This window comes from Vreelandella alkaliphila, from assembly GCF_016107625.1.
GTDB lineage: Bacteria > Pseudomonadota > Gammaproteobacteria > Pseudomonadales > Halomonadaceae > Vreelandella > Vreelandella alkaliphila.
The window spans coordinates 1-57,671 of the sequence record NZ_JABASV010000014.1 but is presented as its reverse complement, the minus strand read 5'-3'; the positions used below and the strand labels follow the sequence as shown (position 1 = coordinate 57,671).

The window sequence follows — 57,671 nt, the reverse complement described above, 5'->3', positions numbered from 1 at the left end:
CTGGCGACATAAAGTTTTGGTCGGGCATCGCTAACTGGGTTCGCACCAGCATTGCTAAAATGCCGCCAATCAGGAAAAACACCATCCCCGTGACCATAAAACGTAGGCCAAGCGTGGTGTGGTTGACGATAGTTAAGGACCTTAGACCTTTGGGGTTCCCCCAAATGGTGTGCAAGTCTTCGTGCAATTGCTGCGGGTCATGCTCAATGGCTTCTTGATTGACACTCTTCATGGTGACAAGGCCTCCAGCCAAGCACCCAGGGCATCCAAGGTGTCCGTTTCAATTTCACTGTGGGTAGGCATCTTATTGCCTGGCTTTAGCGTTTGGTGATGCTGCAACCAGCGACTCACCGCCCCCTCTTCCATGGCAATCACCCCCGCGCCTAGCGTGGCGCGACCGCCCACATCTGAAAGCGTTGGCCCAATGCCCCCTTGGCTAACGCCCTCTACCTGGTGGCAGCGGGCACAATGCGCCATAAAAGCATCTCGCGCGTCGTCGTAAGTAGCATCGGCAACGGCCAGTTCGCTAAGCGTCGCCTCTTGTCTTGCAGTTAACCATGCCTCGAACTCGCTGCGTGGCAAGGCCTCCACATGCAATTGCATATGGGCATGGCCCACGCCGCAAAGTTCGGCACACTGCGCACCAAACACCGCGGGCTCATCGGCTTGTAAACGAATTTTATTTACGCGACCCGGCAACATATCTATTTTCCCCCCCAGCCGGGGCACCCAAAACGCATGAATCACATCGGCACCACTGACATGAAAATCTACTGGCTCTCCAGCAGGCATCACCAGTTGATTAGCGGTCACAACCTCACCGCCTTCAGCATCGGGATAGCGCACTTCCCACCACCACTGATGGCCAATCACCTCGATAACTTCTGGCGGTTCGCTCATGGGTAGCGTTAGCATCTGCTGGCCGGCGGGAACGCCAAACAGTAGCAGCGCGGTAATGCTGGCCACAGGCAACATAATGCCGCCGCCAATAATCCATCGGCGAGCGATACGGCGCTCCTGGGCAGGTGTGCGTTCCACATTTCTTGGTTTAAAGGCGTAAAGCCAAAGAGCTGTCACCCCAATCAGTACAAGGGTGGCAAATCCGAGCATTACCCACCAAATTAGCCGCACGTCTCGCGCAGCAGGCCCAGCAGGGTCTAAGATAGATCTATCACCTGTGCAGCCCGCTAAGCTCACCAGTAAGAAAGTCCCAAGCAAGCATGCTGTTCGCTGGCCCCATCGCGACGATAAATATGAAATGATGGTGGACGTTACGCCATTACGTTCCCTCATTTGCAATTTTCCTGGCATGCCGTTGGTCTGAATGACTTTTTCGCTTTGTCTAACCACAGGAAGTGACCATGACACTTACTCCCCAACGCTCGATAAAAAGCCGTGCCGCGCTGGCTGGCCATCCGCTTCACCCAGTGATGATCCACTTTCCTGTGGCCGCACTGATGGCGCTGGTCGCCAGCGACCTGGCTTACTGGTATACCCAAGACCCATTCTGGCTGCGCAGCGGTTTGTGGTTGGCGGGGGTAGGCGCGTTTGGCGGCTGGATTGCTTCGGTAGCGGGCATTATTGACCTGGTCACCATGGCGCGGATCCGCCGCCTGATCACCGGCTGGAGCCACGCGATTGTGGCCGTTGTTATGCTTTCCCTGGCGTCGCTTAATTGGCTTCTGCGCTTTAATGAACCTGGCGCGGTACTGCCCTGGGGGCTGGCCATTTCGCTGGTCACTGCCTGCCTGATCGCGCTGGCAGGCTGGCTGGGCGGCCAGTTGGTATACGAGCATGCTGTCGGCGTCGACGTTGAGAAGTCGCCTTAACAGTGCAATGTCGGCAATAGTAGTGTTGGCACTTAAGGGAATAATCTTCATCGCGTTAACTCCAAGCCAGCGGTTTGGAGAGCACAAACCCAAGCACACCCAATATCCCCGTTAACGCGAGGATTAAGGCGCATAGACTGGCAACTTTTACGCCTTTGAAAATCCCCATTTCCAGCCGCAAAATCAGCCAGCCGAAACAGCCGTGAGCAGCCACCATTAGCACCACGGCACCTAGTTTAAGAATTAACCACCCCCCGAGAAGGCCATGCAGCAGAAACAGCAGCGTGCCCGACGCGATGGCGACCAAGGCAGCAGGTGTTGCAATGGAGTTATAGAAGAAACGTGGTATGGGAGGCGTGCCTTGCGCGAATCCAGCGTCTTTACGCAGCTGGAGCGCATGCAAAAGCAGAGCGGGTAAATAGAGAAGCGCGCCGCACCAGGTAACTAGCGCGGCGATGTGCAGCAGTTTTAGCCATGGCATTGAGGCTTCCTTGCGTTGCGTAAGGCGATAACGGGATTCACCCCAGATAACCTTAGTTAACAAAAGCGACTCTAGCTAGGCAGGATAGCGAAGATAGGCAGTTATCATCAGTTAAAAGCCCGCGTTAGGAGATATAGCGAGGGCTACTCCACAGCGATTTCGTAACCGGTGAATTTACGCAGATTAATAACCCCGGTATCAAAGATCAGGTACTGCCCTTTTACACCTTGAAGAGTACCTTCAATCAGCGGCTGCTTATCAAAGTTATGGGACGTCACCTTACTCGGAAAAGTCGCCACGGGATAATGAAAGTCCAGTGGCGCTTCATCCAGGGTACGAATGGCATCCGCACCGTGCACGTCACGTAACTGCCCTAACCCATCGGCTAACAGGTTAAAAAGACGGTCACGCTCTGCGCACAAATCCAATGGCTTCACCTCGCCTTTAAGCATGGCACGCCAGTTAGTTCGGTCGGCCACCTGCTCTTTAAAGAGCATTTCGACAAAACCAGACTGTTGCCGGGTATTTACCTCAAGAATGGGCAATGCCTGAATGGCCCCTTGGTCCAGCCAGCGGGTTGGCATTTGCGTTTTGCGGGTGATACCTACCTTCAAACCGGATGAGTTCGCTAAGTAGACAATGTGTGGCTGGAAGCAGTGCTTTTCACCCCACTCGGGGTCCCGGCAGGTGCCCTGATGATAGTGGCACGTCTCGGGTTTCATAATGCATGTATCACACTGGGCTAAACGCTTAAAGCAGGGGTAACAGTAGCCTTGAGCAAAACTTTTTTTGGTTGCCCGCCCGCAGTGGGTACAAGCAATAGCGCCGCTCCAGGCAAGTCGCATCGGTGAGCCGATACGCTCATTCAGTGGTATTCGATGGTCGCCCGCGCGAAGGTGATACACCACCCGATCATCTTGGCGGCTAGGTAAGTCAGCCGCCATTTTTTGCAAACATCCTTGCACCGGGGATGCTACCGAGGCAAACAGATCATCAGTCACGCGTAGCATCCCGGGCAAGGCCTGCCATTTCAGGGGAAACACCGGCACCGGTCGCGCCAGCACCACAGGTACGCTGCTCCAGATAGCCGACACGGCTCTCTTCAGGAACGTTATTCTCCACCTCAAAACGCATCACCGCCTCCAGGCACAACTCGGTCTGTTCTGGCGTTAAATACCGGCCATCGGGCCATTTGCGCAACGCCACTGCCTGCTTAAGGCTTTCATAAATGGCGGGCGTCATTTGGTTAATCATTTTATCGAAGGTCATGTCACTCATCGTAGGCACCTTTAATGTTTGCTTCGTTTGGATGAATAATACCAGCCTGTGACCAGCCCCACGAGCAGCCCGCCCAAGTGCGCTTCATTCGCTACGTTGCCAAAGCCCACGCTACCGGCAATATCGGTCATGGTGAACACCATCCAGCCCAGCATGAAGACGACTAGCATCTGGGGGACGAAAAATCCGCTTTGCGGGGCACGATAGGACATCAGCCACACATGGGCCAGCAAGGCGTAAACCACACCCGACATACCGCCAAACAGCACTGTGCCAGTGACATATTGCGCAATGTTAGCGCCAATACCGGCAACCAGAAGCAGTAGCAGCATGGTACGACTACCCTGAAGCTGCTCGATTTGACGCCCGAAGTACCATACCCACATCAGGTTGAAGATCAAATGCATCCAGCCAAAGTGTAAAAACGCAGGCGACAGTAAGCGCCATACTTGGCCAGACGTTATTGTGTCACTAAGGTTGCCATATACGAGCTGCCCACCTGAAACGCCCACTGGCACGATGGTGAGCCCTACAATTAGTAAGTCGCCAAATACCCCTGTTAGGGCAAAAACAAATAGGCTAATACCAATCATCAGCGCTGTAACCGGCACTTGGCGCAACATCGGCACCAAACGATTCATCCCGCTTCGGTGGGTGGGTCGAACAGTCGTCGTAATCAGAGGCTCACCTCGCTCCCAGCGACTCACCAACGATCTCATTTCATCATGCTGGCGCGGGTCGGCAACCCATAGCAACTGGCCATCTGCTTCATCGGTAATGCGGTGACCAATGCGGTAGTGCCATAGCGCTTTACGCAGCTCTTTTGTGTCCGCGCCCGTGGGTAAAAGCATTACTGGATGCATGGCAGGTTCCTTTCAACCAATAAGAATCGGCGTAACGTTACGCCGCGTCACCAACGGATAGACGAAAAAAATCCGGCGGAGGGGGCCGCCGGATCAAAAAGCAAGGGATCATTCAAGGGAACACTTACTCTGATAACCGACAACACCGTTAGTTCAGCTATTTTGAAAAAAATATGTAACCGTGTGTAAAGCTGAAAAATATCGCTATTAATCAAAATCTATTTCCCACGGTTTAGGCAGTGCACGCTCCTCTTTCGGCACCTGTATCCACACAAAATGATCGGCATTGAGCCGCGCTTCTCCGCTCCAGCGATAAGCCACTAAACGGCCAAATTTCACCGCACTATAATCCAAGCAGGCAATGTTGTGTGCTGGTAAGGCGGGAATACCCTCGCACCAGTAATGGCCAATAAATAAAGGTGGCTGTTCAGGGCCGTAATAACTAAGGCGCTGACGTTCAGTATCGGTCAGCGCTCTGGTCTCTAAGTCACCAGGAAGGTTATCTGGCTGAAATACCACGTCCCCCCACTGCTGGGGGTTCGCTGACCAAAAGTGCGCACGAAAACTCTGCCTAGTAAAGCCATCGCCTGAGTGTATCGCAATGCCTTTTGGTAACGGTATATGAGGCCCACGGGTTAGGCGATCAAGTATACGAAAGGCTTGTGTAGAGGGGTCAGTGGACTCAACCAGAAAGTGGTTGTCCATGCAGGCGTTGGGCGCACGCTGTTTGAGCTGTCGAATCAACTCGTCATCCCAGCAGGCATGCACCACACGAATCCCATCCAGCTCCAGACATAGCGGAATAGTCTTAAACCACGCCAGGGTGTCTTCCCACTCGTTTGTATAATCGCGGTACTGAGCCAGCGTGTCTTCAATAATACGATTATGGCGCGGCGTATGTTCGCGCAGCCAGCGCTTGTTGCTACCAGGGGGCGCAGGGTGCGTATAGGCCAGGGCATTATATTCATGATTACCCATGACAATATATGCTTCGCCCTCTTCAACCATTCTGCGCGCGATGGTAACCGCTAGACGAATACGGGGGCCACGATCAATTAAATCACCTAAAAAGATCACTTTTCGTCGTGGGTGACGATACACCCCACCCCGTTGATGATAGCCAAGCCGCTCTAATAACGCTGCCAGTGTTGCACCACAGCCATGTACATCCCCGATTAAATCGTAGCCCTCCATATTAATCCCCTAGCCGATGGCTCCAGCCGAGTTTACTGCGCAACACTTCATAGAAGTTATGCCCAATAGGATGCACGAGCTGAACGCGCTCTGGTTTTCGTTGAATAACGAGCACATCGTCAGGTTTAGCCACGGCACGAGTTTGTCCGTCGCAGCTGATATGGGGATAGGTCTGATTGGTTTCACCAATGTGAACACGGATTTCACTGGCAGCGTCAATCACAATAGGACGACTCGACAGCGTATGGGGGAACATGGGCACCAACGTCACTACATCCAGCTTGGGGTGCATGATTGGCCCGCCGCCAGAAAGTGCATAGGCAGTTGAGCCAGTGGGCGTGGCAATAATTAAGCCGTCACTACGTTGGCTATACACAAACTGCCCATCAATAAACAGTTCGAACTCAATCATACGCACCGCTTTACCTGGATGAACCACCACTTCATTGAGCGCAGCACCGCTACCCACCGCTTTACCGTTTCGGTACAACACGGCATCTAGCAAGAAACGTTCTTCAACTTCAAACTCTCCCGCCAGCACTTCGCCAACCCGACTTTCTAGTTCATCAGGAGAAATATCCGTTAAAAAGCCTAACCGCCCCCGGTTCACGCCTAACATCAACGTACCGCTAAGACATAGCGTGCGGGCAGCCCCGAGAAGGCTACCATCCCCCCCTACAACGATGACCAAATCGCACAGCTCCCCCAGCATGCGGCGGCTGGCTTCAGGCAGTCCATGGTTCGGTAACACCGTTGCGGTCCGGTCTTCAATCAGAACTTTATAATCGTGGGCAACTAGATAGCTGACCAACCGCTTAAGCGAATCGACCACTTTGTCACTGCCTAAACGGCCGATTAAGCCGATTGTTTTAAAGGACGTCGCTTTAGAGGACGTCGCTTTTTTAAGGGGCGCTTCTTCTAAAGGCTGCGTGCGTTCGGCCTGGCTCAAGGGTGCTAAACCTGACGATGGGGTGTTAGACATGGACAACTCTCGCTGGCATCAGCCCACATTATGGAGAGTATGAGGGTGTCGAGCAAATTGCCCAGCGCAACGCGAAACCGCTGGCTACTCTGGGCAAAAACAATAGCTTGAATTAGTTAGACAGATATAGCGCGACGACGCTGCAACCACCAGTGATTTAACCACAGAGAAGCGGCCATGATAGCGGCGCCCAATAGTAGCTTGCCTATATCTGCATCCCGGTTCCAAATCACCAGATTAACCACCAAACCAGCGGGCACCAGCGCATTGTTCATTATTGCCAGCGTTCCTGCATCGACCTTAGTGGCTCCTTGGTTCCAAGCGAAATAACCCACGCCAGAAGCGACTAGCCCAAGCCATGCCAATACACTCCACTGCACCGGTGTACTGGGCAGCGCTGCCGCATTACCAAACAGCAAAAAGGCAGGGAGTGCCACTAGCATTGCGCCGATAAAGAACCAGCCAAAAACGTTATGCCACGCCAAGGTGGGCGGCAAATCGGCTGCGAGACGACGATAGCCAACCTGACCTAACGCAAAACAGAGATTAGCCCCCTGCACTACCAAAAAGCCCATCCAGAACCCACTATCAATACCATCGTAACGAATGACGCCTGCTCCGATCACCGCCAATAGTGCGGTTACTAAATAAATAGGCGTGAAGCGCTTAAACATTAGGTCATCTAGAAGTGCAATATAAACTGGCGTGAAAATCGTGAATAACAGAACCTCAGGAACCGATAGCAGTAAAAACGAGTGATAGAAGAAGGTGTACATGACACCTAACTGCACCGCACCCAGCGCCATTAACGCTAAACGCTGTTTTCCACGCAGCAAGCTGGGCCGTAAAAATGGCAGGAACACCAGCATGGCGAGCGTTACCCGTACAAGCACCGCAAAGTAGCTGTCTACTTGGCCTGCCAGATATACACCAATCAACGAGAATGAGAACGCCCACAGCGCCGTCACGCCAACAAGGTAGCCCATAGTAAACCCCACCAAAAAGAAAAGTTGACAGGGATTATACGCGCTTCACAACAACTGCCAATGGGCTAGACGAAGAATCGCTAGCTTAGTGCTTTTTTAACCATATAAACGCATGCACTACGCCAGGAAGCCAGCCCAACAACGTCAATACAACACTAAGAGCAACACGTTTTGCCCCGCCCTCTGTTAACCCAACGGCCAAAGGCGGTAGCAAAACAGCTAGCGCGCGGTAGGCAAACAGAACCGATGACGGTTGAGACGATGCTGGCGCTGCTTCAGAAGCAATGGGTGATGGGGCTTGATGCTTAAGCGCACTATCAGCCTCATTTGTTTGCGCGGTAGGCGTAAAGTGCTCTACCGCCGCTTGCGCTTGCTTAGCTTGCTGCTTCTCTTTAGCTAGTGCTTTTTGGTGAGCCTCTTTATCAATTTTCTGCTCTAACGTTTCCGCGCCGTCTGCCAAATCATCGTGATGGCGCTCCCAGTCTTCCCAATCATGTGGTGTACCGGATTTTGGACGCTGGCTTCCTGCCCCACGAGCTCTCTCCCACGCTTTTTCTTCTAATGTGTTGGGCCGTTCAGGGTCTCTTTCTATGCCAACGCCTTTGCGATTGAGGTATTCACGTGCGTCCATACTGACTCCTTGCAGCTTCTGAAATGAAGCAAAGCGTTGAATGTATCAATAATAAGGACAACGCAGGGTGAGTTAAATCTTCTACATTAATAGAATTATAGGTCTCGTGGCTCATGGCTCTTGTGACTCATAGCTCTTGTGATTCATGGCTTTCATGCCACAAGCGGTTATTGCTCTACTCTCTTTAAGAGTGAAACTGCGCGTATTACGTCAAGGAGTGTCAAGATGAATAATAGAACCCCCGATACCGTACGCGATGTCATGTCACGGGACTGCTACCGCGTCACTGGCCAAACCTCTATCACCAACTTAGCCCAAGGTTTGGCATTGCATCGCTTACCAGGCGCTCCAGTGGTAGATGCGTCTGATCGGCTGATTGGTTTTATATCCGAACAGGATGTGATGGGTCGCGTATTGGACAGCATCTACCACGATGATGAAGCGCCGCTGGTACGTGAGTTAATGCGCCAAGACGTGCTCACCACAACGCCCAATAAAAGTATCACCGACTTAGCACAGGAAATGCTCGGAGCAAAACCAAAGGTTTATCCCGTTGTGGAGCAGCAACGCCTAGTGGGGATTGTCACGCGCCGCGACATCTTAATGGCGCTGCTAACGATTCGTCGACACTAACTATCACCGTACTACCTATCGCCGTACTATCTATTGCCGTACTACGTCAGAAAACGACCGATTGATAAGCAAAAAAAAACCGCTGCTTGATAAGCAGCGGAAGCAAGGGATCGAAAACAATAGCCAGAACAACACTATTAACGACTGCTATCGCGATGTTGCCTGTACACACTCTGACACCTTGCAGGGGAAAAGTTCGCAAAACTGCAAAATTTTCGTCTTAACGAGCAGCAGGCGTATACTGTCGTGCATTGTTAAACGAATGCTGATACTGATTTTGCAGGGAGTGTAGTATGGCGCTGTACCTATTAGTGTTTGGCGTCTGTTTGCTGGTAATAGGTGGCGTGCTGGTAATATTAATGACCGTAGGTACGCCACGCTACCGCACTGAGCCTAACGACCTGATCAATTTGTTCGACAAAGCGCTGGAAAGCAGCATCAGCGAAACGGAGTGGAATGCCATCATTGGCTACCCCATTCGCCACGATGAGTACCTGGATAATGTCCGCCGTCGTGCATCACATTTAATGGACATCCACGGGCGCCATTGGCAAATTGCTCGAAGCAAACCGTTACTTAACCAAGAGGGTTACGCGGAACTGAAAGCATTACGTGATCATTTAGCGGCACACACAGCGCTGCGCCAGCGGTAAACAGGCCAGTAGTGCCGAGGAGACCTCATGCCGAGTACTATTCGTCAAATCCCTTTAGAAAGTGCCACAAAGCATCACTCCCACGATTTTCACCAAATAGTCATTACGCTGTGCGGCTCTTCAGAATTTGAGATTGAAGGCCTAGGTGGCCGGGTAAACGCATTTTCAGGCTGCATTGTTCCCGCGAATCATGAACACTTCTATTCAGGTAACGGCTACAATCGTCAACTGATACTGGACCTGCCTGAAGATGCACCTGCCTTAACGGGCGAACACCGCGAATTAGTAGCACTGTTTGATGCGCCGCGTTTTTTTGCACTCGACAATCCATTGCGCCACTACCTTGCTTTCGTAGAAAGCGAGCTCGCCCAAGGATTTGACACGTCGGCAATGTCTTTCCAGCAAGATCGTCTTGCTGCCACGTTGTTAGGTTCATTAAAGGCTCGTCTGGGCGCATCAGAAAGCGCATCACAACGGCGGCTCAACCTTGATCAAATCGATCGATTTATTCGCCACCACTTGGCCGATGAGCTGAGAGTAGCTGATTTAGCAAAATTGGCCTGCCTCAGTGAGGCACATTTCTCTGAACGCTTTCGCGTCCAAACGGGCCTATCGCCCTGGCAGTATGTACGACGCCAACGCTTACACGCAGCCCGGCAGCTTGTATTACAAAGCCGTCTACCACTCACTGACATAGCCATTCAAACAGGCTTTGCAAATCAAAGCGCTCTTTCGCATGCTTTTCGGCGTAGTTACGGCTTGTCTCCCCGCCAGCTACGCCAAGGAGTAGGCGCAACCAATACACCGCTCGATTCGGCTACCCACTTAGCGCCGTCTTCAACATCCGGTGCAACCTCGTTAGCATCTTCCGCGCCCTCTTCAGGAGCAAGCGTTAAGACTGGCGCACTCTCATTTCGCTAGTGATGGAGCAGTTAGCTTAGGCACATGACTCGCTATTTTGCGTGTTGGCAGCCGTTTAGAGACTAAACTAAAGTCTTAAAAAGCGTTTCTTACCGAGAATTTGACACGTTTTGCCATGAAAACGACATACACCTAATGGCAGCTCGCTCTACATTCGACCGTTATCTTGGGCACAGCGCCCTACCATCGCTTTATTTCGGTTATTTGATTCAGCTTTTCGCTTTCTGTTTAGACTTATGGGGGCCTCAATGCTCAATGCCAAGAAAATGCGTGACCCTGTCATCTGGCAAACTGATCTTGATACGCTTATGGAGCGTATCAGTGATCACTATCTTGTCGATGAGGATGCCTTCGTCAGTGAGCTAATCAAGGTTCTCAACGCTGACAGTGACGATTTTGCACGAATTGAATCGAATACAGCGGCGCTGGTGCGTGATGTCCGCAAAATGGACACTGCTGTCGATACGATTGACGAACTACTGCAGCAATACAGTTTGGATACCCATGAAGGCTTAATGCTGATGTGTTTAGCCGAAGCCATGCTACGCATCCCAGATACAGCCACCGCCGATGCGCTAATTGAAGACCGACTTGGCCCTGCCGATTGGAAGTCCCACTTAGGTAAAAGCGAATCATGGATGGTAAATGCTTCAACCTGGGGCCTATTGATGACCGGGCATGTGTTAAAGCTCGATCACCCAAAAGAGGGCCAACCTGCTCACTTCATCAACCGCATGGTTAATAAAGTGGGTGAACCCGTTATTCGTCGCGCCATGATGGAAGCGATGAAAATCATGGGCAAACAGTTCGTGTTAGGGCGCGATATTAATGAAGCACTAAAACGCTCTAAACCGCTCTTCAATAAAGGCTATACCTACTCCTATGATATGTTGGGTGAGGCAGCGCGCACCCGTGCCGACGCCAAGCGCTACTATGATGACTATGCTCGCGCAATCGAGCAGGTAGGCAAAGCCTGCAAAACACTGGGTGATAAAACCCCTGCACCATCAGTATCTATTAAGTTATCTGCTCTCCACCCCCGCTATGAGTTTGGTCGCCGCGAGCAGGTACTTACCGAACTAGTCGATACGGTTATTAAGCTAGTCACTAAGGCTCGTGAACTCGACGTAGCAGTGACAATCGATGCTGAAGAAGTGGATCGCCTAGAGCTCTCTCTCGACGTTTTCCGCGCGATATATGAAAGTGATGCAGTGAAGGGATGGGGGCACTTTGGCCTTGTCGTTCAGGCATATTCGAAACGTGCGTTGCCGGTACTTCACTTCATTAACCGTCTGGCTGAACAACAAGGCGACGAAATTCCGCTACGTTTGGTTAAAGGCGCTTATTGGGATAGCGAAATCAAGGAGTCCCAACAGCTGGGGGTAGATGGTTATCCTGTATTTACCCGTAAAGCATGTACAGACGTAGCTTACTTGGCCTGCGCACAGTTCCTGCTATCCAATGATACGCGTGGGCGTATTTTCCCTCAGTTCGCAACGCACAACGCCCACACCGTCACGACGATTCTTGAACTCGCCAATCAAGATAGCCGCCCGTTTGAATTCCAGCGCTTACATGGCATGGGCGAAGCCCTTTATGACGCAGCCCTAGCACGCGCGCCAAAAGGCACTTACTGCCGAATTTATGCCCCAGTTGGTGCCCATAAAGACCTACTGCCCTACCTGGTACGTCGCCTGCTTGAAAATGGCGCGAACTCCTCTTTCGTTCACCAAATTGTCGATCCAGAAGTCCCTGTAGAGTCACTGTGCCAACACCCAATTGAAACGCTTCGTCAGCATAAAACGTTTGCCAATAAGCGCATTCCGCTGCCGAAAGATATCTATGGGCCAAAACGCCGCAACTCTCGCGGGGTCAATCTTAATATTCGCAGCCACTTCTATCCGTTAATGGACAAGATGGGCTCGTTTATGGATAAGCAGTACCTGGCAAAACCTTTGCTGGCCTTTGATGTTGCCGACGATGCCATGAATATCCACCCAGTCACCTCGCCTTTTGACCGTCGCAAAACCGTGGGCAGCATTCAGTGGACTAGCAAGGAGCAGGCCGCCAAAGCACTCGATGCAGCCTGGCAAGCGTTCCCACGCTGGGAAACGACTCCGGTAACCGAGCGCGCTGATATTCTCCGCCGCTTAGCCGACTTGATGGAAGAGCACATGGCAGAGCTGATGACGCTCTGTTCACGAGAAGGCGGTAAGTTACTCACCGATGGTGTCGACGAGATCAAGGAAGCTGTCGATTTCTGCCGCTACTATGCCATGCGCGCTGAAGAAGCCTTTGGTCAGCCGATTGAACTGCCAGGCCCTACCGGTGAATCCAACCGCTTGATGATGAGTGGTAAGGGGGTATTCGCGGCAATCAGCCCTTGGAACTTCCCAGTAGCAATCTTCTGCGGTCAGGTTGTCGCCGCCGCCGTTGCTGGCAACACCGTACTCGCCAAGCCAGCAGAGCAAACCTCGATCGTTGCTCACCGCGTTATTGAGTTGCTTTACGAAGCGGGCATGCCGCGTGATGTGGTTCAGTTACTGCCTGGCGACGGCCCCACAGTAGGTAGCGTCTTAACCTCTGACCCACGCATTACGGGTGTTGTATTCACCGGCGGCACTGATACAGCGCAGATAATCAACCGCGCTCTTGCAGCCCGCGAAAATGCACCGCTGCCAACGCTAATTGCCGAAACGGGCGGCATGAACGCCATGATTGTCGACTCTACTGCGTTGCCTGAACAGGTCGTTGTCGATGTGATTCAATCTGCGTTCCAAAGTGCCGGTCAGCGTTGTTCCGCGCTCCGAGTTCTTTACTTACAAGACGATATTGCCGACCGCGTCATTGAAATTCTAAAAGGCGCTATGAACGAGCTACGTATTGGTGATCCACGAGATTTAGGCACCGATGTGGGCCCGGTGATTGATGACGACGCACGTAAAGGTCTAATGGCGCATATAGAAAAGCTGAGGAGTGAAAATCGCTTAGTCGCGGAAACACCGATGGCGGCAGAACAAACCCAACATGGCACCTTCGTCGCGCCCACCGCCTTTGTCATCGACAGCATTGACTCGCTTACCCGGGAGCAGTTTGGCCCCATTCTGCACATTGTCCGTTATAAGTCTCGCGACATTGACCGCGTAATCAATGACATTAATGGTCGCGGATATGGCCTAACCTTTGGGGTGCACAGCCGCAATGAGTCATTTGCCGCTGAAATAGCGCAGAAAATACGAGTGGGCAACGTGTATATCAACCGCAACATTATCGGCGCGGTGGTTGGTGTTCAACCCTTTGGTGGACAGGGCCTCTCTGGCACTGGCCCCAAAGCGGGTGGCCCGCATTATCTACAACGCTTTGTGACTGAAAAAACGATCACCAACAACACCGCCGCACTGGGTGGCAACGCGTCGCTTCTGGCACTAGGCGATGAGTGAATGGGGCAAATAGCGTCTGACGAAAAGTCTCAGGTATTGATCGCTAGTGAGCCATTAAAAGTAAAAGATCTAAGTCGATACATCTACGCTATGTGTCGGCTTGCAAGGAGAGACCCATCATGAACAAAGCTAATCTTAATTTGCATAGCGACGTGAGCGATCTTCGCTCACGCATCCGCAGCAACTATGACGCCGATGAAGCAGCGGTGCTGCATGAGCTGATCGAACGCATCAAGCTATCAGAGGATGACCGACGCAAAGTTGCTGCCGCCGGTGCCAACTACGTGGAGCGTGTTCGCAAAGAAAGGTCTCCCTCGATGATGGAGGCGTTCCTCGCTGAGTACGGCCTCTCAACCACCGAGGGCGTCGGCCTGATGTGCCTGGCAGAAGCCCTGCTGCGCGTGCCTGATGCGGAAACCATCGACGACCTGATCCACGATAAAATCGAGCCGTCCGACTGGGGCGCGCACCTGGGAAAATCGTCCTCATCGATGGTTAATGCCTCGACCTGGGCGCTGTTGCTAACCGGTAAAGTACTGGAAGAGGATCCCAAGGGCCCAACCCGGGCGCTACGTGGCCTAGTACGCCGCATGGGCGAGCCGGTAGTGCGAAAGGCGGTTGGTCAGTCGATGAAGATTCTCGGCCGCCAGTTCGTACTCGGCCAGACCATCGAAGAAGGCATGAAGAATGCCCGCGAGCTTGAGAAACAGGGCTACACCTACTCTTACGACATGCTTGGCGAGGCGGCTCGCACAGATGAGGATGCCGTCCGCTATCATGAGGCTTATGCCAAGGCGATCACTGCAATCGCCAAACAAGCCAAGGGCGATGTACGTGGGAGTCCTGGTATCTCGGTGAAACTATCAGCCCTACATCCGCGTTATGAGTACACCCACCGTGACACGGTAATGGCAGAGCTCGTACCCCGTGCGTTGGAACTGGTAAAACAAGCGGCCAAAGCCAATATCGGTTTCAATATCGATGCAGAAGAGCAGGATCGACTGGATCTGTCACTCGACGTGATCGAGGCACTGATGTCCGACCCCAGCCTCAATGGATGGGACGGCTTCGGGGTCGTTGTACAAGCCTACGGGCGCCGCGCCGCGCCGGTGATAGAGACACTTTACGAACTTGCCGAGCGGTTCGGCCGCAAGATCATGGTGCGTTTGGTCAAGGGCGCCTACTGGGATTCCGAAATCAAGCTCTCCCAGGAGATGGGCGTTAAAACCTTCCCGGTCTTCACCCGCAAGGTCAATACCGATGTCAGCTACATGGCCTGCGCTCAGATGCTGCTCGACCGGCGCGACCGCATCTATCCACAGTTCGCCACACACAATGCCCATACCTGCGCCGCCGTCGTGGCCATGGCAGGCGATGACAAGGACAGCTACGAATTTCAGCGCCTGCATGGCATGGGCGAATCGCTGCACCACATCGTTAAAGAGGCTGAGGGCACGCACTGCCGCATCTACGCCCCGGTCGGCGCTCACCGCGACCTGCTGGCCTACCTGGTGCGTCGCCTACTAGAGAATGGCGCTAACTCCTCGTTCGTCAACCAGGTGGTGGATAGCTCGATTCCCCCGAGCGAAGTATCAAGGGATCCAGTTGAAGGGTTTAAACAGCTTGGCGACGCCATCTCAAGCCCGTTAATCCGTCAGCCCGGCGAGCTGTTTGCGCCAGATCGCAAGAACTCCAAGGGTTATCGTATCAACGAACCCGCCTCGATCCTGCCTCTGCTTAATTCGCGGGAAACCTTTGCTGACAGGACCTGGACAGCAGGCCCCATGCTAGTGGGAAATCCTGCTCCCCAAGGCCCAGCTCGCGATGCAGTCTCTCCCGCCGACAGCTCGCGTATTATCGGCAAGGTGCATGAGGCCACCCCTGAAGAGGTAGCGGCCGCTCTCGACGCTGCAGAGGAAGGTTTTCGTGAGTGGTCAGCACGTCCTGTGGCCGAGCGTGCCGAAGTGCTCCGTCGTACCGCGGATCTCTATGAAGAACATATCGCTGAGCTGACCGTGATCACCACCCGCGAAGCCGGTAAGATGATGTTTGATGGCATCGCTGAAGTGCGCGAAGCGGTGGATTTCCTACGCTACTACGCCAATGAGGGTGAGCGGCTGGAAGCGGAAGAACCCGGTAGCGCCCGCGGTATCTTCGTCTGCATCAGCCCTTGGAACTTCCCACTGGCCATCACCACCGGGCAGATCGCCGCAGCCTTGGTGGCTGGCAACGCGGTACTTGCCAAACCCGCCGAGCAAACGCCGCTGATCGCCGCCCGCGCCGTCGAGTTGATGCGTGAGGCTGGCCTTCCAGAAGCAGCACTTCAACTGCTGCCTGGCGATGGGCCCACGGTGGGTGGCCCGCTGACTAGCGATCCACGTATCGCTGGTGTCTGCTTCACTGGCTCGACCCCCGTGGCACAGATTATCCACAAAGCCCTGGCGCAGAACGCAGGACCCGATGCGATACTGGTTGCCGAAACCGGCGGCCTCAACTCGATGATTGTGGACTCTACGGCGCTGACCGAGCAGGCAGTCCGCGATATCTTAATCTCCTCCTTCCAATCGGCTGGGCAGCGTTGTTCAGCGCTACGCATGCTGTATGTGCAGGAAGAGGCGCGCGACCGGTTGCTCAACATGCTTTATGGCGCCATGGACTCGCTCACCATCGGCGATCCTTGGAATACTGACACCGACGTCTCACCAGTGATCGACGCCGACGCCCAAGCCGAGATAAGCGACTACGTAGCAGCGCACGAGAAGACAGGTAAGGTGTTGAAGAAACTGTCCGCACCAGAAACCGGCACTTTCGTCACCCCCGCGGTCATTGAGGTTGGGGGCATTGCAGATCTCGAACGCGAGATATTCGGCCCGGTTCTACACGTGGCTACTTTCAAGGCGCGAGACATCGACAACGTGGTCGACGACATCAATGGCAAAGGCTACGGACTGACCTTCGGCCTGCATACCCGCATCGATGATCGTGTGCAGCAAATCGTCGAGCGCATCCATGTCGGCAACGTTTATGTTAATCGTAACCAAATCGGCGCCATTGTCGGCTCCCAACCATTCGGGGGCGAAGGCCTTTCGGGCACCGGGCCCAAGGCCGGTGGCCCGCTCTATGTCACTCGCTTCCGCCGCACTGCCACCGCCGAGCACCACAAGGCTCCTGAGGGGAAAACCATCTCACTCAGCGACCTTCAATCGGCTTTAGATAGGCTAGATGCGCGGAACTGGGCGGTACGACCTAATCGAATCGAGGTACTCCGCAAGGCACTCTCCGGCAAAGGCGGTGTGATCCGCAAGGCCCTTAACGAGACAGCGGCCCTCGACATGACACCGCAGACGCTTCCAGGACCCACAGGGGAAAGCAACCGCTTGGCGATGTATCCAAAAGGCGCTGTTCTGTGCCTTGGGCCAACGCTGGATATCGCCGCTGCCCAAGCAGTACAGGCGCTTGGCGCGGGCTGTACGGCAGTAGTGATCGCACCAGGCGCAGCTCAAGCCGTCCAGCCGCTGGTCGACGCTGGCGCGCCCGTGATTGGGCTCGACGGTAGCATCACAGCAGATACACTAAGCGAGGTTCAAGGGATCGCCGCCGTCGCCGCGGCTGGCAAAAGTAATTGGACGCATGAACTGCGGATAGCACTCGCTAAGCGCGACGGTGCCATCGTGCCGCTCGAGACTCAGACCATTTCACCAGATCGCTACGTGGTGGAACGTCATCTGTGCATCGATACGACCGCAGCGGGTGGCAACGCCAGCTTGCTGGCAACGGCCGAATAGGCCCGCTGGCTTTGTCGACGTCATGCTTCTCAACTAAACTTAGACGATAATAACATCGTGTTGCCGGGAGGCGGCCAGTACAGGCGCTTCCCTAGCAAGGAATATCGAGGACCAAGCGGTAGCGCCTTGCTACACGAATAAGAAGCGGAGTTAAACATGCGTGCTACTAGCGGTTCTGCACGGCAAGCGCGCTAACCTGTCGGAGCTAGCTCCGTCCTGACAAATTGGAGAACTTTCATGGCTATCGGTGTTTGGATTAGTCTTTTTGCCTACTTTGCGCTCATGATCGCCATCGGCATTTATGCCATGCGCAAAGCGACATCTTCATCAGAAGATTACATGCTGGGGGGACGTGGCCTCAGTCCACAAGTAGCAGCTCTGTCGGCTGGCGCTTCGGACATGAGCGGCTGGCTGCTGCTTGGGTTGCCCGGCGCAATGTTTGTTTCCGGCTTGGGATCCGCCTGGATCGGCATTGGCCTTCTGGTGGGTGCGTTCTTCAATTGGACTCTGGTCGCCCCCCGACTGCGTGAACAGACGGTTCACTACGGTAATGCGATTACCATTCCAGCCTTTTTGGCAAACCGCTTTCCGACACGTGCGCTTTCACTGCGCACGGTGTCTGCTATCGTTATCGTCATCTTTTTCGCGGTTTACACGGCATCAGGCCTAGTCGCTGGGGGCAAACTGTTTGAAAGCGCGTTTGCCGGTATTTTTAACATCGGCGGCATGAGCGACTATGCTGTAGGCATCCTCATTACACTTGGTGTGGTACTTGTCTATACCGTTGTTGGCGGCTTTCTGGCCGTGAGTATGACCGACTTCGTGCAAGGCTGTATCATGATGCTAGCGCTAGTAATCATGCCTGCAGTGGTGCTATTTGGCGAAGGCGGTGGCGGGTTCTCCCAAGCATCACAGACGCTAAATGAAGTCGACCCCACCCTGCTATCCTGGACGTCAGGGCTGACCTTTATTGGCTGGCTCTCTGCGGTTACCTGGGGACTGGGATATTTCGGTCAACCACATATCATTGTGCGCTTTATGGCCATCCGGACGCTGAAAGATGTGCCTACTGCCCGTAATATCGGCATGAGCTGGATGCTTATTTCCCTGATTGGCGCAGTCTCTCTAGGTCTATTTGGCCGGGCTTATGCAATCCGCAACGGCATGGATATCGAGGATCCAGAAACGATCTTCATCATTCTGGCGAACCTGCTATTCCACCCGCTGGTCACCGGCTTCCTCTATGCGGCACTGCTTGCTGCGATTATGAGCACCATTTCCAGCCAATTGTTAGTATCGTCGTCTTCATTGACCGAAGATTTCTATCGCCTGTTCCTCAGAAAGGAAGCAACCGATAAAGAGTGCGTAAAGGTGGGTCGAATCTGTGTCGTACTGGTTGGTCTGGTGGCCGCTGTGATTGCGTCAAATCCAGACTCCCAAGTTCTTGGGCTAGTAAGTAACGCCTGGGCTGGCTTTGGCGCAGCATTTGGCCCGCTGATCATTCTGTCGCTAATGTGGTCTCGCACGAACGGAGCTGGCGCCATTGCAGGCATGGTAGTGGGCGCTGCTACCGTCATGATTTGGATTGCATTAGGCTGGAACGGAGAATTTATGGGTGGCCCCGGCGTGTACGAGATCATCCCAGGCTTCATCGCTGCCTTTATTGCCATCTTGGTGGTTAGTAGCATAACTGCCGATGCGGGTGAATATCAGCATATTGATCGCTAGACGAGCGTCAATGACACACTCAGCTTAATTAAACAATTAGTTGATCATTGAGGCCTTCCCATGCCACGGGAAGGCCTCTTTCACTTCTGATGGCCTCTTTTATAAGCCCATTATTTAACGGCGGAGCTCCACTCTTTGCCCCAGGTCAATAACCTGCCCTCCTCTACCCGATACACTCTTTACATGGTTCGCGATCATGTCGAACAACGGTTCACGTTAACCACTCACTGCAAAGACTCACATTAATGGTCAGGAGCGACGCTATGCGCCATAACTCTCTTTCAACACTGCTCACCACTGGACTTGCAGCAGCCACATTGATGGCAAGCGGCCAAGTTTTAGCTTACGGCGCTGGCGATTTCTTTACTCGCGTGGGTGTTGCCAAAGTGGAGCCAAAAAGCGACAACGGTTCATTAGCCGGAGGCGCGTTCACGGTTGATGTTCAGGACAAAACCGATTTCGCATTTACCCTGGGCTACCGCTTCCACGACAAAATGGGCATCGAGTTACTGGCAGCTCTGCCGTTTGAGCACGATATTGCCCTGAACGGTGATAACCTTGCCTCTACCAAACACCTTCCGCCAACTCTAACGCTCCAGTACTACCCACTAGGTGGCACTGATGCGCGCGTACAGCCTTATGTCGGCGCAGGTATTAACTACACCTTTTTCTCTGATGAAGAGCTAGCCATTGGCGAACTGGAGCTGGACGACTCCTGGGGGGCCGCAGCTCAAGTGGGTATCGATTTACTTATCGATGAGAACTGGGCACTTAACGCAGCAGCGTGGTATATCGACATCGATACTGACGCGACCATTAACGGTGCCGCTGCAGGCACGGTAGAGATTGATCCCTTAGTGGTTATGGCAGGCTTAAGCTATCGGTTCTAACACCGCTACGGCTGTGCTAGCCGTATAATCGCATGAAAAATGCCCAGTCCCGCTGCTTGCGGTGCTGGGCATTGTCTTTGCTGACACCCTCATCACAATAGGCTTCAGCTCCTCGTATTAGCGCGACCTAGCTTTCGGTAACTAGCCGATCTATCTTTTCAACGGCTCGAACAACCAGTAGCTGGTCACTGGCACGAACTTTTTCCTGCATTAGGTAAGCAGCCACTGCCGGCGCTACATCGCACTTGGCAGGCATGGTGGCCTGGGCATCAATCAGTGCATTTAATCGAGCGATAAAGACAAATCGAATCCACTGAGGCAGCGACATCGTGTCGATACAGAAGGGTTGCTGGCTATTAAATGCTGAAATATCAGGCGTTGTCATACGCCATAAGTTAGCGGCCTTCATAGTGGCTTCAAGCTCAAGAAGCGCGGTTTGAAGCTGTTGATGGACGCTCATAAGCACCTTTTCCATTTGAATCAGTAAAGCTCTATTATCCCAGCACTGTGGGTAAGTTGCCAACCGTCTGACAGAGTTTGTGTCTTATTCACAGATTCACAGAAAACCTGCAAGAGGCTGTGGATAAACTATGGAAAGATGTCGCTACTGTTACTCTCATGCGGGTTACGCCATATTGTGCAATTTTTAACCATTTTGATAATAAAGCACGGATTAATCAGCGTTTGCGGCTGACAGTGACACATCAGCAAGGTAGAGTGCAGGCTTGAAATGCGGAAGGATGTCATGCAACCAATCCAGACACTTGATGAGTTTTTTACACGTAGCGGCGCGGACGTTTCCCTCTATCATATGGGACGACGAGTAACGGACTGCCCACGAGAAACACTGCGTGCATTCGAAAATGGCGAGATAGCCTGGCCGGAACCCTGGCAACAGCAGGCACGCCTTGGCGTAGTATTTCGCATGGGTGACATGCCTGAACCAGCCATCTGGTTTTTGGCGCTGCCGCTAGACGAACAAGGCAAGCTCTCCCCCGCCCAACGAGACGGTTTTATTAATCGCTTGCTCGAAACCCTTGGGAGAAATGCGGCGCAGCTAGAAAATAAACCGCTAGGCCAGGCAGAAACTGCTGACGTGGATCACCTAATGAAGGATAATCCGCTCGCTTTTTCGCCTGATATTACTTTTCAAGCAATGCTTAATGCTCAGGCCACTTATGCATTAGAGCTTGCCGCTAGCCAACACTTAGAGCCTGTCGAGGCCTATCTTAGTGGCCAGCAGACTATTGACTGGCAAGCACTGGGATTACAAGGCATCGCTGATTATGTGGTACGCCTCGACTTACCCACATCAGAAGCGCTAGCGCTGCGCCTTCCCCAGTTGCCCACTAGTGTCGCTCACTCGCTGTGCTATTGCCTGGAGCATAGGTCTCTTGCAGAGCCGCTGGTAAGTGCATTACGGGCGCGTGGAGAGCAAGCAGCCATTGATGGTGACGTAGAAACCCTGTGCGCCTGCGTGCGCGCCGTGGGCTGCACTCCATCAGCAGATGTCGGCCAATGGTACTCAAGCCTGTTAAATGACCCTGTTGCTTGCGGCCCAGATATTATCGCAGCCATTGCTGGCCGCGGGTGGTTATTGTTAGAAGACGCTGAACGTTTACCACTGCTTTTACAGCGTTTAGCAGAAGACAAACGCACTAACTTTAATGCAGTCGTACGTGACCTTGCACTGATTCCCAGACTTCGCCTATTGGTTATGCTGACACTACGCGACGCGCCGCCTGATTCCGCGATTCAGCTAAGGCTAAGTGCGTTGATTAACCAAGCTAGAAGCTAGCTATTTATTTATGAGACGCTAGATCGACTCATTTCTTGATGACAAACCTTCATTTGCCAGGAGTATGCCGTGAAGGAATTACCCTATCAGGCCAAAGCAGTCATCGGCCGCCGTGAAATGGTGACGTTACCTGAATTAGGGCTTCACCTTTGCTGCAAAGCCGATACTGGCGCGCGCACCTCTGCTTTGCATGCCGAAGAAATTGACACTCATGAAGATGAGGATGGGCAGCTGTGGGTAAGTTTTATTACCCATAGTGGCGGCCCGCAAACGCCTGCCCACCGCTACCAGCTCCACCTGCACGACAGGCGGCGCGTTACCAGTTCTAATGGGCACAGCGAGTGGCGTTATGTTATTCGCACCCCGATGCAATTGGGTGAACTAAATTTTCCGGTTGAACTAACCCTGACTGACCGTAGCAATATGCGCCATCCCATGCTGCTTGGGCGCCGCGCTATGCGACGCTTGCTTATAGCCCCTGGGGCTGCATTTTTGCACGGCGAGCCTTAAACTAACTTATTAGCCATACTTTTTGGCCCCGGAGCCCTGCATGCATATTGCCCTGCTTTCGCGCAATCGCAATCTATATTCTACTCGCCGCCTTATTGAGGCCGCCGAGCAGCGTGGGCACACCGCTCGCGTGGTAGACACGCTGCGCTGCTATATGAGCATCGCCTCCCACCATCCGTCGATTCATTATAAAGGCGCCGAAATCGAGCCCTTTGATGCCGTCATTCCTCGTATAGGGGCATCGGTTACCTTTTATGGCTGCGCCGTACTGCGTCAATTTGAAATGATGGGCACCTACGTAATAAACGACTCTGTTGCCATCACTCGTTCACGGGATAAGTTACGCTCGCTACAGCTTCTCTCAAGGAAGGGGCTGGGCTTGCCCATCACGGGTTTCGCCCACTCTCCTGATGACATTCCTGACCTTATTACCATGGTCAAGGGTGCTCCGCTGGTCATCAAGCTGCTGGAAGGAACGCAAGGTATCGGCGTTGTACTTGCTGAAACAAACCAAGCAGCTGAGTCGGTTATTCAAGCGTTTATGGGCATGAAAACCAACATCATGGTTCAGGAGTACATTAAAGAGGCGCGCGGCGCCGATATTCGCTGTCTGGTGATTGGCGATAAAGTGGTTGCTTCGATGAAGCGCCAGGCAGCCGAAGGCGAGTTCCGTTCAAACCTGCATCGTGGGGGCACCGCCAGCGTCATCCGCATTACCCCCGAAGAGCGCTCAACGGCCATTCGAGCGGCAAAAGCCATGGGACTGCGCGTTGCAGGTGTCGACTTACTGCGCTCTAACCATGGACCGGTGATTATGGAGGTCAACTCATCACCTGGACTACAAGGTATTGAGAATGCAACAGGTAAAGATATCGCCAGCATGATCATCGAACACATCGAAAAAAATGCCATGCCAGTGCGTAAAGCGCCACCCAAGCCTAAAGGCTAAGGCTTAATGCAAAAATAATCCGCATTAGGGGTGGCAAATTAGCGCTGCCACCCCCACAATCTGCGTCACCGAAGGAGGTAGACGCTCATGTTTCTCGACAATCGCCAAGTGGCGATGGACAGCGTGCTGGAAGCGCTGGCCGATAGCATTGATTATTTCCAGGATAATATTGAACGCCTGAGACCCACGCTGCGTGATGCACTGAAACCGCACTATACTGAGCGGTTAAATCAGATGCGTAAACTTCAGGAACTGGCCCGTGCGCACTTAAAAATGCTGCCTCGAGATGCTGACGTTGAGCGTGACGACTTTTTATGGCTATGGAGCCGTTTAAAAAGCTTTGTGGGCAACGATAGCCAGGTATTAATCAATGAGCTGTTAGAACAAGAGCGCGTACTGATGCAAGCCCTTTCAACGCTATTCACTCACCCCCTGCCCGATCCCATTGAGCCGGTAGTGGAAGAGTGTATGCAAGGTTGCCGTAAGTTAATACGCGAATTGTATAACTTACAAAAGCGCAAAACGCATCGCTAACCTATTGATCACCCCTATTGATCACCGCCGCTTGCTCATGTGACGTCTGCGCCGATCTCACAGTGTAGTGGTAAATATCAAGGCCAATAGGGAGGCGAGACACTTCGCCGACGTTGCTACTAGCGTTTAATTCGATAGGTTCTGGAGAGCCTAGAAAGTGAGGCTCTCTTCCCCAAATATATAGATCACCTAAAGTAGCGACCCGCGCCACCCATTCGCGCATTTTCAACCGCCACTCCCCAGCAGCAGATTTCTCTTCCGCCACACAGCCAGTTACATCCATTCCTAATGCGCGACCAATAAAAACTGCACGGGGAAGATGCCAGCTCTGAGTAACCAGCAACGCCTTATCTAACTGAAAGACATCTCTAGCGCGCGCAAGCGTGTCATAGGTACTGAACCCAGCAAAATCCATGGTGAGCTGGTCTGCTGGCACACCGCGACGATAAAGATCACGCCACATGGCGCGAGGCTCGTTATAGGCTTGAGTACGATTATCCCCAGAGATTAATAAATGGCTGACCCGCTGATCGGCAATCAGACGCGCAGAGGTTCGCATACGGGCTTGAAAGTGAGGGTTGCGAAAGCCGCTGCGTGTCCAATTAGAGGTACCAAATACAATCGCCACATCGGTTGGGCGACACTCCGCAAAGCTGTCATCAATATAGCGTGCCGTACTGGCAACCACCCAAAAATTACCAACTATAAACAGCAATGTCGCCAGCAGCATAAGTGCTCCTAGCGACATCAAAAAACGTTTTATGTAACGTAATAGCAGGCTGTGCATCCAGCTCCCCATCAGGGGTTAAAACATGCCGAGCTCAAGCTTGGCTTCGTCGCTCATCATGTCACGGCTCCAGGGCGGGCTGAAGACAATTTCAGTATGTACCTTGTTAATCTGAGGTGCGCCTAGGATTTTATTCCGCGCATCCGCCGCAATGACATCGCCCATTCCACAGCCTGGTGCGGTCAGCGTCATACGAATAGTGACCATCAGCTCGCCACTGATCAAGCGCTCAAGACGGCAACCATAGACCAACCCTAGATCAACAATATTAACCGGTATTTCGGGATCGAAGCAGGTACGCAACTGCTCCCAGACAAACTGTTCAATTTCTTCATCGCTGGCACTTTCAGGCAGTGTTGGACGCGGCAATGGCTCGAGCCCTAACGCATCCAAATTACGCCCTTCAATAAGATAAAGCCGTCCTTCAAAGCCAACACTTACCGAGCTGCCCTTCGCTTGCATCACGCTGACAACGCTGTCCTCAGCCAGCGTCTCCGTTTTGCCAAACGGAATAGCAATGGCGTCAACATCACGCTGAAGCGGCAGTTTTTGACCACGTTCAAGGCTGGCCACTTGCTCAATATCCATAACGGTCCTTAAATGAGGGCCTTTAACGTACCATTCCGATCACACGCTTTAGCGCTGCAACAAACGTATCTATCTCTTGAAGCGTATTATACGCCGCAAATGATGCACGACACGTCGCATCTACGCCAAAATGATGTAGCAATGGTTGCGCACAGTGATGCCCGGTACGAATAGCGACGCCTAGCTGATCAATCAGCAGCCCAATGTCCTGGGAATGGGCGCCTTCGACCACAAACGAAAGCACGCCAGCTTTATGTGGCGCTGTGCCAAGAATGCGCAAGCCATCTATTTGGCTCACCTCTGCAGTGGCATGTTCCAGCAATACGGCTTCCCAAGCGCCAATCGCCTCCACGCCAACGCCTTCCAACCACTCAATAGCGCGCCCCAAAGCGATCACCTCCGCAATGGCGGGAGTGCCAGCTTCGAATTTATGCGGAAGTTCCGCAAAGGTGGTGCCGACGTCAAAAGAGACCGTTTTAATCATCTCGCCACCACCCTGCCAAGGCGGCATCGCTTCTAATAAGGTCTGCTTACCGTACAGCACGCCAACGCCAGTAGGGCCATAAATTTTATGCCCAGAGAACGCATAGAAATCAGCATCAATATCCTGAACATCAACCTGCTGGTGCGGTGTTGCCTGAGCACCATCGACCAGAATAAGCGCACCGTGCTGGTGGGCAAGCGTTGCCATCTCTTTCACTGGGTTAATGGTGCCCAACGCATTAGAGACATGATTAACTGCCACTAGTTTAGTGCGCTCATTGAGCAGCGCGCGGTACGCCGCCATGTCTAGCGCCCCATTAGCCTCAACGGGAATGACCTTAATGGTAAAGCCGATCTCAGCCGCTAATAGCTGCCAAGGGACAATATTGGAGTGATGCTCCAACATTGAAATTAGCACTTCATCGCCCGCAGCAAGCTGGGAGCGCCCCCAACTTTGAACCACTAAATTGATTGCTTCAGTCGTGCCCCGCGTAAAGATAATCTGGCGTGCATCTTCCGCATTGAGAAACGCCTTAACGCGATGCCGTGTGGCTTCAAAAGCTGCTGTCGCCTCATCTGCCAAGGTGTGCAGCCCTCGGTGGATATTGGCGTTATAACGCGAGTAATAGTCGCTGAATACGTCAATAACCTGCTGGGGCGTTTGGCTTGTCGCGGCATTATCTAGATATACCAACGGCTTTCCGTGCACTTCCCGTTTTAGTATCGGGAAGTCGTTGCGCAACGCTTCAACATCAAACGCTGCAGGGGCGAGCACGGAGGGTTTCTCAATCACGCTATGGGGCATCGATGACTCCTTGGCTAGTCGTTGAGTGCGTTAGTCGTTGAGCGCAGCCGCTGCTTCTACCAATCCAGCGAGATTGAAGCGTTCCGGCAGCTTGCCCGCTACCGCTAACTCTACCCGCTCAGCAATCACATCTAGCGCAACCTGTTCAAGCACCTCGCCAGCAAATGCAAGCGTTAACAAGCCTCGCGCTGTCGCTTTGTCGATACCGCGGGTACGCAACGCGTAGATCGCGTCTTCATCCAACTGCCCCGTGGTGGTGCCATGAGAACACTTCACGTCATCAGCATAAATCTCAAGCTCAGGCTTGGCATCGATATGCGCGCGATCAGAAAGCAATAAGTTTTGGTTACTTTGGAAACCTTCGATCTTCTGGCTATCGCGCTTAACGTACACTTTACCGTTAAAGACGCCATGGGCACGGTCATCCAAAATGCCTTTGTAGTTCTCGTTCGAGAACGTTAGCGGCGCATTGTGATTAACCTTGGTGTGGTTATCCACGTGCTGGCGACCTTGACCAAAGAACAGGCCATAGAAGTTAGTTTCTGCGCCTTGGCCGTTTAAATCACTAATAAGGTCGTTGCGTACCAGCGCACCGCCCAAATTCAGATTGTAGGAGCTGTAGCGGCTGTCTCGGCCCTGTTCAACATGAATACTGGCGACATGCAGATCACCCAAGGGCGCTTCTTGCAATTTGTAGTGATTCAAAATCGCACCGCGATCAAGCATCAGCTCTGCAACCACGTTGGTGAAGTTAGCCGCATCGGCTTCACCGATATAGTGCTCAATTAACGTTGCTTCACTGCGCCCTGCTGCCTCGACCAAAATGCGCGGATGGCTCATTACTGGCGCGCCCGCACGGGACAGAAACTGCAGTAGGATGGGTTTTTCCACCACGGTACCCGGTGCAATGCGCACCACAGCCCCCTCTTCCATAAACGCGGTGTTCAGCGCTGCGAACGGGGAGAAATCTACTCCCGTTAAGCGACCCAGCGGCCCACCCACGGCTTCATGGTTATCGCTTAGCGCTTTGGAAAGCGGCATTACCTGAACGCTACTCGGCAGTGCTTCTAAGTCCGACAATGCGGCTGAGAAAACACCATCCACAAAGGTCAGTCGGTACGCATCCAACGGCAGCGTAAGCGCGGCTGCTTGTGCCTGGGAAAAGTCTGCAGTCTCAGCCAGCGCAAAGTTGCCCTGGGCAATCGTGCGTACGTCAGTGTATTTCCACTCTTCATCGCGGCGAGTAGGAAACCCCATGGCTTCAAAGCGGGCAGCTCCCGCTTGGCGGCGAGCCGCGATCCAGGTTGGCTCAACTCCGCGCTGTTGGCTACGCGCTTTCAGCGTGTCCAAAAACGTTTGCGTATCGCTCATGCCGCAGACTCCTCAATGCCTTCATAGCCGTTGGCTTCCAGCTCTTTAGCAAGCTCAGCGTCGCCGCTCTTCACAATACGACCGTCGACTAAGACGTGCACTTTATCCGGTACGATATAGTCAAGCAGGCGCTGATAGTGAGTGACCAGCAGAATGGCTCGCTCTTCAGCCCGCAGGCTGTTAACGCCATCGGCAACGACTTTCATCGCGTCGATATCGAGACCAGAGTCAATTTCATCAAGCATGGCAAGCTTTGGCTGAAGCACCAGCATCTGAAGAATTTCGTTGCGCTTTTTCTCACCGCCAGAGAAACCTTCATTGACGGCACGCTGCAGGAAACTGGCATCCATCTTCATAAAGCCCAGCTTCTCTTTGACGAGCTTCATAAACTCAGGAGCGGGCATTTCTGCTTCACCACGTGCGACACGCTGTGCATTAAGCGCAGATTTGAGCAGATAAATATTTTTTACCCCTGGAATTTCCACTGGGTATTGGAAACCTAGTAGCAAGCCCGCTTGAGCGCGCTCTTCAATTTCCATTTCCAGCACGTCCTGCCCCTCAAAGGTAACGCTACCATGGGTCACTTCGTAGCCATCTTTACCGGCAATAACTGCCGACAATGTGGATTTACCCGCGCCGTTCGGGCCCATAATGGCATGCACTTCACCTGCATTGATGGTGAGCGTTAAACCTTTCAAAATTTCTTTGCCGTCGACGGTGACGTGTAAATCTTTAACTTGCAACATAGTCATAACCTTTTAAATTCTTGCGGGACGCTTGCGCGTCTCCCGTAAAATAAGTCGGGGCCGAAGTGGTTAACCCACTGCGCCTTCAAGCGTCACATTTAGCAGCGCTTCTGCCTCTACCGCGAATTCCATCGGCAGCTCTTGGAAAACGTCTTTACAGAAGCCGTTCACAATCATGCTGACCGCATCTTCTTCAGAAATCCCACGGCTTTGGCAGTAGAACAGCTGATCTTCGCCGATCTTAGACGTGGTGGCTTCGTGCTCAATCGTGGCGGTACTGTTGCCAATTTCTTGGTAAGGAAAGGTATGGGCACCGCACTTGTCGCCAATTAACAACGAATCACACTGAGTGAAATTACGTGCCCCTTTGGCACGAGGGCCAATTTTGACCAGGCCACGGTAAGATTGATCGCTCTTACCTGCCGAAATGCCTTTGGCAACAATATAGGAACGGGTGCCTTCGCCAATGTGAATCATTTTGGTGCCAGTATCCGCTTGCTGACGGCCGTTCGTCACCGCCACGGAGTAGAACTCGCCGATACTGTCTTTGCCACGCAAAACACAAGAAGGATATTTCCAGGTGATCGCCGAACCGGTTTCTACCTGTGTCCAACTGATGCGCGAACGCTCACCGCGGCAATCGCCACGTTTGGTAACGAAGTTGTAAATCCCGCCCTTGCCGTTCTCATCACCGGGATACCAGTTCTGAACGGTGGAATACTTGATGTAGGCATCATCCAGCGCAACGAGTTCTACAACTGCCGCGTGAAGCTGGTTTTCATCACGCATTGGCGCCGTACAGCCTTCCAAGTAAGACACCTGAGCCCGGCTCTCGCAGATAATCAGAGTGCGCTCGAACTGGCCGGTGTTGGCCGCGTTAATCCGGAAGTAGGTCGACAGTTCCATAGGGCAAGTCACGCCTTCAGGAACAAACACAAACGACCCATCGGTAAATACAGCCGAGTTTAGTGCGGCAAAATAGTTATCAGCCACCGGAACGACCGTACCGAGATACTGTTTGATGAGGTCTGGGTAATCGCGAATTGCTTCAGAAATCGAGCAGAAAATAACGCCCGCTTCGCCTAGCTGTTTTTTGAACGTGGTTGCCACGGAAACAGAATCGAATACGGCGTCGACGGCCACACCGGCAAGCGCCGCACGCTCATGCAAAGGAATACCAAGCTTCTCATATGTTTCGAGAAGCTTAGGATCGACTTCATCCAGGCTCTGAGGGCGATCTTCAGGGCGCTTTGGCGCACTGAAATAAGAGATCGATTGATAATCAATGGGTGGATAATCAAGATGCGCCCAGGACGGCTCTTTCATTTTCAACCACTGACGGTATGCATCTAGGCGCCACTCCAGCATCCATTCCGGCTCGCCTTTCTTATTAGAGATAAAGGCAATGGTGTTTTCATCAAGGCCAGGTGGCAGGGTGTCGCTTTCAATATCGGTTATAAAACCATCTTTGTATTCGCGACGAACCAACTGTTCCATTTCTTCGCTTGCCATGGTGATACCCTCCGGGCAGTTGGGTGGCGAGCCTAGCTCGCCGTCAATAGGGTTAGTCTATGTTGCATTGCCTAAGCAGATGCCAGGCTAATGCTTTGAATCGGTAGCTGAACGGGTAGCTTGATTGGCGTCGTATCGGCCAGGTGCGCCAGCGTAACGCTTTCCAGTAACGTGCGAATCGCCAGTGAGACTCGCTGCCAGTTATCAGCGACACCGCAGGTAGCAGCCAGGTCGCACTCACCCTCAGCTTGGCTACACTCGGTCATTGCCACGGGCCCTTCAATAGCGGCAATAATATCGGCAGCAGTAATGTGTGATGCTGGTCGCGCCAGACGATAACCACCCTGGACACCGCGTTGTGACTCCAGAAGGCCGGCTTTCACCAGCATCTTTAGCGTCTTACTAACAGTGGGATGTGGTAACTGCACTGCATCTGCTAAATCAGCCGCCGCATGCGACACCTGTGGATGGCGAGCAATTTGTGCCATCACGACAGCGGCATAGTCTGTCAGCCGAGAAAGCTTGAGCATGTTGACTCCCATTCGCCGTTACAGTTGGCTTACCCGTTAATGGGTACCATTTTAGTCCTGTATAAATTTGATGTGAAGCCCTAGAGCAAAATCGTTATCAATTTGTGCAAAATAACAGCACGTTCGGCTCTGATAGCATCAAAAACAACAATCATTATCATTTGAAAAAACTATCGACGCGCTAAACGAAAAAAACCTGCGAGGATTTCGCAGGTTTTTTTAAAGGGCAGCACCTTGTGGCGAAGGCGCTATGCCTTTGAGTACTATGTCTTTGGGTACTATATCTTTAAGTACTATGTCTTTGAGTACTAGGCTTTTTTGACGAACTCTGACTTAAGCTTCATGGGCCCAATACCGTCGACCTTGCAATCAATATCGTGATCACCATCGACTAAACGGATATTTTTAACTTTAGTGCCTACCTTAACCACTAGTGAACTGCCTTTGACCTTGAGGTCTTTTATGACAGTGACGCTGTCACCATCTGCCAGCATATTGCCGTTAGCATCACGAATACCAGAGCTAGCTTCTTCAGCGCCCTCTTCTGCTACTTTTGACCATTCATTGCCGCATTCCGGGCAGACATACTGGATACCATCATCGTAGGTAAACTCAGAGGCACAGGCAGGACAATTGGGTAGATCACTCATGATAGGCTCCAACGCATCAGGCTAATACACAGGACTTAGTCATTCACAGAACTTAGAAAGCGATGGAGCCTACACGGCTTGAGCACAATACTCCAGTTGGATACGCCAATTTGCGCTATCAACACAGCGCATTACTACTCACCTAACTGTGCTGAATGCTGCTGCCACCACTGACGCGCGATGTGCACATTTTCAGCATTTGCCGTCGCATCTAACACGGTGGGCAACTGTATATAGTCACCTCGAGTTTTTGCCATCAATAGCGGATCTTGGGTGGCAAGCTGAAGCGCATACAGGGCTAACATCAACTCATAGTCATCGGTTGTATTGAGGCGCGTAAACAGCAAAGGCACAGCGGGCAAGCCGATTTCTCCTAACCGCTCTGCCGCAATATACCAAGTACGGGGATTGTCTTGTCCGCCGTACTGCGAGACAAACCGCCTGTCTGCCAATCGGCTAACATAGTAGGCCGCCTTCTCTTCAGGGCTCGTTAACAGCGGCGGCACCCAGTCGGTTACTTGGCGGTTAGTTACGTAACCTGGCTGCGCCGCTCCTGAAGATACCTGAGCCACGCCAGGTGAAACCTTCTGAGCAACGGCGGCATCAGGTGCTTGAGAGGAGGTTGGCTGACCAGCGCACCCCACTAACATAGTAAACATTGCGCATGCTGGCGCTAACCACTGAAGACGCTGCTTCATGATAAATTCCCTATATCAATATCCATACTTATTCAGACCAACGCCCTTCCCGCTTTAGGCGCTTTCTCACCCAGCGATCATAATACCAGCGTAACGCTTTTTTGATCCCTGGCAGGCCAATCAGCCATGCGATTGGCACAAGTAGAGGAATACGCATCATCAGCAAACGGTAGGCATCAATACCTTCGATAAGCGTGCCATCAGCTTTTTCGATATGCAGCGAGCGTAAAGCAGCTTCTGGTGTTACCCCTTTTTCACGCAATTGTCGCTGATGCTCAGTCACATCACACCAGTTAATCCCGTTACCATGCTTGCCAGCCCAACGCTCAAAAAGACGTCGATCCTTCCGACAAATAGGGCAAACAGCATCGTAGAAAACATTGATAGAGGCATTATCAGGCATATAGGCTCTCATCGTAGTCGTACTTAGCAGTGTGACACTTTACGCTTACTACGCAAATTTCCAGCTAACAGGGGCACTACAATGAAACAGCTATTAATCGTTGCCCATGCTCCATCAGTTAATACACGCACTCTGCGTGATGCCGCCCAGCGGGGCGCGAGCCAAAAAGTTGTTGAGCAGGTTGCCTGCATAGTAAAAACGCCTTTCGAGGCTGGCCCTGATGATATTCGCGCCTGCGATGGCATCTTGCTGGGCACAACAGAAAACCTGGGCTACATGAGCGGTGCACTTAAGGATTTTTTTGATCGCAGTTACTACAGAATATTGGAAGAGAAACAAGGGCTTCCATGCGCGCTCTATATTCGCGCTGGACACGACGGCACCGGCACCCGGCGGGCAGTAGAAAGTATTGTGACAGGACTACGTTGGCGCTGGGTTCAGGAACCACTAACGTTACGTGGTCAATGGCAGGACACTTTTGCCGACCAAGTAGAAGAGCTAGGCCTTTACATGGCAGCGGGACTGGATAACGGTTTATTTTAATGCCGCTCTGAACGCAAAAACGGCACCGCATGGGTGCCGTTTTGTGGGTAAACGCTGTGTTTATTTGAGTCGTTCAAACACGGTCGCAACCCCTTGCCCCATGCCGATACACATAGTGGCAAGGCCGAGAGTAGTATCGCGCTGCTGCATAACGTTAAGCAGCGTCGTACAGATCCGCGAGCCCGAACAGCCTAGAGGGTGGCCTAGCGCAATGGCACCACCATTGAGGTTTACTTTTTCATCCATGGCATCTAGGAAGCCCAGATCTTTCAAAACGGGCAGACCTTGTGCAGCGAACGCTTCGTTAAGCTCAACCGTTTGAATATCGGCTGCCGACAAGCCAGCGGCTTTCAGCGCTTTTTTAGACGCAGGCACTGGGCCGTAACCCATGATAGAGGCATCACAGCCTGCAACACCTGTTGAAAGCACTTTTGCAATCGGCTCAAGCCCCAGCGCCTGAGCGCGCTCGTAGCTCATAACAGCCATCGCCGAAGCCCCTACCGACAATGCAGATGACGTGCCCGCAGTAACGGTACCGTTGCGAGGATCAAATACCGGCTTGAGGCTGGCCATTGACTCGATACTGGCCTCAGGACGAATCACTTCATCGTTCTTGAACAGAATTTTAAAACCGCGCTGATCGTGGCCTTCAACACCAATGATTTCGTTATCGAAGTAGCCTTTTTCCATCGCAGCCTGGGCACGCTGGTGGGAACGCACGCCAAACTTATCCTGGTCTTCACGAGAAATACCGTGCATTTTGCCCAGCAGCTCAGCAGTCAACCCCATCATCATGGCGGCTTTTGCGGCGTACTTGCTAGCAGCGGGGTTAACATCAACACCGTGAGCCATGGGCACGTGCTCCATGTGCTCCACCCCACCAATCACGTAAAAGTCGCCCATGCCTGCTTTAATGTTGGCCGCCGCAATATGTAGTGCCGTCATCGAGGAACCACACAGACGGTTAACAGTTTGCGCAGGCACCGAGCGCGGAATACCGGTCATGATTGCCGCATTACGCGCAATGTTCATGGACTGCTCAAGCGTCTGGTTAACACAGCCCCAGATAACATCATCAACTTCGGACGGGTCTAAATTCGCGTTACGATCAAACAGCGCCTGCATGACGGCTGCTGACAGGTTCTCAGCGCGCACATTGCGGAATGCACCATTTTTAGCTTTCGCCATGGCGGTACGTACACCGTCAACCACCACGATATCTCTTGGGTTCAAACTCATCTTATATCTCCTTTGCGTGGTGGTTAGGCCTGAGAGCCAGAATAAAATTGCTCGTTATTTTGAGCCATCTGACGCAGCTTCTCAGTGGGCGCGTAAAGCGGGCCTAACTCTTCCGCAAGGTTTTCGGCTAGATTCACGAATTCGGCAACACCCATCGCGTCAATGTAGCGCAGTGCGCCACCGCGGAAGGGAGGGAAACCGATGCCGTAGATTAATGCCATATCGGCTTCAGCGGGAGTTTCCACGATGCCATCTTCAAGGCAACGAACAGTTTCCAGACAAAGCGGTACCATCATGCGAGCGATAATGTCTTCATCAGAAAACTCTTTCTGCTCTTTCACGACGTCTTTCACCAGTGCGTAGGCTTGTTCGTCAGTAACTTTCTTAGGTTTGCCTTTCTTATCTTCTTCATAGGCATAGAAGCCTTTATCGTTCTTCTGGCCCAGGCGCTTATTGTCGTACATCACCTGAATAGCTGTTTTGCCGTCACGCGCCATGCGATCCGGGAAGCCTTCCGCCATCACTTCGTTAGCGTGTACTGCAGTATCTAGACCCACTACGTCCAACAGGTAAGCAGGACCCATGGGCCAGCCAAATTTTTCCATCACTTTGTCAACGCGTTGGAAATCAGCGCCCTGCTCTACCAGGAAGCTAAAGCCACCGAAATATGGGAACAATACGCGGTTGACCAAAAAGCCGGGGCAGTCATTCACAACAATCGGGGTTTTGCCCATTGCACGAGCGTAGGCAACTGTGGCGGCCACCGCCGCATCTGATGTCTTCTCGCCACGAATAACTTCCACCAGCGGCATACGATGCACAGGGTTAAAAAAGTGCATACCGCAAAAGTTTTCTGGACGCTTAAGGTTTTTGGCTAGGCGATTGATAGAAATCGTCGAGGTGTTGGAGGTAAGGATGGTGTTTTCGCTCACCATGCCTTCCACTTCGGTCAGCACGGCGTCTTTGACCTTGGGATTTTCAACGACAGCTTCAACCACTAGATCAACATTACCGAAATCACCGTAAGAAAGCGTGGGACGAATGTTGGTCAGTTTTTCAGCCATCTGCTCAGTCGTCAGCTTTTTACGCTCTACCTGCTTAGCAAATAGCTTACGCGCCTCTTTCAGACCCAGCTCAATCGCCTCATCGTTAATATCTTTCATTATGATGGGCGTGCCTTTGCTGGCGCTCTGATAGGCGATACCACCACCCATAATGCCAGCGCCCAGCACAGCGGTCTGCTTAACGGGCTGCGACTGCTTCTCGTATTTGCTACCTTTTTTCTTCACGACCTGGTCGTTAAGGAACAAGCCAACCAAGTTAAAGGCAACACTGCTGAGTGCTAGCTTGGCAAATGCTTTCGCTTCAATCGCCTGGGCACGGGCACGCGTCTCGCCAGCGCCTTTCTGAATCACCTTAATCGATGCTACCGGCGCGGGGTAGTGAGGGCCGGCCTTGCCAGCGACAAACCCTTTGGCGGTTTCAAACGCCATCATTTGCTCAATGGCGTTGAGATTAAGCGGTGATTTCTTCTCTTCGCGACGCGCTTGGTAATCCAACTCACCGGCATTGGCACGGTCTAGAATGTCCAGCGCGGCTTCTTCAAGCAGCTCGTGAGTAACGACAGCATCGACTGCGCCGACTTTAAGTGCTGCGTTAGCACGATTTTCAGTGCCGCCAGCAATCCACTCAATGGCGTTATCCGCACCAATCAAGCGGGGTAAACGTACACATCCACCCCAACCGGGCAGAATGCCTAGCTTGGTTTCAGGCAAGCCAATTTTGGCTTTCTCACTCATTACTCGGAAATCGGTCGTCAACAGTACTTCGCAGCCGCCACCCAGTGCCAAGCCATTAATGGCCGTCACGGTTGGAAAAGGCAGGTCTTCAATCGCATTGAAGATGTCGTGAACCTTAAGGTTCATCTCGACGAGATACTCTTCGCCTTTGTCAAAAAGGCTGTGAAATTCGGTGATGTCAGCGCCGACAATAAACGCATCTTTGCCGCTGCTAATCATCAACCCCTGTAGGCCGCTTTCAGCTTGAAGCGCTTTTACTGCCTCGCCCAACTCTGCCACAACAGCACTGGACAGCTTATTAACGGACTCATCTTTCAGATCGAAAGTGAGCTTAGCGATGTCATTGCCACCTTGGGTGTCACGACGCTCCACCGTGATGGCATTGCCTTGATAGATCATCCGCGCTCTCTCCACAAGTTCGGGCTGGCACCATTAATCGGACCTGCCACGCATTTCATACGGTCGTTTGATTGCGTAAGCTTGGTTGAGATAATGAGGAACGTCAAGCCCTGACTTTTGGCTAATGCGCTTATCTCTCAAGTGCACTTACACAAATCAACTTACAGCAGGCCCACATTTTGTGCGCTTTTTATAGACAGGATAGGGAACGCATCGACTTTACCGACGAATCCAACGATCATGCTGTTTTCATTTATGAGCCAACAACGCCATGGGTAGTTTCTTTACTCCCGCCCGTATAACGGCACTACAAGCACGGGTTGAACGTACTGTCGAACGCCTAAAGCCCTGGAGCTGGCTGTGGCCACCTATCGCGTTTGGCGCCGGGTTAGGTAGTTTTTTTCTGGTGGACCGCCAACAGTGGCTAGGGGCGGTATTAGCGCTGGGACTTCTTTTTGCCTGGCTGCTATTGCTTTCTGAGAGCCTCATCGGGCGCTGGCTTGCTAAACGCGGCCATCCCACCTTGCCCCGTGGTGTCACTACCTTTATCGCCCAAATGATTCACCAGGAAACACTTTTCTTTACGTTGCCGTTTATCCTGGTTACAACCGTGTGGAATAGCGGGCAGACACTATTTGCGCTGTTAGTGATCGCAATGGCAATACTGTCGATTATAGATCCGCTCTATTACAAACTCGCTGGGCGCTGGCGAAGCCTCTATTTTATCTTTCATGCCCAATGTGTCTTTTTAGTGGTACTGGTTATTCTGCCTATCATGCTGCAGCTGACGACTGGCCAAAGCTTGATCCTTGCGCTGGTGATCACCATACTTGTAGCGTTGCCCAGTTTTTGGCACTTACTTAAAAAACGCTCGTTAACGCGCTGGTGCGGGTTCTTTGCGCTCACTATCGTGTTGGCCTATGCGGCCTGGCTCGGCAAAATATGGGTCCCTCCCGCCAGCTTATGGATGACAAACAGTGCACTTTCCCCAGCGCTGGATATTCAGAGCCGCGAGCCGCAGGGAACCATGGCACTTACGCCAGACGCAATTCGCTCTACCGGCCTTTACGTTTACACCGCCATTCGGGCGCCGCGTGGATTAAGCGAGACAATTCATCATGCATGGCACCACAACGGCGAATTGTTAGATGAAGTAGAACTTGCTATCAACGGTGGACGGGAAAAGGGCTATCGTGCGTGGAGCCATAAGCAAAATTTCCCAGAAGCGCCGTCGGGAGAGTGGCGTATCGACATTATGACAGCTAGCGGACAACGGCTGGGGCTGATCCGGTTTACTGTTTCGGAAGATTTGGAAAAAGCCACGATAGCGGATAGCAAAATCCAACCTAGCGGCTTGAGTGCGCTAAATTTGCGGCGCTTTATACCCGGAAACAACAATTCTGAAAACGATCTATCAACGGACGAATAACATAACGCCTTGCATTCAGCGGCGCAGCTTATGACAATTCGCCTACTTACATTTTTCGGTAGCTGTTTACTATGGCTTCAACAATTGGTTTTCGCATTGCACGTCTGCCCCACTTGTGGCGCTCTATTCTTGATCGAAGGCTTGCACCCTTGGGGTTAACACAAACACGCTGGGTGACGCTTTACCATTTATGGAAGTTAGGCGAAGGCAACCCACAGTGTGATTTAGCAAGGGTGATTGGCGTAGAAGCGCCCTCATTAGTTAGAACCCTTGGACAACTCGAAGCACAAGGGCTGGTTGAGCGACGGGCCTGCGATAATGATCGCCGAAGCAAACGACTCTATCTGACGCCAGCGGCAATGCCGCTACTTGAACAAATCGACAGCGTCGTCCAGGAGGCACGCAAAGAGATGCTGGCGGGCCTAAGTGAGAGTGACCTAGATCAGTTAGACAAGTGGCTAGCGCTAATAGAGTCCAATGGTATGGCGATTCAGTTAAGAGACCAAGACGGTCCCTCGGCGTAAGACGTCCATCAGTGCCCTGCTGTTTCACCAGCCCCGTTTAGCGGCTTTGCAGCAGGGCGGTCTGACAATCCGCTAAGCGCCTTTCTTAGCGTCTGAAAGTCTTCTCCATAGATAGCAAAACGCTCCGCAGTTTGTGACTCCCACCACCATAGCGTTAACGCCGTCGCGTTTGACTCGACCACCAAAGCATCTTGTGGAAGGCGCTCTAGCAGGGCTTTCAAAGTAGCGCTTGCCATTTCTGGCAATGGCCGTAATGGTGCAATGCGCCAGCGCCACCCAGCATGATAAAGCTCCAGCGCTTCACTTGCGTTCGATTCACGCACTAACACAAAATCAGGCCCTGGCTGCTGTTGGGAAAAACACCACCGATAAGCGGGCATCGTGCCTCGAAAATTGTGCAACGGGGGCTTCTCCATCTTGATCACTACCCCGTGCTTCTTGGCGGCATTCAAACGCAGCGCCATATGGCGCTTCTGCCGCGGGCTGGGCTTAAGCCACATTACCGGTGCAATAACAAACAGCGATATAAAAATAATAATAAGCCACTCCATCTAGCCACTTCTCCTCGTCGCAAATACTAGCCATAAGCATTGATGTTAAAATTAGTCATACTATCGGGTTAACTTAAAAAAGCATGACATAGATCGTTGTTAAGATGGCACTTGAAGCCTAAAGTAAAGGTCATCTAACAAAGCGTTCTCTTTGTTAATTATCACGAAGGAGATAAGCCATGAGCTATCACCACATTTTAGTAGCCGTTGATTTAACTAAAGACTCCCATAAAATCTTAGAGCGTGCAGTCGCGATTGCTGCTCGCAATGACGACGCCAAGATTTCGATCATGCATACCCTTGAGCCATTGGGCTTCGCTTACGGTGGTGACATCCCGATGGATCTCACCAGCATTCAAGACCAGCTGGATGACCACGCGAAGAAGCGGCTGACTGAAATTGCCGCCCCTCACGTCGAGCCCGCTGATCAACATGTCGTTGTCGGCATGCCGGACACGGAAATTCATCGTTTTGCAGAAGAGCACAACGTCGACCTGATCGTTGTTGGTTCGCATGGGCGCCATGGCTTTGCCCTGCTGCTAGGCTCCACTTCTACCGGCGTACTTCACGGCGCACAGTGCGACGTTTTGGCCGTTCGGGTCGGCAAAAAAGGTGAAGAGAGCGACGAGTAACCAATGTAGAAAGGCACCCATTGGGTGCCTTTACTCATTCGATACTGATGTCAGTCACCGCTAGCCATCGCCTCAAGCTCCATCCAACGCTCCATTGCCGTTTCAAGTGTTTGCTGTACGTTTTCTAACGCTTGCAATTTCGCTGTAACGGCACTGGCTTCTTGCTGGTAGAAAGCGGGGTCGCCAATCTCTTGCTCTAACGCCTCTACTTCATTCTCAAGGCGCTCTATCTCCGCAGGTAAGGCATCTAACTCTCGCTGCACTTTGTAAGAGAGCTTAACGGTTTTCTTAACGGGCTCAGCAACCGGCTTCTCTGGCGTTTTTTCAACTGCAATGCTGGTCGGTTCAGTGTTCTGGCGGGCAGCGCCTTCCCACGGAGCAGGCGGCAGTTTACCTCCTTGGCGAATCCAATCCGTGTAGCCACCCACGTATTCACGCACATAACCCTCGCCCTCAAAGGCCAGCATGCTGGTCACGACGTTATCCATAAATGTTCGGTCGTGAGAGACCAGTAGAAGCGTGCCATCAAAGTCCAGCAGCAGCTCTTCAAGCAGCTCCAGGGTTTCCATGTCCAAGTCGTTGGTAGGCTCATCCAACACCAATACGTTGGCTGGTTGAGTAAACAGCTTGGCTAACAACAGACGGTTGGACTCACCGCCGGAAAGGGCTTTCACCGGCTGTCGAACACGGTCAGGTGTGAATAGAAAATCCTGAAGGTAGCTCATTACGTGGCGATCTTTTCCACCAACGGTTACCCGATCGCTGCCTTGTGCGACGTTGTCGTAGACGGTTTTTTCCAGCTCTAAACCTGCACGCAATTGATCGAAATAAGCGACCTTTAAATTGGTCCCCAACTGAACACTACCTTCTGTTGGAGCAAGCTCGCCGAGCAAGATTTTCAGCAGCGTTGTTTTACCTGCACCGTTGCGACCAAGAAAACCAATACGGTCGCCGCGCATCACTTCAAGATTCACATCACGCAGAATGACATCATTACCAAAGCGCTGTGTTACGCCTTTCAGCTCGACTACCCGCTTACCAGTACGCTCGCCGCTGTCGACAGTGAGGTTGGCAGTCCCCTGACGTTCACGTCGCTGGCTACGCTCCAAACGCATCTGCTCAAGCTCACGCACACGCCCTTCGTTGCGTGTACGCCGCGCTTTGACGCCTTGACGAATCCAGACTTCTTCTTGGGCTAGTTTTTTATCGAAAAGCGCATTTTCTCGCGCTTCTACTTCAAGCTCGTGCTGCTTACGCTCTTGATACTCTGCATAGTTACCGGGATAACGGCCAAGCTTGCCTCGGTCTAGCTCAAGGATCGTGGTGGCCAGCTTAGATAAAAAGGCACGGTCGTGGGTAATCAGTAATACCGCGCCGTTGAAGGCCAGCAGTTGCTCTTCCAACCAAGCAATCGTGTCTAGATCGAGATGGTTGGTAGGCTCGTCAAGAAGCAGTAAATCCGGCTCAGAAACCAATGCTCGCGCCAACGCAACACGGCGGCGCCAGCCACCGGAAAGCGCGCTCATTTCAGCTTCAGGGGGTAACCCTAAACGGGTGAGTACAACGTCAATGCTCTGATGGAAAGACCAGCCGTCGATAGCCTCAATGCGGGTTTGCAGCTTGGCCATGCGGTTCATGTCGGGGTCTGGATCATTGATCAAATGCTGGTATTCAGAAAGCAATTCCCCCGCTTCCGGCAGCCCCTGAGCGACCATGTCAAAAATCGTCATGCCTGAGGATTCAGGCAGCTCCTGGGACAATACGCCAATCTTCAAGCCCGGTGCACGCCAAATGGAACCATCATCGGCATGAATATCGCCCGCGACCAGTTTTAATAGCGTTGATTTACCGGTGCCGTTGCGCCCGACCAGCGCCAGCCGCTCGCCTTTTTCAACCGTTAGGTCGGCGCGGTTAAGCAGTACTTGGGTGCCGTAAGCGAGTTGCAGCTGTTCGAGTCGTAACAAGGTCACGCAGTGTCCTCCTTCATCATGAGCCGCACAGTGTAACGCATGCGCTCGCGTTAAGGAGAGCCCTTATAGAGCCAAACGACACATCGTGCTAACGTCCCACCATCACGTGATAATAACAAGGTAGCGCCAAGCTACTCGTTTAGGGCTGACATCGTGACCGTTACCGTCTCAATGCACTTTGTGAACGAACTACTGTGTGGCTTACCCGCCACTGAGCATTCCCCTGTCCGCTACCTAGAGCTTGCTGGAATTTCCCCCTTTCTACTCAGCGCACCGAACGGCCGAGTCACTGTTGAGCAGTTTGCCGAGCTTTACCGCCTCCTTGCCCTTGAGCTAGATGATGAAACACCCTGCTTTTTCTCCAGGCCGCTACGCTGTGGAACACTAAAGCTGCTGTGCTTGAGCTTGCTAGATGCACCAACGCTGCATGTTGCGCTTCATCGCTATACGCAGTTTTTTCGCATTCTCTTAGATGATTTCGGCTACGACTTTACTATTGAAGGCGAATTTGCTCGGATGGCGCTTGAAGAACGCGCCCCGCTTCGCGGCAGTCGAATATTGATTCATGAATTGATGTTGAAACTGTTTCACGGTATCGCCTCCTGGATGATCGCACGCAAAATTCCACCTATCTTGATGGAGTGCGGCTACGCCCAACCTGCTCACAGTGCTGACTATCTCTACTTCTATCCCGGCAAGCTAAAATTTGATCAACCGCAAACAGCTGTTTACTTTGATAAGGTGTTTCTCAACCACCCCATACGCCAAACGAAACAGCATCTTGGCGCATTTCTACAACGCGCACCGGCTGACTGGTTCTACGTCTCTTTTGAAGATCGTTTGATTACTCACCGCGTTCGCGAACATCTTAGCCGCCACTTACCCACCTCATGCACGGTTCAGCATGTGGCAGATGCGCTACATATGTCCGTGCGGACACTCTCAAGACACTTGAAACTTGAAGGTACTCATTTCCAGGCGGTTAAAGACGAATACCGTCGCGACTATGCCATTCAAGCACTCACTCGCAGCACACAACCACTGACAACCATCGCAGAAAAACTAGGATTTGAAGACCTTGCTTGTCTTAGCCGAGCGTTTAAACAGTGGACAGGAGATTCACCCGCCGCTTACCGCAAGGCACAAACGGCGGGCATAAAACGCTAGCGTTTATATCTCAGTGCGAATGCGCTTTTTATCCAGCTTACCGACACTGGTTTTAGGAATTTCATCTACGAAACGAATCAACGATGGAATACCCCAGCGATTAATGCTGCCCTGCTCGACGAACTGCTCCATAAACGCCTGTACTTCCTCTGCCGTGGGTGGGTTATTGACATCGCTAGGGACAACGAGCGCTGCTGGCCGCTCACCCCATTTATCATCTGTAACGCCAATTACCGCCACTTCCGCCACACCTGGGCATTGGCTAATATAGCTTTCCAGCTCAAGTGAGGAGAGCCACTCTCCACCGGTTTTGATGACATCTTTAATACGGTCGCTAATGGCCAAGAAACCATACTCATCAATCGAGCCAACATCACCGGTATGCAGCCACCCATCCCGCCAAAGCTCCTCACTGCGTTTCTCTTCTTTGTAGTAAGCCTGGGTTAACCAGGGTGCCTGAGCACGCACTTCACCAACACTGACGCCATCATGGGGTAACGGTTCTCCATTGGCATCAACCACCTGTAATTTCACTAGGGGCACGGGTAAACCAGCCTTACACCGCCAGGGAAGCTGCACTTCAAAATCGGCTTCGGCAACATCCTGAGGCAAAATATCAGCGGTTAGCAGCGGACAGGTTTCTGACATGCCGTAGGCACTTCGCGTATCAATGCCGAGTGACCAAGCACGGCTAGCCAGGGCTTGAGTTAGCGCACTGCCGCCCACAAGCACCTTCCAACCGGTTAAATCAATTTTTTTCGATGCGATAGCGTCAGCGCTAACCACCATATTTAACAGCGTTGGCACGCAGTGGGAGAAATCGACCTTTTCGTTCACCAGCAGTTTGACCAACATTTCCGGCTCATAGCGGCCAGGGTATACCTGAGTCGCCCCCATCAACGTGGCAGTGTAAGGCACGCCCCAGGCGTGCACATGGAACATCGGCGTGATGGGCATGTATACCTTGTCACGGTTGAGCAATTCACAACCCGGTGCTTGGAAGGTACTGGCTTCACCTAGTGTGTGCAGGACTAATTGGCGGTGGGTAAAAAACACCCCTTTCGGGTTGCCGGTGGTGCCCGTGGTATAGAACAGCGTAGCCACTGCATTTTCATCAAAAATAGGGAACTCGTAATGAGTTGGCTGCTCACTTAACAACGCCTCAAACTCACCCACTAATGGCAGCGACGTGCTGACTGTGCTTTGTGTTTCTTGACTCACCGCTTCTTGGCAAAGTAGATAACCGCGTATGTTGGGCAGTTGATCAGCAAGTGGCTCCAGTAGCGGTACGAAATCCTCATGCACCAGCACAAAGACGTCTTCAGCGTGCTCCATCGTGTAGTGAATTTGCTCAGGCGCCAAACGTACGTTGACGGTGTGTAGCACGGCACCAATCATTGGAATGGCAAAAAAGCACTCTAAATAACGATGGCTGTCCCAGTCCAGCACCGCCACCACATCACCCGCCTGAACGCCCTGTGCTGTTAGCGTATGGGCAAGCTGATGTACCCGATCACGAAAACGTTGATAGTCATGACGGCTCTGGTCTCGATAAACAATCTGGTTATTCCCCGCCATTCGAACACCAGACTCCAGCAAGTCGCTAATTAACAGCGGCGAGCTAGTCGCAGACGGCGTAGAAGGAAGTATTTTTGGCGTTACCGTAGACATAAAACACACCTGTCGATTGTTATTGGAAAACCGTTTGTTATTCGCGCTCTATTAACAGCGCAATGCCCTGCCCACCGCCGATACACAGCGTGATCAAACCATAGCGGCCCTGACGTCGCTCCAATTCGTGTAAGGCTTTTAGGATCAAGATGGCACCGGTCGCGCCTACTGGATGACCGAGCGCCACCGCACCACCATTCGGGTTGAGTTTTTCCAATGGGAAACCCAGCGTATCGGCAACCGCCATTGCTTGTGCCGCGAACGCTTCATTGGACTCAATCACATCAATGTCATTGATCGTCAGCCCTGCCTGTTGGAGGCAGCGTTTCACCGCAGGGATTGGCCCTAACCCCATTACCGAAGGCTCCACACCGGCGGTGGTTGCCACGCGAAGTCGCGCCCTCACCGTTAAATTGCGCTGCTGTGCTTCATCAGCATGCGCCAGCACCAAGGTCGCAGCGCCATCGTTGATCCCAGAGGCGTTTCCTGCCGTTACTATTCCCTCTTTTTTAAAGGCCGGTTTAAGCCGGGCTAAATCGCTTAATTCAACACCTTCTCGCACATGCTCATCACGGGCAAAGGAAACCGTCTGTTTTCCTTTTGTCACCTCAACAGGCACGATTTGTGCGTCAAAACGCCCTTCTGCAATGGCTTTTGCCGCCTTACGATGGCTATCCACCGCAAACTGATCGAGCTGCTCGCGACTTAAGCCATACTGCTTAGCGATATTTTCAGCGGTCATGCCCATATGTCCGCTGCCAAATGGGTCACTAAGAATACCGAGGGTAAGATCCTGGATATTGGCATCGCCTAGGCGTATGCCATTGCGTGCTTGGGGCGGCAGTAGATAAGCACCTCGCGACATGGATTCAGCCCCACCTGCCAATGCTAAGCGGCTGTCGCCCAGAGCGATTTGCTGCGCAGCGGATATCACTGCCTGCACGCCGGAACCACATAGCCGGTTAACATTAAAGGCACCGGCTTCTTTTGGCACACCCGCACTCAACGCAATATGGCGGGCAAGGTAGGCATCTTCTGGGCTAGTGGTAATAATATGGCCATACACAGAGTGGTCGATATCAGCGCCAGCAACGCCCGCACGGCGTAGTGCTTCCTGGGCAGTGATAGTGCCTAACTCATGGGGCGCGAAAGATGAGAGCGACCCACCAAACCCGCCAATAGCGGTGCGGGCACCGCTTACAATAACAACGCTATCCAGTTGCATAATCTCTCCTTAGTAATGACGCACAGCGGAAAAGGACTTAAGAAAAGCGCTTAAGCCACTTTGCCCAACAGCGAGCGTGCGACCACTTCTTTCATAATCTCAGAACTACCGGCGTAAATAGTTTGCACACGTGCGTCTAAATAGAAGCGTGAAATGGGATATTCATGGGTGTAACCATAACCACCAAACAGCTGAAGGCACCGATCAACAGCACGACACTGCAGCTCGCTAAGCTGTAATTTGAGTATCGCGGCCTCGGTACTTGTCATCGTGCCGTGGCGGTACTTATTAACGCACTGATCGAAGTAGGCACGCGCGACATCCAGCTGTGCCTTGATCTCAGCCAGCGTAAAGCGGGTATTTTGAAAATCGGCCACGCGTTGACCAAATGCGTGACGTTGGGTGACGTAATCAAGCGTTAATGCCAACGCGCCCTCTACCGCGCCAAGCGCTTGCGCGCCTACGCCTAAGCGCTCTCGGGGCAGCTCTTGCATTAGGTAGCGAAACCCAGCGCCCTCTTCCCCTAATAAGGCACTGTTAGGCAGTTGCAGCTGGTCAAATGCTAACTCTGCCGTATCGCTGGCGTGCTGGCCAATTTTCTTAATGGGCTTGCCACGGGAAAAACCAGGAAGTGACGTATCGACCAAAAACAGCGAGACCCCTTTTGCACCTGCACTGGGGTCTGTTTTTGCACAGACAATAACGAGATCGGCCACTTGGCCATTGGTAATAAACAGCTTGCTGCCGTTGAGTAGCCACCCATCGGCTGTTTTGGTGGCGCGGGTTTTCATCGCTGCCAAGTCACTGCCAGCATGCGGCTCGCTCATGGCAATCGCCCCCAACCACTCCCCGCTTGCCATGCGGGGCAGCCAGGTTTCGCGCTGTTCATCAGTGGCTAAATTTTGCAGGTAAGGCATCACGATATTGGCGTGAATATTGTAAGCGCTGGCTAGCCCACCAAACCCTTGCCGAGACATCTCCTCCAGTGCCCGTTGGGTGATGGCAATATCGGCACCTGAGCCACCATAGGTCTCATCAAGATCAATCCCCAATAGACCAGCGGCACCCAGCGCTAGCCATAAAGAGCGCGGTATTTCACCGTCCGCTTCCCACTGGTCATAGAAAGGCGCCACTTCCTGCGCTAAGCAGCGGCTGATCATGTCATGAAACAGCGCCTGTGTTTGCTCGTCCATGCTCACTCCTTTAGGTCTTTGCGCAGGTGACGTTTAAGAATTTTACCTGCGGTGCTTTTTGGCAGAGCCTCTGCAAACACCACACGCTTAGGAACTTTGTAGGGTGCAATCAAGCTTTTGACATGTTGGATGAGCTCATCCTCGCTAGCCACTTGCCCCTCTTTCACCACAACGACGGCGGTAATCGCTTCAATCCACTTTTCGTCAGGCAGCCCCACCACCGCTACTTCCGAAATAGCCGAGTGCTTAAACAGCGCCTCTTCCACCTCACGGCTGGCAACCAACACGCCCCCCGTATTGATAACGTCTTTAATCCGGTCCACGACATATAAGTAGCCTGCTTCATCGAAGTAGCCCACATCACCAGAGTGAAACCAGCCGCCTTGGAAGGACTCAGCGGTCATCTCCGGCTTATCCCAGTAGCCCATCATTAACTGCGGCGAACGATGGACAATCTCGCCATGCTCGCCCGAGTCAACATCGTTCATTTCCAAATCAACAATGCGTGTTTCCACCGTAAGTATCGGCCGCCCCGCCGACGCAGGACGCTCAGCATGCTCATCTGGACGTAATACCGTTGCCAAGGGGGCAATTTCACTCTGCCCATAGCAGTTATATAAACCAACACTGGAGAAGCGCTGCTGCATCTCTTCCAAAACAGGCACCGGCATGATCGAGGCGCCGTAGTACGCCTTCTTGAGCGAGGTTAAATCAAACTGATCAACGTCAGGATGACGTAGCAAGCTGATCCACACCGTGGGCGGCGCAAAGAACGATACGATTTTTTGTTCGGCAATCGCCGCCAGACAGCTATCCGGAAGCGGTGCTTCAAGCAAATGAATGGGGGCGCCCAGTAGTAAAGCCGGCATCAAAAAAACATGCATTTGTGCCGAGTGGTAAAGCGGAAGAGCGGCCAACATGGCGTCACTTCCTTTGATATCCAACTCCACCATACAGGCCATATATTCCGCCATCAGCGCTTGGTGGGTCATCATTGCCGCTTTAGGCGCTGCGGTTGTACCAGAGGTATAGAGCAGCTGTGCCAGACTACTTCCCTCTACGGCGACCGCTGGCTCCCTTGTTGATGGCGAGGAATGCACATAAGCCAAGACATCAAAACGACCCAACTGGATATCTTGTTGATCAGCATGCAGTGTTCCATTGACCGTTAATGCTAAACCTTGGGTTGCCTCCTGAACTTTGTCAGCTAACGAACTATCGCTTAGCACTCCTTTCGCCCCGGACTGCTCAAGGATATAGCGCAGTTCATCACTACTTAGCGCAAAGTTAATAGGCACATGTACTAAGCCCGCTTTAGTGGCAGCAAGCCAGGCAATGACATAGGCATCTGAGTTTTTACCATATACCGCCAACCGATCCCCAGGAGAAAGACCGGCCGCTAACAAACCACTAGCTACGCTGTTAGCGGCATCGTTAAGCGATTGATAGCTCCAGGTTCGCTCACCAAACGTTAGTGCGAGTTGTTGAGAATATTTGCGAGCGCTGCGGTTTAGCGCAGCGCCAATCGTATTACGATGAATTAAGGATGTCTGTTCCATGCCAAGTCCTTATTGTTATGTGTTGTTAGGGCTTCAGCGTTTTACGAATTGTTGACGAGTGGGCAAACGCTTTCAGAAAGTGGCCGGAATGCTTCCTCGGCGGGAATAGTGCGCACAACTCTGAAGAGGTCATCCTCATCAACTGACTCTTCCGGTGTTTTCACTTCAACGAGATACATGTCATGCACCATACGGCCGTCCTCACGAATGTAGCCGTTCGTTGCAAAAACATCGTTAATGGGGGTATCGAGCATCTGCTGACGAACGGTTTGCGTGTCGTCTGTTCCCGCGGCCTCAATGGCTTCTAAATAGTGGCGGGTGCTGGAATAGAGCCCTGCATGCACCATGGTCGGCATGCTGCCGGTGCGCTCACGGAAACGCTCTGCCCAGGCACGCGTTTCATCAGTTAAGTCGTAATACCATGCTTTAGTAAACTGCAGCCCTTGAGCGTTCTCCAGGCCAATGCTGCGTATATCAGTACTGAACAGCACCATGCCGGCTAGAATCTGCCCGGCTTGAGTAATGCCAAATTCGCCTGCCGTTTGAACGGCATTGATGGTGTCACCACCAGCATTATTGAGGGCAATTACATCAGCGCCCGATGCCTGGGCCTGCAGCATAAAAGAGGAAAAGTCACTGTTCGGAAAGGGGTGTCGTGCGCTACCTACTATCGTTCCACCATTCTCCGTGACCACCCGCTCTACATCTGCTTCAAGCGCATGACCAAACGAGTAGTCGGCACTGAGTAAATACCAGTTTTTATAGCCTTCCTGAGTAATTGCCTTTGCCGTGCCATTGGACATCGCCCAAGTATCGTAAACCCAGTGAATATGGTTAGGAGAGCAGTGCTCGTTAGTGACACTCGAAGAAACAGCGCCGTTCACTAAGCCAAGTTTATCCGCCTCTTCTAACAAGCCTACTGCTGCTAATGTAACCGATGAAGCCACTAAGCCAGTGACCATGTCGACATTGCGTTCATCAATCCATTCACGCACCACGCTTGAGCCAACATCAGGGCTATTGCGATCATCAGCACTAAAGACGACAACTTGGGCACCGTGTACGCTGCCGCCAATATCTTCAATTGCCATCTCAATGGCGTCTTGCCCTAATGGGCCTATGGGATCGCGATAAACGCCTGACATATCAGCTAGATAACCAATACGGATTTCATTATCTGAAATACCTTCATTGGCGGCTACGCTGGGCGCATAGCTAGCCGTAATGACCGCAGCCGATAGCACAGAAATAGCGAAATGACGTGATAAATGCATGCTTTTCACCTGTCTATTGTTGTTATTAAATGAGCCTTAAGCCCGATTTATTTCATGCTTCACCCTCATGTTAAAAGTAAAAACTGCTTTACTGTTTACCTATCGAGCCAGTTTTTTTGCAATTCGTGCCATTCGAATGAGATATCCATCCGGGATAGACCATTAGTCGTTGTTACTCTCCAGCGTTACAATGGCGTTTTACAGCTGGCTAAATAATTAACGAGAGCTGGCTGCTATCGAATATTTAACTAACACTGGGAGTGTGACGCTTGGCGACAAGTGCTGTGGATAGTTTTTTACCCGAGGCGCTGCAATTTCGTTCTGGTGCCCCCTTGGTGGATATCGGCGCTAACCTGACTCACGAGAGTTTTCAGCGTGATTTAGCTGATGTCATTGCGCGGGCGAAAGCGGCCAATGTAGCTACCTTAATAGTGACGGGTACTGATATTGAACACGCTGAGCAAGCCGTAGAGCTGGCTAAACAGACCCCAGGCATATATGCCACTGCCGGGGTTCACCCACACGATGCTAGCGGGTGGAGTAGTGATGTGGCGCGCCAGTTGAAAGCGCTTCATCAAAAACCTGAAGTGGTTGCCGTGGGCGAGTGTGGGCTGGACTTTAATCGCAATTTTTCAACGCCTCACGAGCAAGAGCGAGCGTTTGAGGCTCAGTTGGCGCTCGCTGCTGAAAGTGGCTTACCGCTATTTTTGCACGAACGTGACGCGGGGCAACGAATGCGTGAAATGCTGCATAGCTGGCGAGATGATATCAGCCAAGCCGTTATTCACTGTTTCACCGCTGACCGAGATACGCTGCACGGCTATCTCGATTTAGATCTTCATATTGGATTAACCGGCTGGATTTGTGATGAGCGCAGAGGTCATCACCTTCGTTCAATAGTGAAAGATATTCCGTTAGAAAGGTTAATGGTAGAGACTGACTGTCCTTACCTGCTGCCTCGCAACCTTCCAGCCAAACTAAAAGGACGCCGTCACGAGCCAGCCTTGCTACCATGGATTGTAAGAGAGATTGCCCAGTGGCATGACGTGACTGAAACCGAGCTGGGGAACGCAACAACCCGCACTGCCCAGCATTTTTTCCGCCTTGATGCGGAAGCTTAAAAGGAGCGAAGCGTGGCTGATTACCCAGGATTTATTGCCATTGAGACGGGCGAAGATGACGGCTTGCCGCTGGCTATTGCCTGGTCTCTACCTGATGGACGCATTAAACAGACACTCATTCAGCCTGACGATAGCTGGATCAGTGAAGACACGAACGTGATGGGTTCTTATAGCATTGAAGAGCTAGAAAGCCTCGGCGTCAGCCCGTTGGATGTCATACGTGAACTAGAGACCGATCACTTCTCGGCTACGCTGTACACTAGCGATAACGGTGAGGATGAAGCAGCGCTGGCTCGGCTCTTTGACACCTACGGCTTGGATCCTTTTGTTGAATTAGCGCCTGCACAGGTGCTTTATGAAGCGATTAGTGCGAGAGATTGGCACCGCTTACGCAGCGAAATTTTTAACGACATGGGGCTCGAACCGATGCGGCCCGAGCACGAAATTGAAGTAATGCTAACGCTTCACAAGCAGCTTACCGAGAAAGACTAAGCCGACGCGACCAGCGCCACGTCAAGTTCTCGCTGCCCCTGTTTAATGGCCTGCACCAAGGTATCTTGATGCTGATAATAGCGTGTCAATGCGATAAAGAAAGCGTTGGCACGCAATGGCAGCCCCTCTTCTAAATAACGTGCTGCTCTGGCATCTACTTTGTTGGCAAACGCCTCACGATCCACCTCAACATCCCCACCCAAGTTATCTACACTAACGTGGAATATGCGTCCGCAGGCACGAGTAAACAGCTTTTCCAGCGCCTGCGGGGCAATCTCCGCTTGTTCGAAGGCGTGCTGCTGCTGGGCGTCGCGCCCATCAGGCAAGTACCAGTACCCGTAATCTTCCAACTGCCGACGCTTCTCTCCTGCGATACACCAGTGGCTAATCTCGTGCAGTGCACTAGCAAAAAAGCCGCGCGCAAAAATCACCTGATGATAAGGTGTTTCAGATGTAGCTGGGCGATATAGGGGTTCATCGCCACCTTTGATTAATCGCGTCTGATAACGTGCTAAAAACACACCATCAAACAGCGCCGTTATGTCGTGAAGCGTCCAACGCTCCTGCTCTTGAGTCACTATATACCTACGTCGTCGTTCATTTCGTAAAGTATACCCGCGCCTTGTCCCGATGATAAAGAGATGGCAAATCATTAGACAGCTACCGAGATCCTAGTAACTCCTGCTACTCTATCGGCTTTTGTTGGGTCACTTTGCTAAACAGGAAACATACCGTGGGCGGCTTCACTAGCAATATAAAATCCATCTATTGGCCAGAAACACGCACGTTGGTAGCGTTAGCACTACCCATCTGCGGCGCCCAACTCGCACAAGCGGGCATGAGCGTGGTCGACGTCATCATGACCGGCAGGCATAACGCCACCGACTTAGCTGCCGTTTCGGTTGGCTCAAGCCTGTGGATGCCACTGATGCTATTTATGACCGGTACGTTGATGGGCCTCACACCTATCGTGGCGCACCTTTTGGGCGGCAAGAGAAATGCTGAGATTTGCCCTGCGGTTCATCAGGCATTGTGGGTCGCATTAGTACTCGGGTTCACTGCCGCTGCATTGCTGTGGACAGTCGTAACGCCGATATTCGAACTTATGAAGGTTCCCCCTGCGGTTGCAAGAGAGTCTGCTGCCTACCTTTCCGCTGTTGCCTTCGGCATGCCCGGAATCGCTTTGTTTCAGGCGCTTAGAGCCTTTTCAGATGGCATGAATCACACCCGCCCCGCGTTATGGATTAGCTTGGTGGGGCTAACCGTTAATATTCCCAGTAACTATTTACTTATCTATGGCGGTGATGGCCTAGTTAATATATTTGGTGATGGATTACCCAGCGCTCTGCAACAGCTACCGGCACTAGGCGCATTCGGCTGCGGCATCGCTACAGCACTCTCGATGTGGACAATGGCCGTTGCAATGGCGCTCTATACCCGTAAAGGACGTACCTACCAAAGCGTCTCGATTTGGCAAACGCTGACGCCACCAACACTGTCCGGCATCCGCGAGCTTGTAGTAGTGGGTGTGCCCATCGGTGTGGCTATTTTCGTGGAAGTGACGTTATTCACACTGATAGCCCTGTTTATTGCCAGCTTTGGAGAGGTCACTGTAGGGGCTCACCAAATTGCTCTAAGCTTCACGTCTATTCTCTTTATGCTGCCGATGTCCTTGAGCATGGCACTTACCGTACGCGTGGGTAATACATTGGGCCAACAACGTTCTGCTATGGCGCGCACTGTTGCTTGGAACGGTATCGTGATCAGTGTCATTGTGGCCGTCATCAACAGTACATTACTTTGGTTTACAGCGGTGCCGGTGATTTCGTTGTATACCTCCAATGCCGACATCCAGGCTTTGGCGCTCACCATCATATCCCTGGCAGTAATTTTCCAGCTATCAGATTCACTTCAAGTCAACCTAGCAGGTGCATTACGAGGTTATAAAGACACCCGAATCGTGATGGTCATTACCGTACTTTCTTACTGGATTGTCGGTTTAGGCGGTGGTCACTGGCTAGGAACTCACGGTATAGGTGACATGTCTGACCCGTTGGGGGTGCATGGTTACTGGATAGGCCTGATTGCGGGGCTCAGCACAGCCGCACTATTACTTGCTTGGCGATTAAAGTGGATTAGTCAACAGGAGTAAGCAATGGCACTCTACCCTCAAGCTATATTATGGCTGACTACCAGTGCCAGCTTGGTACTAGTGGGCTGCGGAAACAATGGTGCCGAACAGCCCTGGGTAGAGTATCACCAACAGCTCACTAGCGATCTTTCAATTGCCAATATTGAGCGTCATCCGCCACCTAATATTGGTGAATTTCCTGAACGTCGAGAGCGACTATTCAATATTCCTGAAACTCGAGAGGGTATGCTGAATATCTATGCGTTACGTGAGTGCCAGATAACATCACTCATTGCAGCACGGAACAATCAGTTGGGCCGCGTTGCTCCCCCTAGCCAGCACTGGCTTTACGAACGCGCGCTATGGCAACGCCTAAGTGCCTGCTGGAACAGTGATATTCCTGACAGCTTAAGTGATGACAATAAAGCGCGATTGGCTGAACTAACTGAACTCAAGACAGAACAGCTACCAGCGGTCAGCTGGAATGCCATTTTTGATTCTGAAGAGTGGGAAAAAAGCTTTTCCCGAGCAAGTGCCCCTTTAAATAGCTCTGAACTACCTAATATTGACAATCAACTGGTTGCAGTTGATTACCTTGAGCGAATGGTCACACACCAATTTAGCCAAGCATGGCAACAGGACTCTTCAGCACTTGAAAACCACCTTAAAGCGCTGCAAGAGAGGCCTTTAACAGCAGAAATTTTACGCACACTGTTGCTCGCCCACCAACGCTTAACGGAGGCAAACCTAGTACTTGAGTCAACGCGCTTAACCACTAGTGAATGCCTGCAAGATGATTTTCCAGCAGGATTTAATCAAGTTGAGCAGATTTCTCTCAAGTGGCTTACAGCAATTAACCGACTAATTAATGCCCACCAAATAACGCCACCTGAAGCGGTTAAAAACTATCAGAACACTTGGTTATCATTGAACAACCCACAGGCGCCCTGGCAGCAACTTCAACAAGTAAAAGCACAACACCAAGCGTTGCGAGATCAATTTACTAGCTGCTCCGATAATTAAAAATCACAAACCCCCTTAACCTTCTGGGCAACCTGTGCTATTGGTGAACTAAGTGGTAGGCAGCATACGCTGTTTACCGATGTCGTGACCACGCAGCACAAGGAGGGACATTATGGGCGCATCCCTGTCACCCCGCTCTGCCCAGGTCATCGACCTGGAAACCGTGCGTCAGCGTCAGCAGGCGCAAAAATGTTTGATCCGCCTAGCCCCTGAGCTAGATGGGTTAGAGATGGTCTACCAGCTCGCTGCGAGTCCCGACACGTATTACGGCCTACCTGTTTTGGCCTGGGGGCTACAAGAGAACGGTAACGTCATTGGCCTTGTGCCATGGATGGAGAAGCTCGCTGCTTGCCATGAACTCGACAGCCATGAAAATGGCCAGTTTATTGGCTACCGCGATCCAGAAACCGAAGAAATTTTCGCCCTTCCTCCTGATCATAAATACGACGAGCTAATGGCTTCAGCCAGTTACTTCGAGTATGAAGCTTCAGGAGATATTACGCTGATTCAACAGCTTCCAGACACCCTTGGCACTCATGCTTTATGCATGAATCATCCCGATGCACCCTGGAATATGAAGCAAGTCTATGGATGGCGTCTCTATAGCGATGGAAGCGTTGAAGCAGTTCTTGCCGATGAACAGCAAGCCACGATGTCTCCCATCCTACTGGGTGACAAGTGCCTTTACGATGCCCACTCCCGCCATCGCACGGTTTACTTTTTTCAACGCCATATCGCTAGCCGCATTATGGATGAAGACCCTGCGACACTGGAAGCTTTGGCGATGATGGTTGTTCCAAATAAAGAGGGGTGATCTTAAATAAGCACTTGCGAGGCTACCCAATCAAAGCCAGAGCCTAAAACCAATATTAATGGCTAGCCTCGCATAGCTGCAGAAGCCTTACGCTAGGCGAATAAAGTACACGTAGTGGTCATCAGACTCCTCTTGCAGCAGTAGCTGGTGTCCCAAAAATTGACAAAATTTTGGCACATCACGAGTCGTTGCGGGGTCTGTTGCTATTACCTTCAACACCTGCCCTGGCGTCATATCACGCACCTTGTTATGCATTAACATGATAGGTTCAGGGCAATACAAACCCGTTGTGTCTAACGATGCATCAAAGGCACTTGGGTCATACGTATTATCAGTCATCTACAATCTCGTTTAGGAAACAGACAGCATGATCAAAGTAATCATTGAACGGCGTATTATGCCTGGCCTGGAAGAAGAATATGAACTAGCTGCCCGCGAAGCAATGCGCGTTTCACTTGGCGTACGAGGATTTGTCGGTGGAGAAACGCTCGTCGAACTTGGCCATACAGATCGCCGCCTGATGATTACCAAATGGCGCGATCTTCGCGCTTGGAAAGAGTGGCATTCAAGTGAAGCACGTGCAGCGGCCATGCAGAGCATCCTACCTCTATTAACAGAAGACGAAACTATCCGCGTGTACGAACCAGGCTGTTGACACCCTTACGCTACTCTGCCGACCTTTAAATTAGTGAGCGAGCCTTACATGAACCGTCACTTCTTCCCTATCATGGTAGAGGTGGCGACATGTAATCGTAGCGCGCACTCCCGCCGCTTCCAACGCATCTTCCAAAGTGCTAATGCAGCGATCAACCTCGTCCCAGCGTTTCTTCATGGGCAGTTTTAAATTAAAAATTGCCTCTCGACACCATTTCCGAGTTAACCATCTTTCCACCATTGCCAACACGCGCACAGGCTTATCGACGATATCACAAACTAGCCAATCCATTCGTTGCGGCGGTTCCCAAGTAAATCCATCTTCTTTAAGATGATCTATCTGTCCCGTAGCCATTAGCTGCTTGTCCATTGGCCCATTATCAATGGCATAAACATACATGCCACGCTGGACTAACTGCCAAGTCCAACCACCTGGGGCGGCCCCTAAATCCGCTGCCTGCATATGATCCGCAAGCCGTGCATCCCACTCTTCTCGGGGAATAAACTCATGCCATGCCTCTTCTAACTTCAGCGTTGATCGGCTTGGCGCACGGGATGGGAAACGTAGGCGACGTATACCATTAATCAGCTCACTTCGATTGTCAGGAAAGCTCATACCCAACTGAACACGATCACCATCCGTCCAGAAAATATGTAAACGACGTGCACCGGCTTTACCACGCAAGGCGCCCCGTTTTTTTAGCATACTCTGCAATGGCTTAGTCAGCGCTTTAATTAAGCCTGCCAATGCTTTGCCATCATTGGTATCTGGCGTTTCGTGCCAAATTTCCTCAAAACTCCAACGACTCGACTTTACCTGATCGAGAATAGCCGTAAGCCTATCATCTCGGGACAGCGTGAGCGCAGGCAGTGCAGCTAGACTTTGGCGAGCAAAAATAAGTTGCTTAAACGCCGCTTTACGATGCAAATCATTAATCGGCTCTTTATCTAAGCGCGTTAAACTCACCCAACCTTCGCCTTTCGCAGGTTCGCAACTTACCTCGTGCTGTTTGGCGTGGTGTTGCATTTCAGCCAGTGCGTCGCTTTCAAACCCTGGGCGGCAATAGACAAGCCACGATGTGGGTACTGTTTCACTCACCCTTTCACCTCGAAAGTAATTTCATGTCATAGGTGAACATCTATTCAGAATAAAATGCCCCCGCTAATCGCCGCATCATAGCATTTTCTTTCAATTGCTTTCTAAGTAGTGAGATTAGTAGCGATGATTTATCTGCTTGATGAACTTAAAACATTATCGCGATCAACAAAAAACCCCAGCTTCAGTTGAAGCTGGGGTTTTTGTTAATAATTGCCTGACGATGACGGCACCCGGCTCTCCGAGCCGCTCTCGTCATTCCCGCAGGCCCTTAGCGGGAATCCATGTTGACCTGGGGGTTCGGGCGGCTACAGGCCAAGGTCAAGGTGGATTCCCGATAAACCCTCTCGGGAATGACGGTGCGGTAACTCGGAAATAACCGGCAGGTGGCCATTTTGTGATAGGGGTAAGAGAGTGCTTTTCTTCCGCGCAAACAAAAAACCCAGCCGGTTGGCTGGGTTTCTTGTTAAATAAGTGCCTGACGATGATCCGGGCGGCGTTCCGCTA

General features: G+C 52.1%; 57 protein-coding genes (1 of these 57 running past the window's edge). 23 read left to right on the top strand and 34 right to left on the bottom strand.

The window, feature by feature from the left end; all coding sequences use genetic code 11:
* On the bottom strand, positions 1-232 hold the start of the coding sequence (gene ctaD / locus JFC11_RS16870) for a cytochrome c oxidase subunit I (protein WP_198350116.1). 2,294 nt of this gene lie to the left of the window's left edge; 232 of the gene's 2,526 nt are visible here — the first part of the coding sequence; it begins with the start codon at positions 230-232; its stop codon lies beyond the left edge, outside the window.
* Positions 229-1,293, bottom strand: coding sequence for a cytochrome c oxidase subunit II (coxB, locus tag JFC11_RS16865; RefSeq protein WP_198350115.1), 1,065 nt, complete (start codon positions 1,291-1,293; stop codon positions 229-231). Before coxB ends, ctaD begins: the two co-directional genes overlap by 4 nt.
* Before the next feature lie 68 nt (positions 1,294-1,361).
* On the opposite strand from coxB, the gene JFC11_RS16860 reads away from it, so the two are divergent.
* On the top strand, positions 1,362-1,829 hold the full coding sequence (locus JFC11_RS16860; protein ID WP_198350114.1) for a DUF2231 domain-containing protein: 468 nt from the start codon (positions 1,362-1,364) through the stop codon (positions 1,827-1,829).
* A gap of 55 nt (positions 1,830-1,884) precedes the next feature.
* Here the strand turns inward: JFC11_RS16860 and JFC11_RS16855 are convergent, their stop codons facing one another.
* From JFC11_RS16855 to JFC11_RS16820, 8 genes are all read right to left on the bottom strand, one after another.
* Positions 1,885-2,310, bottom strand: coding sequence for a CopD family protein (locus JFC11_RS16855; RefSeq protein WP_038483148.1), 426 nt, complete (start codon positions 2,308-2,310; stop codon positions 1,885-1,887).
* Between the two features lie 143 nt (positions 2,311-2,453).
* The gene (locus JFC11_RS16850; RefSeq protein ID WP_038483145.1) at positions 2,454-3,320 is read right to left on the bottom strand and encodes a DUF2797 domain-containing protein; all 867 of its coding nucleotides are present in this window, start codon (positions 3,318-3,320) and stop codon (positions 2,454-2,456) included.
* Positions 3,304-3,588, bottom strand: a complete 285-nt coding sequence (locus tag JFC11_RS16845) for a YeaC family protein (RefSeq protein WP_038483142.1) — start codon at positions 3,586-3,588, stop codon at positions 3,304-3,306. Before JFC11_RS16845 ends, JFC11_RS16850 begins: the two co-directional genes overlap by 17 nt.
* Positions 3,589-3,599: 11 nt before the next feature.
* Complete coding sequence (locus JFC11_RS16840) at positions 3,600-4,451, bottom strand: rhomboid family intramembrane serine protease (RefSeq protein ID WP_038483139.1); 852 nt, start codon at positions 4,449-4,451, stop codon at positions 3,600-3,602.
* A gap of 207 nt (positions 4,452-4,658) precedes the next feature.
* Positions 4,659-5,645 (bottom strand): metallophosphoesterase, encoded by a 987-nt coding sequence (locus JFC11_RS16835; RefSeq protein ID WP_038483136.1) that lies wholly within the window; start codon positions 5,643-5,645, stop codon positions 4,659-4,661.
* A 1-nt stretch (position 5,646) separates the two neighbouring features.
* A complete protein-coding gene (locus JFC11_RS16830; RefSeq protein ID WP_038483133.1) occupies positions 5,647-6,627 on the bottom strand; it encodes an NAD(+) kinase in 981 nt (326 codons plus the stop codon).
* A 116-nt stretch (positions 6,628-6,743) separates the two neighbouring features.
* Positions 6,744-7,613: a carboxylate/amino acid/amine transporter gene (locus JFC11_RS16825; protein ID WP_038483130.1), complete on the bottom strand. Its 870-nt coding sequence runs from the start codon at positions 7,611-7,613 to the stop codon at positions 6,744-6,746.
* An 85-nt stretch (positions 7,614-7,698) separates the two neighbouring features.
* Entirely contained in the window at positions 7,699-8,244 is a 546-nt protein-coding gene (locus JFC11_RS16820) for a YqaE/Pmp3 family membrane protein (protein WP_038483127.1), read from the bottom strand.
* A 225-nt stretch (positions 8,245-8,469) separates the two neighbouring features.
* Here JFC11_RS16820 and JFC11_RS16815 point away from each other — a divergent pair, with 225 nt between their 5' ends.
* The 7 genes from JFC11_RS16815 (at position 8,470) to JFC11_RS16785 (ending at position 20,294) form a co-directional block, all read left to right on the top strand.
* On the top strand, positions 8,470-8,877 hold the full coding sequence (locus JFC11_RS16815) for a CBS domain-containing protein (protein ID WP_038483124.1): 408 nt from the start codon (positions 8,470-8,472) through the stop codon (positions 8,875-8,877).
* A gap of 293 nt (positions 8,878-9,170) precedes the next feature.
* Complete coding sequence (locus JFC11_RS16810) at positions 9,171-9,530, top strand: hypothetical protein (protein ID WP_038483121.1); 360 nt, start codon at positions 9,171-9,173, stop codon at positions 9,528-9,530.
* Between the two features lie 27 nt (positions 9,531-9,557).
* On the top strand, positions 9,558-10,451 hold the full coding sequence (locus JFC11_RS16805) for an AraC family transcriptional regulator (protein ID WP_038483117.1): 894 nt from the start codon (positions 9,558-9,560) through the stop codon (positions 10,449-10,451).
* 248 nt (positions 10,452-10,699) lie between these two features.
* The gene (gene putA / locus JFC11_RS16800) at positions 10,700-13,891 is read left to right on the top strand and encodes a bifunctional proline dehydrogenase/L-glutamate gamma-semialdehyde dehydrogenase PutA (protein WP_095604614.1); all 3,192 of its coding nucleotides are present in this window, start codon (positions 10,700-10,702) and stop codon (positions 13,889-13,891) included.
* Positions 13,892-14,010: 119 nt separating this feature from the next.
* Positions 14,011-17,676: a bifunctional proline dehydrogenase/L-glutamate gamma-semialdehyde dehydrogenase PutA gene (gene putA, locus JFC11_RS16795; protein WP_198350113.1), complete on the top strand. Its 3,666-nt coding sequence runs from the start codon at positions 14,011-14,013 to the stop codon at positions 17,674-17,676.
* A 237-nt stretch (positions 17,677-17,913) separates the two neighbouring features.
* Positions 17,914-19,404, top strand: coding sequence for a sodium/proline symporter PutP (putP, locus tag JFC11_RS16790; RefSeq protein ID WP_038483111.1), 1,491 nt, complete (start codon positions 17,914-17,916; stop codon positions 19,402-19,404).
* Between the two features lie 263 nt (positions 19,405-19,667).
* On the top strand, positions 19,668-20,294 hold the full coding sequence (locus tag JFC11_RS16785; RefSeq protein WP_038483108.1) for an OmpW/AlkL family protein: 627 nt from the start codon (positions 19,668-19,670) through the stop codon (positions 20,292-20,294).
* A 127-nt stretch (positions 20,295-20,421) separates the two neighbouring features.
* Here JFC11_RS16785 and JFC11_RS16780 read toward each other — a convergent pair whose 3' ends face one another.
* Positions 20,422-20,754, bottom strand: coding sequence for a YqcC family protein (locus JFC11_RS16780; RefSeq protein WP_038483105.1), 333 nt, complete (start codon positions 20,752-20,754; stop codon positions 20,422-20,424).
* A 285-nt stretch (positions 20,755-21,039) separates the two neighbouring features.
* On the opposite strand from JFC11_RS16780, the gene JFC11_RS16775 reads away from it, so the two are divergent.
* The 4 genes from JFC11_RS16775 to JFC11_RS16760 all read left to right on the top strand — a co-directional run bounded on the left by JFC11_RS16775 (position 21,040) and on the right by JFC11_RS16760 (position 24,085).
* Positions 21,040-22,092 (top strand): DUF3549 family protein, encoded by a 1,053-nt coding sequence (locus tag JFC11_RS16775; RefSeq protein ID WP_198350112.1) that lies wholly within the window; start codon positions 21,040-21,042, stop codon positions 22,090-22,092.
* Positions 22,093-22,161: 69 nt separating this feature from the next.
* Complete coding sequence (locus JFC11_RS16770) at positions 22,162-22,602, top strand: ATP-dependent zinc protease family protein (protein ID WP_009724956.1); 441 nt, start codon at positions 22,162-22,164, stop codon at positions 22,600-22,602.
* A gap of 40 nt (positions 22,603-22,642) precedes the next feature.
* Positions 22,643-23,551: a 30S ribosomal protein S6--L-glutamate ligase gene (gene rimK, locus JFC11_RS16765; RefSeq protein ID WP_038483098.1), complete on the top strand. Its 909-nt coding sequence runs from the start codon at positions 22,643-22,645 to the stop codon at positions 23,549-23,551.
* Positions 23,552-23,638: 87 nt separating this feature from the next.
* Entirely contained in the window at positions 23,639-24,085 is a 447-nt protein-coding gene (locus JFC11_RS16760; RefSeq protein ID WP_038483095.1) for a hypothetical protein, read from the top strand.
* Between the two features lies 1 nt (position 24,086).
* Here the strand turns inward: JFC11_RS16760 and JFC11_RS16755 are convergent, their stop codons facing one another.
* The 10 genes from JFC11_RS16755 to JFC11_RS16710 form a co-directional block, all read right to left on the bottom strand.
* Complete coding sequence (locus JFC11_RS16755) at positions 24,087-24,872, bottom strand: SanA/YdcF family protein (RefSeq protein ID WP_198350111.1); 786 nt, start codon at positions 24,870-24,872, stop codon at positions 24,087-24,089.
* An 18-nt stretch (positions 24,873-24,890) separates the two neighbouring features.
* Positions 24,891-25,460, bottom strand: a complete 570-nt coding sequence (gene sufT / locus JFC11_RS16750; RefSeq protein WP_198350110.1) for a putative Fe-S cluster assembly protein SufT — start codon at positions 25,458-25,460, stop codon at positions 24,891-24,893.
* Positions 25,461-25,482: 22 nt separating this feature from the next.
* A complete protein-coding gene (locus JFC11_RS16745; RefSeq protein ID WP_095604618.1) occupies positions 25,483-26,748 on the bottom strand; it encodes an aminotransferase class V-fold PLP-dependent enzyme in 1,266 nt (421 codons plus the stop codon).
* Positions 26,749-26,778: 30 nt separating this feature from the next.
* Complete coding sequence (sufD, locus tag JFC11_RS16740) at positions 26,779-28,119, bottom strand: Fe-S cluster assembly protein SufD (protein ID WP_198350109.1); 1,341 nt, start codon at positions 28,117-28,119, stop codon at positions 26,779-26,781.
* Positions 28,116-28,865 (bottom strand): Fe-S cluster assembly ATPase SufC, encoded by a 750-nt coding sequence (gene sufC / locus JFC11_RS16735; RefSeq protein ID WP_198350108.1) that lies wholly within the window; start codon positions 28,863-28,865, stop codon positions 28,116-28,118. Before sufC ends, sufD begins: the two co-directional genes overlap by 4 nt.
* A gap of 69 nt (positions 28,866-28,934) precedes the next feature.
* Positions 28,935-30,377 (bottom strand): Fe-S cluster assembly protein SufB, encoded by a 1,443-nt coding sequence (gene sufB / locus JFC11_RS16730; protein ID WP_038483079.1) that lies wholly within the window; start codon positions 30,375-30,377, stop codon positions 28,935-28,937.
* A 71-nt stretch (positions 30,378-30,448) separates the two neighbouring features.
* Positions 30,449-30,907, bottom strand: a complete 459-nt coding sequence (locus tag JFC11_RS16725; protein WP_038483075.1) for an SUF system Fe-S cluster assembly regulator — start codon at positions 30,905-30,907, stop codon at positions 30,449-30,451.
* A gap of 308 nt (positions 30,908-31,215) precedes the next feature.
* Positions 31,216-31,557: a zinc ribbon domain-containing protein YjdM gene (locus JFC11_RS16720; RefSeq protein ID WP_038483071.1), complete on the bottom strand. Its 342-nt coding sequence runs from the start codon at positions 31,555-31,557 to the stop codon at positions 31,216-31,218.
* Positions 31,558-31,691: 134 nt separating this feature from the next.
* Positions 31,692-32,255, bottom strand: coding sequence for a hypothetical protein (locus JFC11_RS16715; protein WP_198350107.1), 564 nt, complete (start codon positions 32,253-32,255; stop codon positions 31,692-31,694).
* 28 nt (positions 32,256-32,283) lie between these two features.
* On the bottom strand, positions 32,284-32,658 hold the full coding sequence (locus JFC11_RS16710) for a thiol-disulfide oxidoreductase DCC family protein (protein WP_038483065.1): 375 nt from the start codon (positions 32,656-32,658) through the stop codon (positions 32,284-32,286).
* A gap of 81 nt (positions 32,659-32,739) precedes the next feature.
* Between JFC11_RS16710 and JFC11_RS16705 the strand changes: the two genes are divergently transcribed.
* Complete coding sequence (locus JFC11_RS16705) at positions 32,740-33,201, top strand: flavodoxin family protein (protein ID WP_198350106.1); 462 nt, start codon at positions 32,740-32,742, stop codon at positions 33,199-33,201.
* Between the two features lie 60 nt (positions 33,202-33,261).
* Here JFC11_RS16705 and fadA read toward each other — a convergent pair whose 3' ends face one another.
* Both fadA and fadB read right to left on the bottom strand, forming a co-directional pair.
* Positions 33,262-34,440, bottom strand: coding sequence for an acetyl-CoA C-acyltransferase FadA (fadA, locus tag JFC11_RS16700; protein WP_038483059.1), 1,179 nt, complete (start codon positions 34,438-34,440; stop codon positions 33,262-33,264).
* A 23-nt stretch (positions 34,441-34,463) separates the two neighbouring features.
* Complete coding sequence (fadB, locus tag JFC11_RS16695; protein WP_198350105.1) at positions 34,464-36,638, bottom strand: fatty acid oxidation complex subunit alpha FadB; 2,175 nt, start codon at positions 36,636-36,638, stop codon at positions 34,464-34,466.
* Positions 36,639-36,909: 271 nt separating this feature from the next.
* Between fadB and JFC11_RS16690 the strand changes: the two genes are divergently transcribed.
* Complete coding sequence (locus tag JFC11_RS16690; RefSeq protein WP_038483053.1) at positions 36,910-38,067, top strand: DUF5924 family protein; 1,158 nt, start codon at positions 36,910-36,912, stop codon at positions 38,065-38,067.
* Positions 38,068-38,138: 71 nt separating this feature from the next.
* The gene (slyA, locus tag JFC11_RS16685) at positions 38,139-38,591 is read left to right on the top strand and encodes a transcriptional regulator SlyA (protein WP_038483050.1); all 453 of its coding nucleotides are present in this window, start codon (positions 38,139-38,141) and stop codon (positions 38,589-38,591) included.
* Positions 38,592-38,599: 8 nt separating this feature from the next.
* Here slyA and JFC11_RS16680 read toward each other — a convergent pair whose 3' ends face one another.
* Positions 38,600-39,142, bottom strand: a complete 543-nt coding sequence (locus tag JFC11_RS16680; RefSeq protein WP_038483046.1) for a hypothetical protein — start codon at positions 39,140-39,142, stop codon at positions 38,600-38,602.
* A gap of 179 nt (positions 39,143-39,321) precedes the next feature.
* Here JFC11_RS16680 and JFC11_RS16675 point away from each other — a divergent pair, with 179 nt between their 5' ends.
* A complete protein-coding gene (locus JFC11_RS16675; RefSeq protein ID WP_038483043.1) occupies positions 39,322-39,774 on the top strand; it encodes a universal stress protein in 453 nt (150 codons plus the stop codon).
* A gap of 50 nt (positions 39,775-39,824) precedes the next feature.
* Here the strand turns inward: JFC11_RS16675 and JFC11_RS16670 are convergent, their stop codons facing one another.
* Positions 39,825-41,744 (bottom strand): ATP-binding cassette domain-containing protein, encoded by a 1,920-nt coding sequence (locus JFC11_RS16670; RefSeq protein WP_038483040.1) that lies wholly within the window; start codon positions 41,742-41,744, stop codon positions 39,825-39,827.
* Between the two features lie 153 nt (positions 41,745-41,897).
* Between JFC11_RS16670 and JFC11_RS16665 the strand changes: the two genes are divergently transcribed.
* The gene (locus JFC11_RS16665) at positions 41,898-42,911 is read left to right on the top strand and encodes an AraC family transcriptional regulator (RefSeq protein WP_198350104.1); all 1,014 of its coding nucleotides are present in this window, start codon (positions 41,898-41,900) and stop codon (positions 42,909-42,911) included.
* 3 nt (positions 42,912-42,914) lie between these two features.
* Here the strand turns inward: JFC11_RS16665 and JFC11_RS16660 are convergent, their stop codons facing one another.
* Genes JFC11_RS16660 through JFC11_RS16640 form a run of 5 tightly spaced genes read right to left on the bottom strand, consistent with a single transcriptional unit; the run spans position 42,915 to position 49,833 of the window.
* On the bottom strand, positions 42,915-44,582 hold the full coding sequence (locus tag JFC11_RS16660; RefSeq protein WP_198350103.1) for a fatty acid--CoA ligase: 1,668 nt from the start codon (positions 44,580-44,582) through the stop codon (positions 42,915-42,917).
* Between the two features lie 37 nt (positions 44,583-44,619).
* Entirely contained in the window at positions 44,620-45,807 is a 1,188-nt protein-coding gene (bktB, locus tag JFC11_RS16655; RefSeq protein ID WP_038483029.1) for a beta-ketothiolase BktB, read from the bottom strand.
* Positions 45,808-45,857: 50 nt separating this feature from the next.
* A complete protein-coding gene (locus JFC11_RS16650) occupies positions 45,858-47,000 on the bottom strand; it encodes an acyl-CoA dehydrogenase family protein (protein WP_198350102.1) in 1,143 nt (380 codons plus the stop codon).
* 2 nt (positions 47,001-47,002) lie between these two features.
* Positions 47,003-48,559: a fatty acyl-CoA synthetase gene (locus JFC11_RS16645; protein ID WP_198350101.1), complete on the bottom strand. Its 1,557-nt coding sequence runs from the start codon at positions 48,557-48,559 to the stop codon at positions 47,003-47,005.
* Between the two features lie 41 nt (positions 48,560-48,600).
* Positions 48,601-49,833, bottom strand: coding sequence for an ABC transporter substrate-binding protein (locus JFC11_RS16640; protein ID WP_038483019.1), 1,233 nt, complete (start codon positions 49,831-49,833; stop codon positions 48,601-48,603).
* A gap of 269 nt (positions 49,834-50,102) precedes the next feature.
* On the opposite strand from JFC11_RS16640, the gene JFC11_RS16635 reads away from it, so the two are divergent.
* Together JFC11_RS16635 and JFC11_RS16630 are read left to right on the top strand one after the other, a co-directional pair.
* The gene (locus JFC11_RS16635; protein WP_193068412.1) at positions 50,103-50,954 is read left to right on the top strand and encodes a TatD family hydrolase; all 852 of its coding nucleotides are present in this window, start codon (positions 50,103-50,105) and stop codon (positions 50,952-50,954) included.
* 12 nt (positions 50,955-50,966) lie between these two features.
* Positions 50,967-51,446 (top strand): hypothetical protein, encoded by a 480-nt coding sequence (locus tag JFC11_RS16630; RefSeq protein ID WP_038483013.1) that lies wholly within the window; start codon positions 50,967-50,969, stop codon positions 51,444-51,446.
* On the opposite strand, the gene JFC11_RS16625 is transcribed toward JFC11_RS16630, so the two are convergent.
* Entirely contained in the window at positions 51,443-52,024 is a 582-nt protein-coding gene (locus JFC11_RS16625; RefSeq protein ID WP_099049300.1) for an elongation factor P hydroxylase, read from the bottom strand. The two genes, JFC11_RS16630 and JFC11_RS16625, sit on opposite strands and share 4 nt — an antisense overlap.
* A 155-nt stretch (positions 52,025-52,179) precedes the next feature.
* Between JFC11_RS16625 and JFC11_RS16620 the strand changes: the two genes are divergently transcribed.
* The 3 genes from JFC11_RS16620 to JFC11_RS16610 all read left to right on the top strand — a co-directional run bounded on the left by JFC11_RS16620 (position 52,180) and on the right by JFC11_RS16610 (position 55,414).
* Positions 52,180-53,598, top strand: a complete 1,419-nt coding sequence (locus JFC11_RS16620; protein WP_198350100.1) for an MATE family efflux transporter — start codon at positions 52,180-52,182, stop codon at positions 53,596-53,598.
* A gap of 3 nt (positions 53,599-53,601) precedes the next feature.
* Positions 53,602-54,600 carry a DUF3080 family protein gene (locus JFC11_RS16615; RefSeq protein ID WP_038483007.1) on the top strand — a complete coding sequence of 333 codons (999 nt, stop codon included), beginning with the start codon at positions 53,602-53,604 and terminating at the stop codon, positions 54,598-54,600.
* Positions 54,601-54,712: 112 nt separating this feature from the next.
* Complete coding sequence (locus JFC11_RS16610) at positions 54,713-55,414, top strand: hypothetical protein (RefSeq protein WP_038483004.1); 702 nt, start codon at positions 54,713-54,715, stop codon at positions 55,412-55,414.
* 87 nt (positions 55,415-55,501) lie between these two features.
* Here the strand turns inward: JFC11_RS16610 and tusA are convergent, their stop codons facing one another.
* A complete protein-coding gene (gene tusA, locus JFC11_RS16605) occupies positions 55,502-55,753 on the bottom strand; it encodes a sulfurtransferase TusA (RefSeq protein ID WP_038483001.1) in 252 nt (83 codons plus the stop codon).
* Positions 55,754-55,781: 28 nt separating this feature from the next.
* On the opposite strand from tusA, the gene JFC11_RS16600 reads away from it, so the two are divergent.
* Positions 55,782-56,069 carry an antibiotic biosynthesis monooxygenase family protein gene (locus JFC11_RS16600; protein WP_038482998.1) on the top strand — a complete coding sequence of 96 codons (288 nt, stop codon included), beginning with the start codon at positions 55,782-55,784 and terminating at the stop codon, positions 56,067-56,069.
* Between the two features lie 30 nt (positions 56,070-56,099).
* Here JFC11_RS16600 and rlmM read toward each other — a convergent pair whose 3' ends face one another.
* Together rlmM and JFC11_RS19040 are read right to left on the bottom strand one after the other, a co-directional pair.
* Positions 56,100-57,167, bottom strand: coding sequence for a 23S rRNA (cytidine(2498)-2'-O)-methyltransferase RlmM (gene rlmM / locus JFC11_RS16595; RefSeq protein WP_198350099.1), 1,068 nt, complete (start codon positions 57,165-57,167; stop codon positions 56,100-56,102).
* Between the two features lie 305 nt (positions 57,168-57,472).
* The coding region (locus tag JFC11_RS19040; RefSeq protein ID WP_232482950.1) for a hypothetical protein at positions 57,473-57,671 on the bottom strand (199 nt) is incomplete at its 5' end.

Coding starts and splice junctions, on each gene's coding strand:
- JFC11_RS16805 (WP_038483117.1), top strand. CDS start 9,558: ATGCCGAGTACTATTCGTCAAATCCCTTTAGAAAGTGCCACAAAGCAT.
- sufC (WP_198350108.1), bottom strand. CDS start 28,865: ATGTTGCAAGTTAAAGATTTACACGTCACCGTCGACGGCAAAGAAATT.
- JFC11_RS16775 (WP_198350112.1), top strand. CDS start 21,040: ATGCAACCAATCCAGACACTTGATGAGTTTTTTACACGTAGCGGCGCG.
- JFC11_RS16785 (WP_038483108.1), top strand. CDS start 19,668: ATGCGCCATAACTCTCTTTCAACACTGCTCACCACTGGACTTGCAGCA.
- JFC11_RS16820 (WP_038483127.1), bottom strand. CDS start 8,244: ATGGACGCACGTGAATACCTCAATCGCAAAGGCGTTGGCATAGAAAGA.
- JFC11_RS16755 (WP_198350111.1), bottom strand. CDS start 24,872: ATGCACAGCCTGCTATTACGTTACATAAAACGTTTTTTGATGTCGCTA.
- JFC11_RS16650 (WP_198350102.1), bottom strand. CDS start 47,000: ATGGACGAGCAAACACAGGCGCTGTTTCATGACATGATCAGCCGCTGC.
- JFC11_RS16690 (WP_038483053.1), top strand. CDS start 36,910: ATGGGTAGTTTCTTTACTCCCGCCCGTATAACGGCACTACAAGCACGG.
- bktB (WP_038483029.1), bottom strand. CDS start 45,807: ATGCAACTGGATAGCGTTGTTATTGTAAGCGGTGCCCGCACCGCTATT.
- JFC11_RS16815 (WP_038483124.1), top strand. CDS start 8,470: ATGAATAATAGAACCCCCGATACCGTACGCGATGTCATGTCACGGGAC.
- JFC11_RS16810 (WP_038483121.1), top strand. CDS start 9,171: ATGGCGCTGTACCTATTAGTGTTTGGCGTCTGTTTGCTGGTAATAGGT.
- coxB (WP_198350115.1), bottom strand. CDS start 1,293: ATGAGGGAACGTAATGGCGTAACGTCCACCATCATTTCATATTTATCG.
- JFC11_RS16675 (WP_038483043.1), top strand. CDS start 39,322: ATGAGCTATCACCACATTTTAGTAGCCGTTGATTTAACTAAAGACTCC.
- fadA (WP_038483059.1), bottom strand. CDS start 34,440: ATGAGTTTGAACCCAAGAGATATCGTGGTGGTTGACGGTGTACGTACC.
- JFC11_RS16745 (WP_095604618.1), bottom strand. CDS start 26,748: ATGCCCCATAGCGTGATTGAGAAACCCTCCGTGCTCGCCCCTGCAGCG.
- JFC11_RS16725 (WP_038483075.1), bottom strand. CDS start 30,907: ATGCTCAAGCTTTCTCGGCTGACAGACTATGCCGCTGTCGTGATGGCA.
- JFC11_RS16850 (WP_038483145.1), bottom strand. CDS start 3,320: ATGCTACGCGTGACTGATGATCTGTTTGCCTCGGTAGCATCCCCGGTG.
- tusA (WP_038483001.1), bottom strand. CDS start 55,753: ATGACTGATAATACGTATGACCCAAGTGCCTTTGATGCATCGTTAGAC.
- JFC11_RS16780 (WP_038483105.1), bottom strand. CDS start 20,754: ATGAGCGTCCATCAACAGCTTCAAACCGCGCTTCTTGAGCTTGAAGCC.
- JFC11_RS16645 (WP_198350101.1), bottom strand. CDS start 48,559: ATGGAACAGACATCCTTAATTCATCGTAATACGATTGGCGCTGCGCTA.
- JFC11_RS16860 (WP_198350114.1), top strand. CDS start 1,362: ATGACACTTACTCCCCAACGCTCGATAAAAAGCCGTGCCGCGCTGGCT.
- JFC11_RS16660 (WP_198350103.1), bottom strand. CDS start 44,582: ATGTCTACGGTAACGCCAAAAATACTTCCTTCTACGCCGTCTGCGACT.
- sufD (WP_198350109.1), bottom strand. CDS start 28,119: ATGAGCGATACGCAAACGTTTTTGGACACGCTGAAAGCGCGTAGCCAA.
- JFC11_RS16760 (WP_038483095.1), top strand. CDS start 23,639: ATGTTTCTCGACAATCGCCAAGTGGCGATGGACAGCGTGCTGGAAGCG.
- JFC11_RS16715 (WP_198350107.1), bottom strand. CDS start 32,255: ATGAAGCAGCGTCTTCAGTGGTTAGCGCCAGCATGCGCAATGTTTACT.
- JFC11_RS16640 (WP_038483019.1), bottom strand. CDS start 49,833: ATGCATTTATCACGTCATTTCGCTATTTCTGTGCTATCGGCTGCGGTC.
- JFC11_RS16610 (WP_038483004.1), top strand. CDS start 54,713: ATGGGCGCATCCCTGTCACCCCGCTCTGCCCAGGTCATCGACCTGGAA.
- JFC11_RS16840 (WP_038483139.1), bottom strand. CDS start 4,451: ATGCATCCAGTAATGCTTTTACCCACGGGCGCGGACACAAAAGAGCTG.
- fadB (WP_198350105.1), bottom strand. CDS start 36,638: ATGATCTATCAAGGCAATGCCATCACGGTGGAGCGTCGTGACACCCAA.
- sufT (WP_198350110.1), bottom strand. CDS start 25,460: ATGGATATTGAGCAAGTGGCCAGCCTTGAACGTGGTCAAAAACTGCCG.
- JFC11_RS16710 (WP_038483065.1), bottom strand. CDS start 32,658: ATGCCTGATAATGCCTCTATCAATGTTTTCTACGATGCTGTTTGCCCT.
- JFC11_RS16680 (WP_038483046.1), bottom strand. CDS start 39,142: ATGGAGTGGCTTATTATTATTTTTATATCGCTGTTTGTTATTGCACCG.
- JFC11_RS16830 (WP_038483133.1), bottom strand. CDS start 6,627: ATGTCTAACACCCCATCGTCAGGTTTAGCACCCTTGAGCCAGGCCGAA.
- JFC11_RS16845 (WP_038483142.1), bottom strand. CDS start 3,588: ATGAGTGACATGACCTTCGATAAAATGATTAACCAAATGACGCCCGCC.
- JFC11_RS16705 (WP_198350106.1), top strand. CDS start 32,740: ATGAAACAGCTATTAATCGTTGCCCATGCTCCATCAGTTAATACACGC.
- rimK (WP_038483098.1), top strand. CDS start 22,643: ATGCATATTGCCCTGCTTTCGCGCAATCGCAATCTATATTCTACTCGC.
- putA (WP_198350113.1), top strand. CDS start 14,011: ATGAACAAAGCTAATCTTAATTTGCATAGCGACGTGAGCGATCTTCGC.
- putA (WP_095604614.1), top strand. CDS start 10,700: ATGCTCAATGCCAAGAAAATGCGTGACCCTGTCATCTGGCAAACTGAT.
- putP (WP_038483111.1), top strand. CDS start 17,914: ATGGCTATCGGTGTTTGGATTAGTCTTTTTGCCTACTTTGCGCTCATG.
- JFC11_RS16835 (WP_038483136.1), bottom strand. CDS start 5,645: ATGGAGGGCTACGATTTAATCGGGGATGTACATGGCTGTGGTGCAACA.
- JFC11_RS16720 (WP_038483071.1), bottom strand. CDS start 31,557: ATGAGTGATCTACCCAATTGTCCTGCCTGTGCCTCTGAGTTTACCTAC.
- JFC11_RS16615 (WP_038483007.1), top strand. CDS start 53,602: ATGGCACTCTACCCTCAAGCTATATTATGGCTGACTACCAGTGCCAGC.
- JFC11_RS16855 (WP_038483148.1), bottom strand. CDS start 2,310: ATGCCATGGCTAAAACTGCTGCACATCGCCGCGCTAGTTACCTGGTGC.
- sufB (WP_038483079.1), bottom strand. CDS start 30,377: ATGGCAAGCGAAGAAATGGAACAGTTGGTTCGTCGCGAATACAAAGAT.
- JFC11_RS16825 (WP_038483130.1), bottom strand. CDS start 7,613: ATGGGCTACCTTGTTGGCGTGACGGCGCTGTGGGCGTTCTCATTCTCG.
- slyA (WP_038483050.1), top strand. CDS start 38,139: ATGGCTTCAACAATTGGTTTTCGCATTGCACGTCTGCCCCACTTGTGG.
- JFC11_RS16600 (WP_038482998.1), top strand. CDS start 55,782: ATGATCAAAGTAATCATTGAACGGCGTATTATGCCTGGCCTGGAAGAA.